General features: G+C 33.7%; 70 protein-coding genes (1 of these 70 running past the window's edge). 4 read left to right on the top strand and 66 right to left on the bottom strand.

The window, feature by feature from the left end; genetic code table 11:
* From BLP68_RS08750 to BLP68_RS08470, 56 genes are all read right to left on the bottom strand, one after another.
* Positions 1-781 carry the 5' portion of a GNAT family N-acetyltransferase gene (locus tag BLP68_RS08750; RefSeq protein ID WP_091542550.1) on the bottom strand. 77 nt of this gene lie to the left of the window's left edge, so only the first 781 of its 858 coding nucleotides appear in the window; its start codon is at positions 779-781; the stop codon falls past the left edge of the window.
* A 199-nt stretch (positions 782-980) separates the two neighbouring features.
* On the bottom strand, positions 981-1421 hold the full coding sequence (locus BLP68_RS08745; RefSeq protein WP_091542548.1) for a hypothetical protein: 441 nt from the start codon (positions 1419-1421) through the stop codon (positions 981-983).
* Positions 1422-1542: 121 nt separating this feature from the next.
* Positions 1543-1842: a hypothetical protein gene (locus BLP68_RS08740; RefSeq protein WP_091542546.1), complete on the bottom strand. Its 300-nt coding sequence runs from the start codon at positions 1840-1842 to the stop codon at positions 1543-1545.
* Between the two features lie 31 nt (positions 1843-1873).
* Entirely contained in the window at positions 1874-2017 is a 144-nt protein-coding gene (locus BLP68_RS21725) for a hypothetical protein (RefSeq protein WP_176758941.1), read from the bottom strand.
* 166 nt (positions 2018-2183) lie between these two features.
* The gene (locus tag BLP68_RS08735) at positions 2184-2519 is read right to left on the bottom strand and encodes a cupin domain-containing protein (protein WP_091542543.1); all 336 of its coding nucleotides are present in this window, start codon (positions 2517-2519) and stop codon (positions 2184-2186) included.
* A gap of 105 nt (positions 2520-2624) precedes the next feature.
* Positions 2625-3203: a hypothetical protein gene (locus BLP68_RS08730; RefSeq protein ID WP_091542542.1), complete on the bottom strand. Its 579-nt coding sequence runs from the start codon at positions 3201-3203 to the stop codon at positions 2625-2627.
* Positions 3204-3254: 51 nt separating this feature from the next.
* The gene (locus tag BLP68_RS08725; protein WP_091542539.1) at positions 3255-4058 is read right to left on the bottom strand and encodes a putative periplasmic lipoprotein; all 804 of its coding nucleotides are present in this window, start codon (positions 4056-4058) and stop codon (positions 3255-3257) included.
* 163 nt (positions 4059-4221) lie between these two features.
* Positions 4222-4779 (bottom strand): hypothetical protein, encoded by a 558-nt coding sequence (locus tag BLP68_RS08720; RefSeq protein ID WP_091542537.1) that lies wholly within the window; start codon positions 4777-4779, stop codon positions 4222-4224.
* Between the two features lie 81 nt (positions 4780-4860).
* Complete coding sequence (locus tag BLP68_RS08715) at positions 4861-5226, bottom strand: hypothetical protein (RefSeq protein WP_091542534.1); 366 nt, start codon at positions 5224-5226, stop codon at positions 4861-4863.
* A 230-nt stretch (positions 5227-5456) separates the two neighbouring features.
* Entirely contained in the window at positions 5457-5825 is a 369-nt protein-coding gene (locus tag BLP68_RS08710) for a VOC family protein (RefSeq protein ID WP_091542530.1), read from the bottom strand.
* A 98-nt stretch (positions 5826-5923) separates the two neighbouring features.
* Positions 5924-6235 (bottom strand): hypothetical protein, encoded by a 312-nt coding sequence (locus tag BLP68_RS08705; protein ID WP_091542528.1) that lies wholly within the window; start codon positions 6233-6235, stop codon positions 5924-5926.
* Positions 6236-6336: 101 nt separating this feature from the next.
* On the bottom strand, positions 6337-6615 hold the full coding sequence (locus BLP68_RS08700; protein WP_091542525.1) for a hypothetical protein: 279 nt from the start codon (positions 6613-6615) through the stop codon (positions 6337-6339).
* Positions 6616-6791: 176 nt separating this feature from the next.
* On the bottom strand, positions 6792-7748 hold the full coding sequence (locus BLP68_RS08695; RefSeq protein WP_091542524.1) for a hypothetical protein: 957 nt from the start codon (positions 7746-7748) through the stop codon (positions 6792-6794).
* Positions 7749-8071: 323 nt separating this feature from the next.
* Positions 8072-8821: a dienelactone hydrolase family protein gene (locus tag BLP68_RS08690; protein WP_091542521.1), complete on the bottom strand. Its 750-nt coding sequence runs from the start codon at positions 8819-8821 to the stop codon at positions 8072-8074.
* Positions 8822-8905: 84 nt separating this feature from the next.
* Positions 8906-9733: a nitroreductase family protein gene (locus tag BLP68_RS08685; protein WP_091542520.1), complete on the bottom strand. Its 828-nt coding sequence runs from the start codon at positions 9731-9733 to the stop codon at positions 8906-8908.
* A gap of 96 nt (positions 9734-9829) precedes the next feature.
* A complete protein-coding gene (locus BLP68_RS08680; RefSeq protein WP_091542517.1) occupies positions 9830-10672 on the bottom strand; it encodes a prenyltransferase/squalene oxidase repeat-containing protein in 843 nt (280 codons plus the stop codon).
* Between the two features lie 189 nt (positions 10673-10861).
* Positions 10862-11143 carry a hypothetical protein gene (locus BLP68_RS08675; RefSeq protein ID WP_091542515.1) on the bottom strand — a complete coding sequence of 94 codons (282 nt, stop codon included), beginning with the start codon at positions 11141-11143 and terminating at the stop codon, positions 10862-10864.
* A gap of 116 nt (positions 11144-11259) precedes the next feature.
* Positions 11260-11682 carry a VOC family protein gene (locus BLP68_RS08670; protein ID WP_091542512.1) on the bottom strand — a complete coding sequence of 141 codons (423 nt, stop codon included), beginning with the start codon at positions 11680-11682 and terminating at the stop codon, positions 11260-11262.
* Between the two features lie 376 nt (positions 11683-12058).
* Entirely contained in the window at positions 12059-12406 is a 348-nt protein-coding gene (locus BLP68_RS08665; protein WP_091542509.1) for a DUF4181 domain-containing protein, read from the bottom strand.
* A gap of 23 nt (positions 12407-12429) precedes the next feature.
* The gene (locus tag BLP68_RS08660; RefSeq protein ID WP_091542506.1) at positions 12430-12885 is read right to left on the bottom strand and encodes a pyridoxamine 5'-phosphate oxidase family protein; all 456 of its coding nucleotides are present in this window, start codon (positions 12883-12885) and stop codon (positions 12430-12432) included.
* A gap of 222 nt (positions 12886-13107) precedes the next feature.
* Entirely contained in the window at positions 13108-13965 is an 858-nt protein-coding gene (locus BLP68_RS08655; RefSeq protein WP_091542504.1) for a Nif3-like dinuclear metal center hexameric protein, read from the bottom strand.
* 207 nt (positions 13966-14172) lie between these two features.
* Positions 14173-14946 (bottom strand): Nif3-like dinuclear metal center hexameric protein, encoded by a 774-nt coding sequence (locus BLP68_RS08650; protein WP_091542501.1) that lies wholly within the window; start codon positions 14944-14946, stop codon positions 14173-14175.
* 130 nt (positions 14947-15076) lie between these two features.
* Complete coding sequence (locus tag BLP68_RS08645) at positions 15077-15511, bottom strand: GNAT family N-acetyltransferase (RefSeq protein WP_091542499.1); 435 nt, start codon at positions 15509-15511, stop codon at positions 15077-15079.
* A gap of 280 nt (positions 15512-15791) precedes the next feature.
* The gene (locus BLP68_RS08640) at positions 15792-16241 is read right to left on the bottom strand and encodes a hypothetical protein (RefSeq protein ID WP_091542496.1); all 450 of its coding nucleotides are present in this window, start codon (positions 16239-16241) and stop codon (positions 15792-15794) included.
* A 142-nt stretch (positions 16242-16383) separates the two neighbouring features.
* Positions 16384-16884, bottom strand: a complete 501-nt coding sequence (locus tag BLP68_RS08635; RefSeq protein ID WP_091542493.1) for a DUF4431 domain-containing protein — start codon at positions 16882-16884, stop codon at positions 16384-16386.
* Between the two features lie 565 nt (positions 16885-17449).
* On the bottom strand, positions 17450-17893 hold the full coding sequence (locus BLP68_RS08630) for a DUF5680 domain-containing protein (RefSeq protein ID WP_091542490.1): 444 nt from the start codon (positions 17891-17893) through the stop codon (positions 17450-17452).
* A 110-nt stretch (positions 17894-18003) separates the two neighbouring features.
* A complete protein-coding gene (locus BLP68_RS08625; protein ID WP_091542486.1) occupies positions 18004-18615 on the bottom strand; it encodes a DUF6273 domain-containing protein in 612 nt (203 codons plus the stop codon).
* 318 nt (positions 18616-18933) lie between these two features.
* A complete protein-coding gene (locus BLP68_RS08620; protein ID WP_091542484.1) occupies positions 18934-19467 on the bottom strand; it encodes a phosphoglycerate mutase family protein in 534 nt (177 codons plus the stop codon).
* Positions 19468-19643: 176 nt separating this feature from the next.
* Positions 19644-20390, bottom strand: a complete 747-nt coding sequence (locus BLP68_RS08615) for a class I SAM-dependent methyltransferase (RefSeq protein WP_091542481.1) — start codon at positions 20388-20390, stop codon at positions 19644-19646.
* Between the two features lie 255 nt (positions 20391-20645).
* On the bottom strand, positions 20646-21113 hold the full coding sequence (locus tag BLP68_RS08610) for a GNAT family N-acetyltransferase (protein ID WP_091542478.1): 468 nt from the start codon (positions 21111-21113) through the stop codon (positions 20646-20648).
* Positions 21114-21322: 209 nt separating this feature from the next.
* A complete protein-coding gene (locus BLP68_RS08605) occupies positions 21323-21730 on the bottom strand; it encodes a fosfomycin resistance glutathione transferase (protein WP_408606031.1) in 408 nt (135 codons plus the stop codon).
* A gap of 288 nt (positions 21731-22018) precedes the next feature.
* Entirely contained in the window at positions 22019-23005 is a 987-nt protein-coding gene (locus tag BLP68_RS08600) for a CPBP family intramembrane glutamic endopeptidase (RefSeq protein ID WP_091542473.1), read from the bottom strand.
* Between the two features lie 353 nt (positions 23006-23358).
* Complete coding sequence (locus BLP68_RS08595; RefSeq protein WP_091542470.1) at positions 23359-24036, bottom strand: hypothetical protein; 678 nt, start codon at positions 24034-24036, stop codon at positions 23359-23361.
* 229 nt (positions 24037-24265) lie between these two features.
* A complete protein-coding gene (locus BLP68_RS08590) occupies positions 24266-24787 on the bottom strand; it encodes a hypothetical protein (RefSeq protein ID WP_091542467.1) in 522 nt (173 codons plus the stop codon).
* Between the two features lie 31 nt (positions 24788-24818).
* A complete protein-coding gene (locus BLP68_RS08585) occupies positions 24819-25400 on the bottom strand; it encodes a hypothetical protein (RefSeq protein WP_091542466.1) in 582 nt (193 codons plus the stop codon).
* 129 nt (positions 25401-25529) lie between these two features.
* Positions 25530-25718 carry a GNAT family N-acetyltransferase gene (locus BLP68_RS08580; protein ID WP_176758939.1) on the bottom strand — a complete coding sequence of 63 codons (189 nt, stop codon included), beginning with the start codon at positions 25716-25718 and terminating at the stop codon, positions 25530-25532.
* A gap of 318 nt (positions 25719-26036) precedes the next feature.
* Complete coding sequence (locus BLP68_RS08575; protein ID WP_176758938.1) at positions 26037-27092, bottom strand: alpha/beta fold hydrolase; 1056 nt, start codon at positions 27090-27092, stop codon at positions 26037-26039.
* 261 nt (positions 27093-27353) lie between these two features.
* Positions 27354-28340, bottom strand: coding sequence for a phosphotransferase enzyme family protein (locus tag BLP68_RS08570; RefSeq protein WP_091542458.1), 987 nt, complete (start codon positions 28338-28340; stop codon positions 27354-27356).
* A gap of 500 nt (positions 28341-28840) precedes the next feature.
* A complete protein-coding gene (locus BLP68_RS08565) occupies positions 28841-29881 on the bottom strand; it encodes an NAD(P)/FAD-dependent oxidoreductase (protein ID WP_091542456.1) in 1041 nt (346 codons plus the stop codon).
* A gap of 353 nt (positions 29882-30234) precedes the next feature.
* A complete protein-coding gene (locus BLP68_RS08560) occupies positions 30235-30957 on the bottom strand; it encodes a hypothetical protein (protein ID WP_091542454.1) in 723 nt (240 codons plus the stop codon).
* Positions 30958-31276: 319 nt separating this feature from the next.
* A complete protein-coding gene (locus BLP68_RS08555; RefSeq protein WP_091542451.1) occupies positions 31277-32101 on the bottom strand; it encodes a hypothetical protein in 825 nt (274 codons plus the stop codon).
* A gap of 132 nt (positions 32102-32233) precedes the next feature.
* Entirely contained in the window at positions 32234-32542 is a 309-nt protein-coding gene (locus BLP68_RS08550) for a hypothetical protein (protein WP_091542450.1), read from the bottom strand.
* A gap of 442 nt (positions 32543-32984) precedes the next feature.
* Positions 32985-33179, bottom strand: coding sequence for a transcription initiation factor TFIIIB (locus tag BLP68_RS08540; RefSeq protein WP_091542445.1), 195 nt, complete (start codon positions 33177-33179; stop codon positions 32985-32987).
* A 217-nt stretch (positions 33180-33396) separates the two neighbouring features.
* Positions 33397-33651, bottom strand: coding sequence for a TIGR04076 family protein (locus tag BLP68_RS08535; protein ID WP_091542442.1), 255 nt, complete (start codon positions 33649-33651; stop codon positions 33397-33399).
* A 190-nt stretch (positions 33652-33841) separates the two neighbouring features.
* Positions 33842-34708 (bottom strand): phosphotransferase, encoded by an 867-nt coding sequence (locus tag BLP68_RS08530; protein WP_176758937.1) that lies wholly within the window; start codon positions 34706-34708, stop codon positions 33842-33844.
* A gap of 529 nt (positions 34709-35237) precedes the next feature.
* Positions 35238-35648 carry a helix-turn-helix domain-containing protein gene (locus tag BLP68_RS08525; RefSeq protein WP_091542437.1) on the bottom strand — a complete coding sequence of 137 codons (411 nt, stop codon included), beginning with the start codon at positions 35646-35648 and terminating at the stop codon, positions 35238-35240.
* Positions 35649-36110: 462 nt separating this feature from the next.
* Complete coding sequence (locus BLP68_RS08520) at positions 36111-36419, bottom strand: GNAT family N-acetyltransferase (protein ID WP_330389119.1); 309 nt, start codon at positions 36417-36419, stop codon at positions 36111-36113.
* Between the two features lie 731 nt (positions 36420-37150).
* On the bottom strand, positions 37151-37639 hold the full coding sequence (locus tag BLP68_RS08510; protein ID WP_242876943.1) for a GNAT family N-acetyltransferase: 489 nt from the start codon (positions 37637-37639) through the stop codon (positions 37151-37153).
* A gap of 313 nt (positions 37640-37952) precedes the next feature.
* On the bottom strand, positions 37953-38468 hold the full coding sequence (locus BLP68_RS08505) for a GNAT family N-acetyltransferase (protein WP_091542431.1): 516 nt from the start codon (positions 38466-38468) through the stop codon (positions 37953-37955).
* A gap of 252 nt (positions 38469-38720) precedes the next feature.
* Positions 38721-39350: a YIP1 family protein gene (locus BLP68_RS08500; RefSeq protein WP_091542429.1), complete on the bottom strand. Its 630-nt coding sequence runs from the start codon at positions 39348-39350 to the stop codon at positions 38721-38723.
* Between the two features lie 361 nt (positions 39351-39711).
* A complete protein-coding gene (locus BLP68_RS21420; RefSeq protein ID WP_143003076.1) occupies positions 39712-40182 on the bottom strand; it encodes a GNAT family N-acetyltransferase in 471 nt (156 codons plus the stop codon).
* Positions 40183-40332: 150 nt separating this feature from the next.
* Positions 40333-40830, bottom strand: a complete 498-nt coding sequence (locus BLP68_RS08490) for a hypothetical protein (RefSeq protein ID WP_091542427.1) — start codon at positions 40828-40830, stop codon at positions 40333-40335.
* A gap of 326 nt (positions 40831-41156) precedes the next feature.
* Positions 41157-41861 (bottom strand): hypothetical protein, encoded by a 705-nt coding sequence (locus BLP68_RS08485; protein ID WP_091542424.1) that lies wholly within the window; start codon positions 41859-41861, stop codon positions 41157-41159.
* A 319-nt stretch (positions 41862-42180) separates the two neighbouring features.
* On the bottom strand, positions 42181-42705 hold the full coding sequence (locus tag BLP68_RS08480; RefSeq protein WP_091542423.1) for a dihydrofolate reductase family protein: 525 nt from the start codon (positions 42703-42705) through the stop codon (positions 42181-42183).
* Positions 42706-42960: 255 nt separating this feature from the next.
* Complete coding sequence (locus BLP68_RS08475; RefSeq protein WP_242876942.1) at positions 42961-43818, bottom strand: cell division protein; 858 nt, start codon at positions 43816-43818, stop codon at positions 42961-42963.
* Positions 43819-44222: 404 nt separating this feature from the next.
* Complete coding sequence (locus tag BLP68_RS08470) at positions 44223-44636, bottom strand: ASCH domain-containing protein (RefSeq protein WP_091542420.1); 414 nt, start codon at positions 44634-44636, stop codon at positions 44223-44225.
* Between the two features lie 337 nt (positions 44637-44973).
* Here BLP68_RS08470 and BLP68_RS08460 point away from each other — a divergent pair, with 337 nt between their 5' ends.
* The 3 genes from BLP68_RS08460 to BLP68_RS22440 are packed head-to-tail and all read left to right on the top strand — an operon-like array spanning position 44974 to position 46833.
* Positions 44974-45810, top strand: a complete 837-nt coding sequence (locus BLP68_RS08460; protein ID WP_091542414.1) for a tyrosine-type recombinase/integrase — start codon at positions 44974-44976, stop codon at positions 45808-45810.
* 1 nt (position 45811) lies between these two features.
* Positions 45812-46630, top strand: a complete 819-nt coding sequence (locus BLP68_RS08455; protein WP_091542411.1) for an IS91 family transposase — start codon at positions 45812-45814, stop codon at positions 46628-46630.
* Positions 46561-46833, top strand: a complete 273-nt coding sequence (locus tag BLP68_RS22440; protein ID WP_091542409.1) for a transposase — start codon at positions 46561-46563, stop codon at positions 46831-46833. Before BLP68_RS08455 ends, BLP68_RS22440 begins: the two co-directional genes overlap by 70 nt.
* A gap of 96 nt (positions 46834-46929) precedes the next feature.
* Here BLP68_RS22440 and BLP68_RS08445 read toward each other — a convergent pair whose 3' ends face one another.
* Both BLP68_RS08445 and BLP68_RS08440 read right to left on the bottom strand, forming a co-directional pair.
* A complete protein-coding gene (locus tag BLP68_RS08445; RefSeq protein WP_091542406.1) occupies positions 46930-47364 on the bottom strand; it encodes an NUDIX hydrolase in 435 nt (144 codons plus the stop codon).
* Between the two features lie 116 nt (positions 47365-47480).
* Complete coding sequence (locus BLP68_RS08440) at positions 47481-48575, bottom strand: serine hydrolase domain-containing protein (RefSeq protein WP_091542403.1); 1095 nt, start codon at positions 48573-48575, stop codon at positions 47481-47483.
* Between the two features lie 1259 nt (positions 48576-49834).
* Between BLP68_RS08440 and BLP68_RS22435 the strand changes: the two genes are divergently transcribed.
* Positions 49835-50107, top strand: a complete 273-nt coding sequence (locus BLP68_RS22435; protein ID WP_408606030.1) for a transposase — start codon at positions 49835-49837, stop codon at positions 50105-50107.
* 43 nt (positions 50108-50150) lie between these two features.
* Here the strand turns inward: BLP68_RS22435 and BLP68_RS08430 are convergent, their stop codons facing one another.
* The 8 genes from BLP68_RS08430 to BLP68_RS08395 all read right to left on the bottom strand — a co-directional run bounded on the left by BLP68_RS08430 (position 50151) and on the right by BLP68_RS08395 (position 57052).
* A complete protein-coding gene (locus BLP68_RS08430; protein ID WP_091542402.1) occupies positions 50151-50789 on the bottom strand; it encodes an HAD family hydrolase in 639 nt (212 codons plus the stop codon).
* Between the two features lie 363 nt (positions 50790-51152).
* Positions 51153-51668, bottom strand: a complete 516-nt coding sequence (locus BLP68_RS08425; protein ID WP_091542399.1) for a P-loop nucleotide/nucleoside kinase family protein — start codon at positions 51666-51668, stop codon at positions 51153-51155.
* Between the two features lie 267 nt (positions 51669-51935).
* On the bottom strand, positions 51936-52532 hold the full coding sequence (locus BLP68_RS08420; protein ID WP_091542395.1) for a DJ-1/PfpI family protein: 597 nt from the start codon (positions 52530-52532) through the stop codon (positions 51936-51938).
* A 283-nt stretch (positions 52533-52815) separates the two neighbouring features.
* Entirely contained in the window at positions 52816-53388 is a 573-nt protein-coding gene (locus BLP68_RS08415) for a flavodoxin family protein (protein ID WP_091542393.1), read from the bottom strand.
* Positions 53389-53904: 516 nt separating this feature from the next.
* Complete coding sequence (locus tag BLP68_RS08410; RefSeq protein WP_091542390.1) at positions 53905-54249, bottom strand: hypothetical protein; 345 nt, start codon at positions 54247-54249, stop codon at positions 53905-53907.
* A gap of 273 nt (positions 54250-54522) precedes the next feature.
* Positions 54523-54945, bottom strand: a complete 423-nt coding sequence (locus BLP68_RS08405) for a hypothetical protein (protein ID WP_091542387.1) — start codon at positions 54943-54945, stop codon at positions 54523-54525.
* 286 nt (positions 54946-55231) lie between these two features.
* Positions 55232-55939, bottom strand: a complete 708-nt coding sequence (locus tag BLP68_RS08400; protein WP_091542384.1) for a flavodoxin family protein — start codon at positions 55937-55939, stop codon at positions 55232-55234.
* 231 nt (positions 55940-56170) lie between these two features.
* The gene (locus BLP68_RS08395) at positions 56171-57052 is read right to left on the bottom strand and encodes a CPBP family intramembrane glutamic endopeptidase (RefSeq protein WP_091542381.1); all 882 of its coding nucleotides are present in this window, start codon (positions 57050-57052) and stop codon (positions 56171-56173) included.
* Between the last annotated feature and the right edge of the window lie 619 nt (positions 57053-57671).

Below are 57671 nucleotides of genomic sequence, written 5' to 3'. Positions count from 1 at the left end.
ATTTAGACTCATGGTCTACGTTAAGAAGACCTACTCTATATGCTTCAGTATTATTTAGCAAATCTGTAACGATACTCCTTGCAATTCCTTTACGTCTATAATTCTTATTTACTGCTATTTGAGGAATATCTCCTGTTTTTTTATCGATAATGCCATAACCTACAATGGTATCGTCAAAATGTATAATAGAATGTATAAATGTATCTGTTGCAGCGTTGATTGAATCAATTGAATTTTGCCATGATGGTTTATAATCCCAAAATTTTGATAATTGTTCCCATGTTGTAGAATTGATTCTATCCACATGTTGAACTTTGTATTTTATCATTGGCTTATATTTATTCTTATCTAACGAAAAGCAAGACAGATTTCTTGTAGTCACGAATCCTTGTTTTGTGTAAAGTTCAACTGCAGATGTATTAGTTTGAATTACTTCAAGTAAGTATTGCTCTACTTTTTTTTCTTTAATCAACCCTCTAATATTTAATAGCATGGCACTTGTTATTCCTTGTTTCCTATACTCACCTATAACACCTGTCCCTATATCATAGAAAGTTGGACTTCCATCCCAGTTTCTAAATCCATTTAAAACAAACCCAACTAACTCCTCATTTTTAAATGCACCTAGGGAAATGCTTGATACATAGCCTCTTCTTCGGAGCATTTGTTGAAACTTCCAAAGAGGCATATCAATTTTAACTTGATAATCAGAAAATGCACTAATGAATGCTTGATGTAGTATTTCAACATTAGTATTTTCAAGCGTTTTATAAACAAACATATTTTTCTCCCCCCGCCAATACTTTGTTCTCATTAAGGGTATGTGTTTCCTTAATTAATTGTTAAGCTTTTTCAGTTTAGTTTTGATAAACTAATTAATCTTTACAAGGACTTCCGTTTCTTCAAAGCCGTGATCACCATCTCCATATTCATCTAAAAACTCTGGAAGTAAAAATTCTCCATAATTTGATTCTTTTATATTATTCCTTCAGCTTAAAAGGTACGGTTCTTAAAGCTGAAACGATTATAATTACAATAAACACAGCGAAATCCACTGCTGCTGGATATTGAAAAATAAGTGAAACTATAGAATAGATTACAAAAATGAAGGTGGCGATACAAAAGACTATAAGATGTTTATATGCAAAAGCTCTTCTCTCTTCCTTTGTCGCCTGCTGGGCCTCTTTATGGGTTATATAATTTATATAGTAGACTCTTTCTGTTTTATAAATCATTAATAGCAAACTTATAAAATAGAAACTAACAAAGCAAAGCCAGAAAAGTGTGGTTACCTTAGAACTAAGATTTAAATCTAATCTTATTAATAGTACACTAAATATACCAGCAAGGATAAACAATGAAAGTAACCAAACAGTTAATAGCCTATAGGATTTTACTAAATTTTCATTATCCTTGTTCAACTGAGTAATCTCCTTTCTTAACTAATATTATTAACCATCAAAAAATCATTAAATTAAATTTTATACTCTTACTTTTATGGTGGTTGATACCCGGTGAAGTAATTTGACATTGCTTTGCTATTCAGTCACGATATATAATCAAGGTAAATGAATTTAGTATAATGGTAACGATGAGAAGAACTGATGCTACCAACGTCACAGCACCCATTGTGTCCATAAGTGCAGACCAATCAGCAATCTTAATCAAATGAAAGTTATAGAATAATTGAAAATATAGTGAAATAGCACAAGCACTGATGCTCAGAATGGAAAGAGTCACCCAGTTCCTATTTTCATGCTTATATCGCATAATGTTAATAACAGGAAGTATCCAAGCAATTAGGCCAAGTACCAAGCTGCCAAGATTAAGCAAACCCATCATAATTTAACCTCCTTCTTAATAATACTAAATCTCAATAGGTAATCTTACCTGGTTCCTCATCAAGCTTCATTACCAGTGCTACTCTCCTACCATGGGATGTAGTGTAACCAAATCTCTTGAATACCTTTTTCAATCTTTGATCCGGAGGTCTTTTCTTTAAAAATTCTCTTTTCATAAAAGTCTCCCTCTATAATATTTCATGCTTATAAATAATTACCTCAACATAAATATATACTCTTTTAAGGGGTAAATGTCTGACATTATTATGTAAAAAAAGACAGGAGCAATCCCTACCAAAACGGTTTGAAATTTTAACTTAATATTATTTATCATAAACTCAATTATCTTTTTACATTGTATCTATCCTTTTGATTAAAAAATGTCATATCTGCATATCCGGCAAATATTTTGCCTGAATGTTTTATCCCTTCAGGAATAAAATATCTATCTCCCTTGGAAAATGTATTTTTCTTACCATCAATTATTAACTCAATCTTCCCCTCAAGAACTAATCCCCATTGTCCTTCATGGGAATGCTCTGGTAAATCAACATCTTCAGCAAAACTCATGAATATAATTTGATGATTTGGTCCTTGTGATAGGTACGCCTTAACTCCCTCGATTGGAATATCAGCCTCGGGTAAATCAAGAATTGGCTTAGGAAATAACGTCGACATGTTCTAACTCCTCCCAACTTATAATATTTAAATTTTTAATGCGGAACCTCTACGCTTTTCTTCTCATTAAATCCCATTTTATCCCTCCATTCAAAGCCAAGAGTATCATTTAAAAACTAAGTCTGAGTATACCATGTAATGGTCAATCCAATCGCCAAACTGAGAACTTAGCCTTCCATGTTCAATATCATCCCAAGTAACAGTATTGTCATCTACTAAAACATAATAGGTGTACTTGGAAAAAATTGCGGTTGCACTTTTGGGACGTCCTTCATATTTCATCAGATAATTATATTCTTTAGAAAGCAATTGTCCCTCTTCAAAGCCCTCGATGATATATTTTTTTCCGTCAAAGCTCAAATCCTTAATAAAAAGAACTGGATAATCATCTTTTATTTCTTCATAAAGCTCCTCTGAATATTGTGACGAATCGCCAAGTGTATAATAGAATGCTAGTCTAACTGTAGAAGGTTTACCATTTTCTGTCGCTACAATAAAATCATTCCATACAGACTGGCCATTAGTAATATCACCATTTTCAAAAACAACACAGTTATCAGACTTTGCATCATCAAGGCTATAGCTGTCAGGTAGCTGATTTAAAGAATCTTTCGCTACTTCATTCTTTGAACATGCTGTTACTAAAAATACAAGCAATAGTAAAATAATTACTGTTCTTCTCATTGAATTACACCTCTCCTTTTAGACTCATTATTGTTGATTTTCATTTTAGTGTTATTGCAGAAATATCTGGAGTATATTTTCTTCTTCAATTGGCGACTGTATTCGGTACATAATAACCGTTTTAGGCAATAAATTCTCATCATATTCGTAGTCGAAGAAGGCAGCAAACAGAGTATTTACTTCACCATGCCAAATATTATATTCAATTGTTTTATCGCCAACATTATTGTATTCGTAGCTAAAGGTCTTTATTTTTATTCCGTTTCTCTCAACGATGACTTTGATCAAAAGATCATTATCATAATGGAAGGTACTTGAAGTCATAATTTCTCCCTCTTCTGTAATTACCTTCAATATCTTATCATCGTCATCCAGGTATGCGGTTGAGATATAGGATATGCTGCCGCTTGAACTGTAACTTGTTTGTGTCTCAGTCTTATTTTCATAAGAGTACTCTGTAACTGCTTCTAAGCCACCTTTAGAAACCGTCCTCTTTTTTATAAGCAGATCATCTTCATAATAGTAATAGCTAGTAAGTGATAATTCGTAATTTGAGTACATTCTATCTTCGATTAATAGATTATTCTCATATAGATATTCAATACGCGTTTCAGATCCATCACTTGTGGTGAATCTTTCTAGAACATTGCCATTATCATCGTATTTATATGTAGTCTTCGTGACTGATATAATATCATAAGAAATTCCATCGATTTCTACTTTCCCATCCTTTATGACTTCTTTATATGTAGAAATTTCATTATTTAAAATACTCTCTTCATTATTCGTGATTATTTTCTGGCTACAACCAGATAACACAAACAGAATAATGAAGGCTAACAGTTTTTTCCTCATAATAAAATCTCCCTAAAATTAATATCATATTTCAATGCACATCTTTATACTGATGTTTGCAGAATATATTGTGTGTAGACGAACTATGTTTCACTCAAATATAATATGAGCCGGACCTCAAAATAAGCCGTCTTGGCGGAGCTTCCCTCCAAGGTTCCATAGGCTAGCTTAAGCCTCCCCAACCCTGATATATTTGTACAACTCTCCCATTTACTATTTTAAATGTAAAACCCTGTTTAAATCCATTTTTTAAATCTTCTTCCATGAGTGTTAAAAATTTTTCAGTATCTATTGGTGCCCTAGCAAATTGACCTACCATATAAACAGTACAATTCTCAGCTAATTTTATTTGGATATTTTCTTGGGTATCTGCTAGCTCTACATCCAAAATTACTTCTCTCGATTTATCTAACCCAGTTATGATTCCATATACTGTTTCAAGTCCATCAACTTTATTTAATAGGTCTTCTATTCTATTTAAGTCAAAAGTAGTTGCAATTATAAACTGATTTAAATTTTCATCGGGCATTTCAAGTTCCATGTTATTAATCCTTTTTTCAATATTAGTAATTTTTTCTATTAGATGGTTTTGCGTAACTTTATCACTTTTCATTTCTTCAACGGTTGTATTTAAGTTGTACAGATTATTACTTAAAAATAATATTAGAATAATCAATACTAATACTATAGTAGGTGTAACTAATGTTAATTTTTCCTTCATGTCTTTATCCTCCTTTTTACCCCTACTTCACTATGGCTGCGGAATAATTTTCAATGAACCTCCCCCTAGCGTCCCTGAAAGTTAACCTCTTTTACTAATTTCATCTGTTATTAATGATTTTGATATATACATTGCATTTATTATGTTCTTACAACGGGTGTACTGAGAGGTACCCTCTGCAAATTTTAGCTGTGCTTTTTCACATTTACTTATAACTGAAGATATGGGGCGCAATGCGTCTATCAATTCTTCTTTTGCATGTTTGTTCATAACATTTTTATCTGTAATTAATGATTTTGAAATATACAATGCTTTTATCCTATTTTTAAGGAGTGTGTGCTGAGAGGTACCCTCATCAAATTTTATCTGCATTGTTTCACATTTACTGATGGTTGAAGATACAACTTGTAGCGTTTCGGCCAATTCTTCTCTTGTATATTTGTCCATAGCATTCACCTCAAATTTATGTTATTAAGTTTTTTTATTTGTAAGGTCGAACCCATCTTTTAATATAATAATTTACATATGAAAATAATTTGGCATAGAAACAATGTACATTTTCCTATAATTTTCTTTTAACCATATACCTTAAAACTGTTTTTAATTTTTTAGGTTCAACTTTTCTCGCATCTGAAAGATATATTTCTCTATATCTTAGAGTTTTGATGGAGCTTCACCTATTCAAATAAGCACCAGCTCACTCCGAATTTGTCAACAAGACCAAACATAAATGGACTATAACTTACAGGCCCCAATGGATATTGAACCTTGGCATCTTCTTTTAAAACTTCATATGCTTTATGAATCTTGTCCACATTTCCTTTACCGAAATGTAAGCAAAACTGCATTATATTGCCAGTTATTTTCTTTTCTTCTCTTGATTCTGACAACGCCAATATTTGTCCAAATACATCTAATTCAGCATGCATATAACTTCCATCATCATTTTTATATTCGCTTATCAATTTCGCATCAAAAGCTTTTTGATACAATTGAACCGCTTCAGTACTCCCCTTAACATACACCTGCATCATTGATCTTAACATCCTTACACCTTCCCATTATATAAAATTTCTGCATTTAGTTTTTACTCTTAGACATGTTAGTTGATGTCACAACCTCAATTTATTAATATTTACTATAGCTATGAATCCTTGTTTTTATTATACTTTTCTATAATAATTTCAAATGCTCTTAAGAATTTATAGAATGCTTCGCATACCAGCTTAAATAAAACTAAGATAATAATAGGTACACCGTGAGTTTGAATTTTAAGCATCAAAAGATGAAACTGTAATTCAATAGAGTCTGGTAGTAAGGTTCCTTCTTGTGCCTTTGAAATATACAAAGAAAAACTGTACTTGTTTAGTATAAAAATTAAAAAATATACTAATCCAGTAATGAAAATTCCGTTAATGATATTTACTGCTTTCATGTTTCCAATTTTAAATTTCATGATGATCCCTCCATTAAATAGTGCTTATTATAAAATCGGACTTCAACATTTTATTAATACCTACATTTACAGATCGCTATAGTTTTTGAAATGATATGGTTTTAACTGTGTTTTATTACTCCATTATCAATTAGAAACTTTACGAAAAGACAACCAATTGATATAAAAATAGTCAGAGTTAACACCATAAAAAATTGATGGTTTTCTGTTGCCCACATCCATAGTCTATCATTTGTCCATGAATTAAATCCCCAAAACTGATATCCTTCGGTATAAAACAGAAAGGCCCATGTTAGATATACCTTTGATACAATTAGCCCTATAACTACACTCCAAAAACTTCCCCATAAATACCAAATTTCCTTCGAACTTTTCTTCATAATATCGTCCTCTCCTCTTCACCCTTTACTCTATAACGTTACTGTTTTTGAACCACCATATAACATTATCACATAATGTTCCTGTGTTTACGACGTCCTTGCACCAGACCTTAAAGCTTCACCGTCATGGCGGAACTTCATTTCTAAATTCTCTAACATACTTTACTCAAATAACTTTAGTCATATATATTTGATAACAAAATTTGCATCCTCACAGTGCAATCTATCTTTCTATTTATAGTTTTTCTCCATGAATTAGATAGTGGGAAATACATATTATCTTTAACTGATTGCTCCATATCCCAAAATCCATCTCCCGATAAATTTTTATTAATCCACTCAACTAGATGCTTACATTTAGATGAAATTAGACTATAACTACTTAATAGCTCAAATGCACTAATATATCTGCTTGCTTGTTTTGAACAATAATTATCTGCTAAACTTTTAAGGTTATTATCATAAATATAGTAGATGCCTTTTTCAGAATTAATTATATAATCTAAGAATTTAGATTCAATGTCGCTGGATAAGACCCTAGATAGTAAAGCCACAACATAAAAATTTTGAAATCCCCACATATATTTCTTTTTTGGCGACTTATGTATTTCATAATAAGCTTCTTTATAATACTCCTGGTTATACTCTTCTTTAGAAAATGCATAAGTTATTATTTTTGACCAGTCTTTCGCTATTTCCATAGCTAAAGTATTCGATGGATCAATTATTATCATCCATGTTGCAACAAATAATCTAGTTAACAAATCCCAATCATGTTTTTTTTCTTTATAATCTCTTAAATCCACTTCTCTCAGTAAATATTTCTCCATATAATTATAAGCTCTTTTAATTTGCTCATCATCCTTGTCTAGACCCAAGATAAGTAATCTTCTTAGTGCTTGTTCTGTTGTTATAACAGACTTGGAAAACCGACTCATACTATGAAATTGACCCCATGAACCATCGTCCCATTGGAGGCTTATAATTTCTTTTACCCATTTAGTCTGTAAGACGTCCCTTTTAGCATTTACTAATTCTATGTTATCTGATTTTAGTTTGAGGACATCTCTCATTAAACGATATTTGGGAACAGGATCTATATCGATTTTTATTAATTCTTCTGCTGTAATCACATATTTTCCTCCTATCGAATAAAGCTTAGTAGGTACTTATGCCATATTTTTTTATATGTTCCTTCTGAAACTTTATTTCTTCTTTTTCTTCAATACTATCTAAAAAACTATTAATAACAAACTTTTGCTCATGATATATGGTGTTTTAAATCCAAACTACCATAAACTGTTAATTAGTCTTTATTCTATTTAAGCATATTATTGATTGAAGAAAAAGAGGTTTATTGAAAAGCCTATTAATATAGGTTGGCAGGAATACCCCTTGGCGGCGCTAGCATCCCTGTGGGAATGGCTAGTTAGACGCTTTAAATTGTGATTTGCATTTAAAGATTTGCTATTAACCATGTAATTAAATTCTCTAACATACTTGTGGTAACCCTGTGGTTAACGTTACTAAATTCTATTAGCTGTAATTTATCCTGATGGCTTGTGTAAAGTGATCTCATTCTATCAACAAATTCTCTCTGTATTTCAATAGGTATAGATGTATCTTCTACTCCGTGGAAAATTGAAATAGCTCTCCCTTTAACTTTTTCTTCATTTGTCATTGGATCATATAACTCTATTTCATCTTTATAGATTTCACTCAAAGGCAAGATATTCATTTTTATGCATTCTTGCCAAGCAAAGGCTCCATTAAATCCAGACAGACATTTTAAGTAGTTATGCTTAATGAAAACTCCCCCAGCTGTTATTGCTCCCATCGAATCTCCTATTACACCTATCCGTGTTGGGTCAGCATCATGTTTTTCTATTGCCATCTTTATAAGCACGTCGGATTCTTGAATACTCTTAAGCATTATTTCCCAAATATATTTCACGCTATATTCTATTGATCTTCTTTCACCATGGTATAATGCGTCAGGGACAATCACTTGATAACCAAAACAGGCAATTGACATTGCTTGAAATCTGATAAAATCTTTATTCGAGTGGGATCCATGATAATAAATAACTGTTGGTAGTACTCCAGTATATTTTTTTGGATTAACCCTTAGGTATGGAATATCACCTGCTTTTTCTTCTGTAATCATCACAAATGCATTTTCCTGTTTAAATATTGACCATTCCATCTACGCATCTCCCTTTATCTTTATTCTCGATTTGTAATTTTTAAAAATCAAATGAGCTTCAATAGAGCTTTCAAAGTGCACGTACTACCATTTTTCATAATGTACTTTTGAAAAATCAAACCTTTCAACCGCACCCTTGTCTTCCTCTGGATAACCAAGTGCTACGATAGCTATAGGAACTATTTTTGTTGGCAACTCAAATATTTCAGTTAAAGATTTAGAATCTTTTGTTCCTGTATGTAATCCGCACCATACTGCTCCTATTCCTACTCCATGTGATGCTAATAAAATGTTTTGAACTGCAGCTGAACAGTCTTCCAATATAAAGTCATTCATTCCTTGAATATTTTTATCCCCACAAATAACTATGCAACAGTCTGCTTCACTTATAGGTTTATGATTAGAATCATTTCCAGCTAATCTTTTCAGTATTTCTTTGTTTTTAACCAAAATAAAATGCCAGGGTCTTTTGTTCTTAGCAGAAGGGGCACAAAACCCAGCTTCCATAATGGTATTCAAAACTTTTTCATCAATTGATTTTTTTGAAAATCTCCTTATGCTTCTTCTAGTTCTTATTGCTGTCAAAACATCCATACTGCTCTTTTCAATTTTTTCAATAGGAGTTTTAACATTTTGATCTACAGCTATATTATCTGCTTCCATAGTTACATGTAATGTATCACAGTCGTCTATGCCAATCTGTTTTTGTAGTTTCTTATCAATTACAAGTATATAGAATCCATTTCCCTTTGAAATAAGTGAACTTCTATATGTATGACCGTTTAAAGCACCCTGCACTTTTATTCTTCCTTTTCCGTTAAATTCTTCAGCTGCATTAAAGGGAACTTCAATATATGTTAAACCACCTTTTTTGTCCGGGCTTACTATTTTTGCTTGAAATTCGCGTTTCATATTTTCACCGCCTTAATGTTTTACTTTACTATATAATAAATGAAGAAAAATCCTTGGTGATTGCTTATTAGCTTATAGGCAGGAGCATTTTCAGACTTATTCTTTAGCTATACCAAGGTTTTTTAAGATTTCGTGATAGTGTCTTGTTGCCAATGCGCTTGGTTCACCTTTTCTACAGAAAGATAACTTGGCCAACTTCGGAACAATGCGTTCAACAACAATCTGACCATCCACCATTTTTGATTCCAGCACTTTTAAGGCTTCCAGAAATCGGTTGTCCTCCTTTGCGCGGTCATAAAAGGATAACACATAAACATAAACAAAAAGATTATAGTTACGGAAGGGATATTCAACCTGCATGAACAATGTGCCCATTCCGTAATGACATGGACCAATCGGTTTTCTGATTACCCAATGATCAAGTAAGAAATCTACAGCCCTGTCTAGCGCTGATTCTTTATTGAGATAGTCACTAAATCGGAATGCATTCAAGACTGTAAGTGTTGGGAATGGGTTTGAATACTGAGTTTCTGGACCACGACCAAAGCTAAACTTATTGCAACGCCAACCGCCATCGGTGTATTGGGTATCTAAAAGGTGTTGGAAAGTTCTCTGCAATCTAGTATCGTAAGCATATCCCATGTGGCAAAGAACATTGGCAGCGTTAGCGGTATGGCATGGGTAAATAGACCCTTTCGGATACAACCTAAAACTTCCGTCTGCTTTCCATATACTAAATATTAAGTCGGCACACTTTTTAAGTAAAGGATCGGTGGGTTCCACACCCAATTCCAACAGATAAAGTACGCAGTCTAGAGTGGAGAAAGGTGATCCCTTTATTAATCTCTTGTCTGGTGTAGTCCAATAGTCTGCACCATTATCATACCTATGTGATAATATCGCTTCAAAATCTGATAAATATTGTTTGTCTATAGCCATTTCATCTCCTCCAATACTTAATGACCTATGCCTAATTACATATTTCGCATAGGTGAGAAAAACCAAGTATCTACTCTTGCTTCAGTTTTATATTAGCTTCATAATGCTCTTCATTGAGTTTCACTACTTAAAGGCCTTTTTACTTTCATCTATCTAGCTCCTTTAAAGTCAATTTGTCTACTCCTGAAGTTACTTACCTTTAATACGTAAAATACCGCCTATTATAATACTAATTGGTGTAAGAAAAAGAAAAATAAGTTCTGTTATAGCAGTATCAGTCAGAAGTACAATCGCAGTTGGTAGAATTAATCCTAAAACACCTGCTATAATCAGCAGACGAGGGTATTTGGTTAAATTTAAAATAGGTCTTGGAATTCTTCCTGTACCAATATAATGTCCAGGATTATATTGATTTTGTTGCCATTCATTTAAATCCTCCATATCCTTTAGAAATTTATCATCTTCTTTCACTCAATCAACCTCCCGTCAAAGCTCTTATAATTGATACCACCTCAATTATGGATACTAAGTATTCTATCTCAGTACCGTCTTGCAAGCGCAATAAAAACATCAACTGTAGATTTAGTTTATTTTACTCGTTGAAACATTGGGTGGCTTTCTTTGAATTGAACTAAATCCCACAGATTTCCATATAAATCTTTAAATACTGCAACGATACCATAAGATTGTTCTTTTGGTTCTCTAACGAACTCAATTTTTTTTGCTAACATATCATTATAATCTTGCCAAAAATCATCTGTCCCAAGGAACAGAAAAATTCTTCCTCCTGCTTGGTTTCCAATAAAAGAAACCTGCTCTGGTTTTGAAGCCTTTGCAAGTAATATCGTAGTTCCAGATGAGCCTGGTGGTGATACTACTACCCAGCGTTTATCTTGTTCTGGTTGATAGGTATCTTCAATTAATGTAAAATTTAGTTTCTCTGTGTAAAATTCAATAGCTTCATCATAATCTTTAACAACCAAAGCAATATGTACAATAGATTGAATCATTTAATTAACCCTTCTTTCTTTGTAAAATGTTGTTAAACTACGCCCTTGTTCTATTATGACCCCTATGTCGTATAACGATAACGCATGTATCTCAGATGCCTCTGAACTAGACCTTGCTACAATTGGTAGTATCCTGTTACAATATCTAGTTTTTTCTATACTCCACATATTCATGATTTCATTGTGTTATATGAAGTATATAATTCAATTAAACAAAGTCTTACAGTAACTTTTCTCCCAGGAAAGAAAATATTGTTTTATCACGTGAGGACAGATTCTTGAGGATATAAATCAGCACATCCATCTTTTTCCTTAATAATGTATTTATAAAACTACAATTAATTGTCATGGTTCTACTTAATTACCAAATATAATTTCACTTACTTCGTAAGAACATATTTATTAATATTATTAGCACTAAAAATCTGCTGCCATTTAAGATGCTTAAGATGTATGTTTTTGAATTTTTTTCATATTTCCATTCCATAAAAGCACGAAATCCAAATACTACAGTTGAAAATATAGGTAAAAAATACTGCCTTAACATACTAATAAAATAAATAATTATTATTAATGATATAATTAGCGTTATTTCAGACCATTGATGGATTTTATTAACAGGCTTGTAAAAACCCTTTTGATTTTTAATATCAAACTTCTTTATAATGGGTTTTTCTATAACTGTAAGAAATATTAATAAAGCAGTTAAAATAATATATATCATCTAATCCCCCTTCGCTTGTTTTTTCACATATATTTACAAGTTCTAAACTTACCTTCAATCCAAAATGTTGCCTCTTGGGTTCGAAACCTTAATAAGTAGCACTTTGGGTCTACAATGCCCTTCTTGAAAAATTTTCTGTCACAATCATTTTCAAACTCTCTTTTCTCATCCATATTGGTTACTATTTCAACATCGCCAATTAATGTTACACTATCACCACCAAGATAATAGCATACACTGGCTTTTGTATTATTTTCAAAATGAGTTGCTTTACCATTTATATGAGACCTTTTTGATGTAATGAAATAGATTTCTAAGAAACCGTTATTTCTGATTTTTTTTATGGCACATACACGGGGGTATCCCTTTTCATTAATAGAAGCAAGTGTTACAACTACACACTTTTCTAGTATTTTGGAAGCCTTTTCTTCAATTTCTTGAATTCTTTCTTTTTGTATTTCACTAGCTTTTTTCACCATAGTTTTATTTCTCCTAATAAGAATTTTCTATACTACACGTATTATATCAATTAAAAGTTTTTGATAGATCTGCTTGCCACCCAGTGAGAAGGGTGCTGTACAGTGATTTCAGAAATCTGTAAGATTCATACTTTTTCGCAGTATAAAGCAACTTATAATCCATCAATTACAATTGTTATATGGAGTGGCAACCTTCTTCTACATTTTCAACTCTATATTTAATTATATATAATACTTATTTTCGTAGTATGTAACTGAATCTATAAAACTTTTGAAGTAATCTTCAACCAATGCCTTCATAGCTAGAGATTCTGTCTGATAATGGCCCAATCCAATAATATTAATCCCAATATTCTCAAGCTGTTGAAAATAATTTTTGTTTCTACTAATACTGTTTTTACCTTTAAATTCAGATACTCCTGTTATATATGTATCTACTCCTAAGTCTTTGGCCATTCTTATTATTTCAATAATATTGCCTCCCCCTGGAGAACAGCATATTTTTGTGGGTTTTATATCATTAAACTGATAGAACACAGCTTTTGATGATATTTCACTAATTTTATCAAACAGATCATCTATACATCTTCCATAGTACTCACATTCAACCTTCCCTCTTAAACCCTTGTACTCATATGAAAGTCTTCCTTCTACAACACACATCAGCTCTTTCGCCAAATAAAAAGCCGTTGAATACTTAGGATGAAAATCTAGTGCCATGTGACAGACATAAATGGATATTCTATTTTCTTTTAGTGTATCTATATTATCTGAAATAGCATCCTGCCAAGAATAATCGAGTATTTTTTGATAATATGGATGATGAGTAAAAATAAGTATATCTTTCTTGTTATTTTCTTTAATAAAGGTAAACATGTCCTCAGTTATAAAAGTAGTCGTCAAAACCTCACTTATCTCATCTGCGAAATCTATCATCAACCCACAGGCGTATTCTTGATAGTCAGAATGAATGTAATTTTGAATCTTATTAGTATAATCCTCAAATGTAGTCCACACATCATGGTACATATAGATTTTGAAGTCCTCATTCAGTTTTTGAATTAGTTCAATCTTATTCATGTTTACCCTCCCAATTTTAAAGAATAAATTGGAAATCCTTCTTTTACCAGTGGTAATCGTACCAGCGTCCAATCCAAATCACTCTTCATTAATATTTCTAATTCTTTCTGTTTATCTATCATCATTTTTGAAAAAATGCCCCCCTTGGGGGTGCTTGCACCCAGTGAGAAGGTGTAGCTCCTAAGTGGTCGGTTAGTTCACTGGCTTCTACTCTAACTTCGGTTTTATATTAGCTTCATAATGCTCTTCATTGAGTTTCACTGCTACAAGTTCTTTTATACTTTCATTCAACTTCATTGCTAAACTCTCAATTCCAAAGAATTCTGTGAAAGTATGACTCCCAATGATAAGATTTATCCCTTTAAACTTAGCATATTGAATGGTATACAAATTATATTCACCTGTAATGTATACATCACACTTATTTTCAACTGATTCCCTAAGACAAGTTGTTGGACCTCCATTACCACAGACTAAGCCTACTCGCTTCACCTTTTTCTCATTAAACTGCCAAAATTTCACTGGTTCTTCAAGTAGATCTTCAATGTTTTTTACTAATTCATAAAATCCAATTTCTTCATCATATTCTGCGACTCTACCAAAATATAAACCTTCCCACTCATGGGTTTTTTTTATAGTTTTAAAATTTAATTTCTTTAATAGACTATCGTTTGTTCCAAATTCGCAATCATCAAGTGGTAAGTGATTATAGTAGTGACTTATACCATACTCTGCTAGCTTTTCTATACACGCCTCTTTTAATCCATAGATTTCATCCCATGCATCGTGGTGTGTGACCATCATATCAACTCCATGAATTCTTGCTTCCTCTATAGTTTCAAGGGTTAAGTTAACACAATATCCTAATTTTTTAACTTTTTTATCTGTATGATATGTAATCCCAGACTCGCTAAAATAGATTTCCTTATTCGTAACATCAAAAAGATCATTAATTTTTTCAACAATATATGTAGCATCCATATATTTACCACCTCAATTTCATAGTATTTTAATTCTCTAGCCTAGTTAAATCCACCACATTCTTGATATACTGATATGGAACTATAATTATGAAATCTTTTTATATTCTGAGTTTCAACAGAGAATATTTCTATATTTCCTTATACATAAAAAGCACATGTTCAGCATCTAAAAACCCATTTTTTCGGTAAAAGTTAGGTGCAGGTGTATAACGAGATGTTGATAATGTAAATCCAGCTAAGTTATGCTCTTTAATATAATCTTCGACTTTACTAAGCATTTTTGTTCCATAGCCTTTCCTTTGAAGTTCAGGAGATATAAACATTTCGTCAACAAAAACCTCATTATTGTTCCACCAGATCTTTTCATGGCAAAATATAGCTCCTTTAATTTCTCCATCTAACCACAAAGTATATCCTATGAACTTTTTACAGTCTACATAATCCTTCAAATAGCTTTTTGCTGTCTCCAAAGACCACCGACACTGCCATAAATCATTGTTATATACTGACATCATAATTTCTGCACATGCGGTCAAATCACTTAACTCAAACTTCTTTATCATACTATTTCCCCTTTCACTTTATATCAAATTAACTATATTGGCATTCTGAAATTGTTTAAAAGCTTTTTAATAGCCCCAGACACTATCCATGATATCACTATTTCCTATAACGTCTCCGTGTTTTCGACGTCATCATTATCCAAGCCAAAATGTTGCTAACCCTATGTTATATGCTGTCCCGTTGACTCTAAATTTTTTGCCCCCACTAAACCATTGTTTTTTGTGACCTATAGAATAGATAATGGGTCTTAATTACAAATGTAACTAGACTTTGGTCTTACTAATAATTAGCTGCTGATTTTATAAAAGAATAAACTTTCTCATCTAGTGTAAATATCAAAGATTCTATTTCTTTACCATCCTGATATTGTCGTATTCCATACGCAGCCATTATTTGAGCTCCATTATCAAAGTTCATAGTTATTGCAACTGCATCAGTAGTACTAAGGTCCTTATCCTTATTGTATTTTCCTTGCAGATTTTCTTCAGAGCCCGTTATTTCAAAAGTACCATCTTCGTTTAAAATAGCGAAAATATCCTCTTTTTTTCCGTTGAAATCATCATATTCCTTGTAAGCTTTTCCAATAACTAGGACTTCTCCACTTGTATCAGAAATCGTTTCTAAAATCCATTGTCCTTCAACAGATGTTGACAATGATTTTGTTGTACATCCAATAAAAGAAAGTATAGCTATAACTAAAATGATACTCAAAAATATTGCTTTTTTCATTTCTCTTCCTCCTCGTATAATATAAATAATCTTATATTATATAAGTTCCTTTGTACTTCAATATAAAACTTTGAGTTTTTCATTAATCTACAATATGCTTTTATGTCGACTTCACCATTTTCCAGATTTGATTGTTTAGTTGCTAGTCCCAAATTTCATCTACAACTATCAATACTTCAGTATAGTGATAGCCTGTTAAAGCTGAGAATAATGTTCCTTGAACTTTAACATACTTGTTTTTATATATCCTTGCCATATCCATATAATGCTCCCCTCTTAGTACTAGTTGAATTTCTAAAACATCAGATATACATGAATTAAACTCATCAGTATCTTCTGCAATAACATCTATAGGATCATCTAGCTGTAAAATAAGTTGATATCTTTGTTCATCATTATCAGGGTCCTCGCCATATCCCGGAGGTCCGTAATACAATCTGGAAATTAGTGTGCCTTCAATTATTGAAACATTTGGTTCAAAATAATATTCTTTTACAACCTCTGAGTCTACTACTTCTCCAATAGCCAACCCAACTTTTTCATTTGATTCGTTAGATTCTATTTTATCGTTTTTATTAACATTACATGAGCATAATACAAAAGAAATAATGACCAATATAAAAAAAACGCTTAATTTTCTCATGGTGTAATTCCTCTCCCTGTTTCAATAAAAAACACGTAAATAAAATTCTTTTAACAACTTGCTATCTTTTATATTTTACCATAATTTTGAACAAAAGTTTATTTGTTCCTTATACCGACACGCTATTTCAACTATTGAATTATCAAAGCTTTATAAAATAGATAATGCCTCTTATATTTTACTAAAAAACAAGACCCTATGAAGAGCCTCAGATATTGTATTTCAACCATTAAACATAATTCATTGGATGTGTCTGATAACGTTCCCGTGTTTTCAATGTCCCTGAGCCGGACCTAAAAGATGCCCGCCTTGGCGGTTCTAACCCACTATTGATATCATAAAACTTTTCTATTAAACACCATAATATTCTGCTAATGCTTTCAGTACTGAAGTTTCTCTGTTTACCCAATGATTTTTATTTATTGTTTCATCTTTAAGTAAGCACTCATTTTGCTCTATTGCTTCATCAATGTTAATCCAAATAGGGCAGAATTCTATTTCTGCTTCATAATCGTCAAGTTGTGGTATTTGCTACTAGTTACTCCATCCTTAACTATATCAGTAACTAAATAATTAAACCTCCATGAAAAAAGCATTCATATACTTTAATTTCATTCTTAAATATTTCTTCGTATCCATTGAACCATTCAAAACTTCCATTAACAGAACATCTATATTCAAAAACACCTCTTTTGAATTCTCTTGGTCCTCTAAATGGTATATCCTCTGGTACATTCAATAGAGCTTCCTTCAAGAAATCCCCTTCAAATGTCTCTGATAAAACTCTACCACAATAGTTCATTGCCCAAAGTGGGGTATTATTCTCCCACAAAGCTTCTTCTCCAGCGAATTGATGTCCACCTAAATAGGTATCAATATACCTTAATTCAGCTTCTTCATAATCCAAATCATGAGACTTTGGTCTTGATGATTTAATTTCTGCGCCCTTACCAGCATAAGTTGCTTTCTTAGCTCTTATTAAGAATTCAATGGTTTTCTTATTTTTCATAACATTCTCCCCTTAAACATAGTCTAAAAATGCTCTTATATAAACTTCTTCTTATCTGCTCATCTTTAACTCCTTCTCTAAATTTTGTCATTATAGCATGGCGAATTATACTAAAGCTTCAGCCACAACGCGGGACGAACTCCACCGCTGTTATCGCCTGTTGAAGGATGAATCGTGTTGCTGTTGTAGCGGAAGGTGCCATTTCCCTGAATGCCTATATTGCCGTCGCCGTGGATATATACGGCTCTTCTATTGTCACGCCCGGACGACCTAAGCCACCACCACCATACATACCCATCGAATGTCGCTCTTCGTTTGTTGTTGTTTTTGTCTTTCCTTTGAAACCAGTATCTTTGTTTAGCACTGCGGTTTTCAAGGTTTTTGCTGCTGTCACCGAAATATTTGCACACTACTTCTTCAATGCTTAGAAGATATATGTAATCCCGAGTATCTTCTCCGCCTCTTGAACCGTACCACTGATTATCATGGTTTTTGTTCAATACTGAAATGATTCTTGACTGTTCGGCTGCTGTGAATCTGTTATAAAACTCTCCGTTAAGATATTTTCTTAAGGAGCAGTCTGCCCATGTCACATCACCAGCGTAATTATTATAGGGGTGTTGTTCGATCATGTATTCAGTTATAATCAATACCATATTGTTTTGAATGTCAAGCACTCGCCAATCGTAACAGCCAAATGATATTTTATCTCCTACTTGCATATTTACCTCCCATCCCTTATATAAATAAACTCTTGTTCTTTTTCAAAATGTTTATTCTTATAACATAAGGATTGTCGCAGATTGCGTTTTCTCAGGCTTTTTGCCCTATAGTATAATTCCTTTTAGTTTATTCTTGTAAAACTATGATGTTTTATGATGATAATCCATAATAATTCCTTCTTCTCTGACAAAATGTCCATAACCAATGGGTTCCCCTTTTAATCTAGGAAAAAGTTGAAAATGCAAATAGTTCCTCTTACCATCACAAATGGTACACATATACACTTTTCGCAACATTACTACTATAGGAAATCTAATTCATTTTTCAAAAATATATATTACTCCATTTCTTACATTTTTAATTATATCTCCTTGAAACCCTCTTCTTACAAGTTCTTTTTGAAATGAATAAATTAAGAGTCCGTGACTAACAAGTAATATATTTATATCCGCTTTATCATCAATATTATCTAAAAACCCGTTTATTCTTTTTTCAGTTTGTTTTTTACCCTCAATTTGGGACTTATGTGAAAATGACCATGCTACTCTCCCACATATACTCCAAAAGATGTAAGGTAATTTTAGATTTGTTTTAAATACTGGGTATAGTGGAATTTCTCTCAATTCCGGCATTGTTATGACTTCGCCATTAAATATTGCTTCTGCCGTTTTTAATGCTCTCGGCATATCACTTGTATAACATTTATTCCATTCAACATTACTAATCTCTATTTCATTCTTAATAACATCAGCATTATCGTATAAAACCACCCACTCTTGAAAACCATTTGATGTCATAAATTTTGCGGGTATATTATTCACTTTGAAATGTCTTATTAATCCTATTTTCATTTCTATTCCAACTTTTCCTCAGTAATTTTTTAAAAATTTCAACATACATCTATCTCTTGTTGGGGTCTCATCAGACGTCTCCGTGTTTCCTATGCCTTCCAACTGGTCCCCCACTTGGCCCTTCTCCCTGGTGGAACTTCGTTCCCGGTGAAGGGATGTTGTGCCTCAATAGTCCACTACTTTTTCTCGGTAATCCAAAATCGGCAATCTACTGAGTATTCTTTAATTCTTTTGTTTTCGTCGCATATCTCAGATCTTAACATCGTTTCTGTCAAACTCAAGCCTGCTTCAGTGATAGTATGAATGATTTCGTCTTTTGTTGCAAAATGAATATAGTATTCTAAATTATCTTTAGTAAAAATTGAATCCCCATATTCTAATAACCTTTTATCCTGTTTTCCTTCTTCCCATGTTTTTTTATAATTTTTCCAGAAATCCTTAAATTCTTCTACTCTGTCCCTATCCTCATGGGTAGTAAAAATAAACTTAGACCCTGTTTTGATTATTCTTTTAATTTCAGTCATTGTCTTTACTCGATTACTCATTAAAGGTATGTGCATGATACCATTAAAAGAGAATAGTGCACTATCAAAACTACTATCTTTATACTTCAACTCAAGAGCATTTCCTGTCTCAAATTTAATAGAAATCTCTCTTTCTTTTGCTATTTCTATTGCATTCTCTATGAGGTTTTCTGATAAGTCCACACCAGTTATATTTGTGTATCCTATCTTATATAATCCAAAAGTCGTTCTTCCAGCTCCACAGCCTATATCTATGATTGAAGAATCCTCAGTAACATACTTTTTAAATAGGATTCTTTCTGATTCCCATAATCCAATATCATCAATGTCTAAAACATATTTTCTTACTGCATTATGATGATTATAAGTAGATTTTACATGTTCTAGTTGGTCCTTCATTTTGCCCCCTCCTCTTTTGGGTTTTATCCCACCACACGATGTGACGACTTTATGCGTGTGATTTTATATAACGTTTCCGTGGTTACGATGTATAGACCCAAAAGGAATACACCTTGGTGGATCTTTGCTCACAGCTAGAAGGTGCGGGGCCTGCCCCACTTCATGACGGTGCTTATAGAGACTTACTCCTTGAAGATACTTCTTGCCCCTTTGTGGGAATGGCTTGTTATACGATGTCTAAAACTATCAAATAGTTTATAGCGTTTTCGTCATATTTACCATACCTGGAATATATCCAAGTTTTTGGTTTAATGCAATCATATTATGATTTTTATAATGAGTAGTAGTCTGTATGGTCTTAATACCTTCATTTCGACACCACTCTTCTAATAATATTTTAAGATGTTTTGCTAACCCTTTACCTCTGAAATCCTCTGTGATATACAGTGATAAAATCATAACACTATCTTGAGAATTTTCCTGTTTATATGCCCATATAAATCCCTGCATTTGACTTTGCTCGTCTTCTACAATCGTTAAAAATAAATCTTCACTTTTTGTATTTTTAATTCTTTGTACTGTTTTCTCTATAGCTTCTGTTGAAGCTCTATAGTCTGGATTCCATAGTTTTGGTGCAAAATTATGCCATTTTGCTATTTGAACTAAAATTAACTCTAAATCCTTGTTTATACTACTATTAAGTTCGATTTTTTTGTGATTCATTATTAATCGCTCCTGTTTGTAATTATATATATGTTCATCTAGTCTTTCTCTAAGTTCCTTTTCATTTAATTTTCCAAATATTCATCTTCATTGGATACCCAAGCTTTACGAAAGGTGTCGTAACTGCTGTCCGTCAACTCAAGACCATCTACCTCCACCCAACCCAATCCTCTTATTCAAAAGAAAGTGTTCATCACATGATTTCTTACCTAGTAAAGTTCAAATGTTGACCAATTATTTTCTCTCGCCCACTTCAATCTATCTTCTATAGTATTGTAATGTAGTTCTAACTTGTGTCCATCTGGGTCGAGAAAATAAAATGAATCTCCTTCTGATGAATTTTCCTTGAATGACTTTACCCCCACACTTTCAAGTTTATCTTTCATTTTTTGAAAATCTGTAGATAAAACATTGAACGAAATATGTGTGTAATCTGATTTTGTCTCTAAAACTGCTGCATTATCAATATTGAGGGCAACCCACTGGTTACCTGCTAATAAATATGCTCCTTTGTCCCATTTCCCCACCAATCTAAGCCCTAATAGATTCACATAAAATTCCACCGACTTCTCTAAATCCGATACAGCAAAAGTAATATGATTAATTCCGTTAATCATCATTCATTCTCCTCTAACTTTTGTTAATAACTACAAGAAAATTAGTACCCTTTTCTACACTTTTTCATTTGTAAATTTATTTAGTATAATTTAGACTTTAGAAATCTTTGTCGCCAATATGAAGGCCCCCTTAATCCATCATCTTACTGGAGGGTTGAGAGAGTTATATATCATGTTGCTGAAGTTATCATTTAGAAAAGTACCTGATGCCCTCAAGCCCTCATTTTTATAGTTAACATTAATATATAAGCTTCAACTCACTACTTCTACCTCCTTAAGCTCTAGTTCCTAATATGAAATATTAAAATAGCCCACTCCTCTTAGTAAGAAAATTCCTGTTAAAATGATGTAAGTGGTGATAATTATAAACAACCCACTGTTTCTATCATGTCGAGATAGTACATTATAGCTATCCTCCTGAACTGCCATAGCCCTTAACTTTCTCAAGGATAAAATACATACTGTGCTGCTAATCAAAAAAACAATGAATAATACTATGTTATTATTTAATAAACTTACAGGAGTGCTAGACAAGTCACCATATTGTTGCATCATTGACTCCTTTCCCTGAATAAATCCATAAACAACAAATACTGTATTTGTAATAATATGCATTATAATACCGGGAATTAATGAGTTTGTATAATGTACTATTAACCCTAATAATATACTAAAAAGAAATAAGGTTATTAATCTGTGAGGATTGTTATGATATATTGCAAATAAAAAAGCTGATGCAGTTATAGCAAAATATTTGTTTATACTTTCCATTCCACTTATAAGAAACCCTCTATAAAAAAACTCTTCTCCAACAGGTATAAGTATACCAACTGTTATTACTAGTACAATTAGTGTTGCTACATTATCGGCAACTATGTAATCGTTCATTTTAAAGCTAATATTAAAGTAGCTTAAAATAATATCTTGAACAGTTAACAAATAAACAGAAATTAAGTTAAAAGCTATAAATATAACAAAGCTTAAAAAAAGCTGTTTTAACGTTACTTTATTAAGTCTGAGTAATTTTATCAGGTTAATATTCTTAATGTAGGCAAATAAAAAACAAGGTGAATAATGGGTTATAATATGACAGAAAGACACTGTTATAAAAAAAGTTACTATTGCACTGTATGATTGAATATTTGGGTTAAAATGCTTAGCCAAGAAAAATTCAAAAATATTCCATAAGATATAATACATCACACTTACAATTGCAATAAATAAATAATGTTCTCTACCTATATTTTTATTTGTCTTTATATTTATATTGGTCATATGTTTTCTCTCCCTTTTAAGTACTTACCTTTGCTAGTCGTAACCCTAATTATAGCAGTTACTCTCTATATTTTTTTTAAAAACACAATGTTTACTATGATTTTTCGATATCAAGTGTATCATTTATTAATCATAAGGAGGTAAAAACCAGTTAATGATAAAGCTATTCTGATTCTTGAGTGTCTTTTCTAATTTGTACTCGTTATATTTGTTCGTCGTTAAAGCCATACCAAAAAGTAATCCCTCTAATTCTACATCCACCAACCAATTCCTACTGTTCACTAATGACGCATTTAAAAGATGATGCGACATATATCTCAAGCAAAGCTCATAGGTGATAAAAAATAGTATTTTCATTTAAATTTTCTTGTAAGTTCAAAAAGTTTTTGAGTATCAATTCCATCTCCATATATTTTGTATCTTGCTCTGTCGCTACTTCCATTACTGCTAAATGTATAGAGACTTACATATCGTGGATCATGACTAATAAATATATGTACTCCTGTTTTATTATCGTCATTAAGACGTATTGTGACTCTTGTGGAACCTGGCATTGTGTAGTCTACCCGGAAGGTGGTCCCACCTTTACTAAAACGTCTTTTCCTCATATTGTGATTAGATAATGTTAAAAGCACTTCTTCAATAAAGTTTTTATCGGTAATATCTTTCATAGATGTTGAATGAATCTCTGAGTATTTAGATATTGGCAAGGGTCTAAGTTCTTCTAATTCTTCCCCGATATCATCCATAGAAATATCCTTTGTTTCTATATCCATGCCCTTCGGTATGGTTATGGTTTGTTCTAAAGTTATATTGGATATATCATCTGCTGTGAGATTTTTAATGCCTGCGGTACGTTCTAAATCAAAGGGATAAAAGATAAAGGTAAGTATTGATATAAATATAATAATAATAATAAATTTAGTTTTATATCCAACTTTTTTTCTATGGGCTTCTTTAAGCATTTTCTTTTCAACACTGTAATTATATTCACCTAATTTAAAACTATCATTTTTAGCGTCATATTTCACTGTAAACCTCCCTTATTCTTGCATAACTCTATACCAATGTGATATAGCATTTAGGATATTTACTTCGTTTCTTTTCATCTACTATGAAATATCAATCTTCCGCATCAGCATATTAGCTACTATAACAAATTCCACCTTTATGAAATGCATTGTTAGTTGATCGTACAACATATCTTACTTTCTTATGGTATATTAAAAATACAAAATGAAATAAATATCATATATTGTATTAGACCTCAAAATTCCACACTGGTATTACTTCAATTTCTTCTAGAAATGGGTTACCATTCTCATCATCATGCTTTAATTCAATCACAATATTATGGTTAATGTATTCCATCATATCTCGGTGATATGTAACACCTGCTCTTCCTCCCTGAAAGTTCTTTAGTTCTTCAAAGTTATAGGTGTATCCTATTGCATTTTTCTCTTCCTTACCTGTATTTTTATCTCTAAACCTTATGGTAATAGATATATTCTCTGACACATAATCTTCCTGTCCTATGTAATCAATTGATTCTATACGGAGGTGTACGTGGTTAGATGTATTAACCAAAACTCCATCGCTAATTTTCCAATTATTGCTTTCACCTTCCAACCTAAGTACAGATATTAGCAAATCTGTCCTCTCTTGACTCAATTGATTGCTTAAATTTCTGTTACTATTCAGCAATAGGATACAGGTAATTAATAAAATAGAACATATTATCATTAATAGTTTGTTATCTTTCATATTCATTTCTTTTCTCAACCCCATACCTTCTTATTTTATCTTTAAATCTTCAAAAAGCTCCATTTCCATTTCTAGAGTTTTCCCATATTTCTCGCAACAATTTCCGATCCCATACCTGCGCCTCTATATAATGCAAATACTCTCCATATATATTATACCGTTGCACTAATTCTGGTATCTCATCAAAGGTATAAACCTTTGGGGTATTTGTTCTTTTACCACCAATTATACTTCCGAATTCATCATATTCCAGCTGATACATGCTATCAGGATATGTAAATGAAACAGACCTCATATCAAGCATTTTTATTGGTATCCGAAACTCACAAGCATCCTTCTGAATATCCACTCTTATATCAAATTCACCCTTGGGTGATTCACCTAAAACCATATATATGGGGACTAAACATTTGGGATGCCCGCCCTTTTCAACAAGTTGACTATATATCCATTTCTCTATTTCCCTTCGGTGTGTTAGGTAATCATCTTCAGCGTAGAAAAATCCAATCCCATTGCGCGCACAGTGAGCCTTTTTTATTCTATTTGCATCTTCAAAAGGCAACTCATTTAAAGATACAAATGGGTATTCACCTTTAGGATAATATCTTGTAAGAAAATTTGGAATTACCAAAACCTACTCCTCCACTTATCTATAGTATTTTATGCTTAAAAGTATTTTAAAATCTGCCGCACTATGTGTTCAATACTTAGCATTAAATAAAGTATATGAAGTATTTCACTTACACATTGTGCTTACTCGCTACGTCAAGTGCATAAAAATTGTCTCAATCGTTCCCCATGGTGCTTCCTTTTCATCAATCTTCATAAACCCATATTTTTCAGATAAATTAATGTGGTCGCTGATAAGATATACTTTATCAAAGCCCAATTCTTTTGCATATGCCAAAGCGAAAACAATCAGCTTTTCACTTAACCGATTACCCTTCATCGCCATTTACAAGCGGTTTTATTTGCATAGAAGATACATCCTTTCTCAAGTAAAAAAATATAAAAAATCCTAAGTTCACACTGTAAAGCTTATATGAAATTTATAGACGCCGATACAAATTCTCACATTTCGCGGCAGAACGCTGCACCTTTGCATATGGTTTCAGAGAACGTCTCCGAGTTTACAATGTCCCTGAACCGGACCCTAAAGCTAGGCCGTCTTGGCGGAGCTCAGTTCCCGGTTAAGGGATGTGGTGCCTGACCTTTCCCTTAACACGTCCTCCTGCACCTCCCGTAAACACATTGATGGTATTGGGTGTTATTGCTTTTTTTCAACATTCTCTTTTATACGTATAGCTAGTTGTGCAAATTTTTCAGGTTCTTCAAAATGTGGAAAGTGTGCTGACTCTTCAAACCATATGAGCTCTTTATGAGGAGCTATTATCTTGTTATAATACTGTTCTATTAAGGTAGATGGCGTATTATAATCATGTCTACCTGCAAAAAAGTAAACAGGAACTCTCACTTCAGGTAAATCTCTTACAAAATCTAAATCTAAGTTATGTCCCCACATGGTATCTGCTGAAAATTTACTACCTAAAGCAAATTTTATTCCATCAATCCCTGTATATTCTGGTGAAAAAATACTTCCCAATATAATATCATTTAAAGTATTTACATTCCTTTCTACTCCCCCATATTTATCTAGCCATTTTCTTTGTGTTAACGTATCACTAACTGTATTCTTGTAAGGAGGTCGTCCAATTCTCAATAAATCTTCTAACGCCCTTTTATTATTGTTTTTTTTAGCCATCTCTAAAACAAAATCATATGAAACTGCTTCATTCTCAAGTTTATTGACTACTTGTCCAATACTTATAAAGGCTGCAACTCTTTCTGGATATTTGTCTATTACATGTAAACCTAATTCGCTGCCCCAAGAATGTCCTGCTAAATATACATTTTCTTTTTCATATTTCATACATAGATAATCAATAAGTTCTTTAGTATCTTCTCTAAACCGACTTCTGTTCATAGATTTTCTCGGAATATTATGTGAATACGACATTCCAGAACCTCTTTGGTCCCAATTAACAACAATGAAATTTTCCTCGAGTTCCTCTTGATATTTCCGTGCAAAAGAAATTTGTGAATATCCAGGACCTCCATGCAAAAATAGAAGAATTGGATTGTTGGTATCTTTACCTCTTATCATTATAAACTGTTCTAATCCTCCTAGTTGGATTTTTTGTATTGATGCTACACTATTATTTCCTTCAATGTGTGGGGTTCTTGATGGTAGAAATAATACAAACAATATGCATATTATTAAAAGCACTAAAGTGATCTTTATACATTTTTTTATTAGTTTCATAAATAAACACTCCATATATCTTTATTAGGTAAAAAAGCACCCATCACTTTCAGATAACTTTTCGTGTTTGCGACGTCTCTGAACCGGACCGCCTGACTTTATCCCCTGGCGGAGCTTCGCTCCTAGTGAAGGGATGTGCTGCCCTGACCTTTCCCGCGAAACGTACCTGCCAGCACCCTTGTGCAAACACATTGTTGTGTATAGTAGCGCGCCTTCTTTGTTCAGAGGCTGACAGGACGTCAGCCTCTCTAACAATAAAAACTATACTAGCAAATCACCGAAATGTTTAGAGCTATCCTTCATTAAAGTTGCTAAATATATTCTTAAATCCATCATCCATTCAGGTTCATTATCCCAAACCTCCTTGGTAGATAACAAAACTCTAACATATCCATATAGATCTGCAAATCTCCTAAATACCGTAAGATAAGATAACATTTCATCAGTAATACTAAATTCTTCTCTATAACCTTTAATAAAAAAATCTCGCGTTAATGAATAGTCCTCGCAAGGTACTTCATTTACTATACTATTTAATGCTTGTTCAATATCCATTGCGTACCAGTGATACATTGAATCATCAAAATCTATGATATTAAGCATATCTGTATCTTTGTCGTAGAAAATATTATCCATCTCAAAGTCATAATGAACCATCCCATAAGTTTGCTCATTTTTAGGTAATTTTGAGAAAAACTCCTTAAGTAACTTTATTTCCTGCATTGCTAAAGTCTCATCAGAGAAACTCGACAATTCCTTTTCAATCCAAGTAAGAACATCTTCATATGACCAGCGTAATTCTTTATCTGGTTTATATTCAGATGATAATTTATGCAATTTACCTAAAGATTTGCCATGTTTTCTACATATATCATAAGTATAATCTATTTGTTCTAACTGAACTCCTGCCACCCTATCAAAAACAACCGCAAAATATTCTCCCCATGGTGTACTAACTTCCAATAATTCTTGATTATCTTTTGAAGGAACAGTGCATAATACTGGATACTCTCTTAGCTTCAAATACTTAATAAATTCCAGTTCTCCTATTATATTGTTTTTATTTTTCTCAGTGCAAGGTGCAAACCGTAAAAGCTTTACCTTATCTTCACTTTTGAATGGATACACAGCATTAGATGAAATTCTGTAGTATTTAAACATTTTTGTGGAAGAAGGGTCATATTCCCAATTTCCTAAAATCATTTTGGCTAAGTCTCTATTATCAAAAAGATATTTCAGTTTTAGCATGTTATTCTACCTCTTTCTTGTAATTTTATTTTTACTACCGATTTTTGGCAACAGTAAAATAACATCAGCTAACCTCACCCAATAATAACAGCTAAACGTTTATTTGTACTGTTCCCAATTAAATTGAAATCACCTTTATTTGTATTAATCGACGTTTCATGTCGCTCACTCCCTTCAAATTTTAGTTTTTTATTTTATCCGCTGCACGATGCGGCGTTCTTTTTCGCGCGATTTTATATAACGGACGGGTGTTTCCGACATCCCTAAGCATTGCAGGTAGCTACTCATGCCGGGGCGCCTCGGTTGGCTTAGGGCGTGTGGGCGGCTTTTCCCTTACCATTGCATCACCGTCCTCTGCGGAAACATTGTGTTTTAGGAGGTCCGAGCCCCGTGACTCAAAGGGTGCCACGGACGGCACCCCCTTAAACATAGCACTTGACCTGTACTGCACATTATAAAAAATAATTGGAATTCAACTTACTTAAAGCAACAAATTATGCTCATAATCTCATGTAATCAAATGTACTCGCCATGCTTGCAACAAAATTCCATTGCCGCTCCATGTAAACTCTTAATGCAGAAGTGTTATTTTGATAAGCCGAATATACAGTTTCCAAATCCAAGTCGTTATTCAAATCTATTTTCTCAATCGCTTTCGCAGCCGCATAACCGCTTTCCATTGCTGCTGAAATACCCTCGCCCATAGGGTTAAGAAATCCTGCGGTTTCACCTGCAAACAGCACTTTCCCTTTTCCGTATTGTACAGGACATTTGGGCATAATGTATGGCATAAGCCATTTTTCGGCTTTTTCTTGCTTTTCGATTTTTGCGTTATGATGTTTTTCCATATAAACAATAAACTCGGCATAATAATGTTCAAGTTTACTTGTATCCTTAACAGACACACCGAAAATAAGATAATCATCTTTTACATTAAACCACGCATCATATTCCGATAGGTAGGGCTGCAAATAGGCATAAAAATAATGATGATCCAATTCTATGGAACCCTTATTGAAGGTTTGATAAGTAGTTATATAATTTTGAGGTGCATGAATAAGTTTTCGCTTAACAGAACCTACCACACCGTCACATACAATGACTAACTTTGCTTTTTCTGAATATAATGAAGTGCCTTTCAAATTCACAATAACACAATTTTCTTGCTCTAAACATGATAGAGCGATTGTTTCATCGCGTAGTTCCGCGCCAGCTTCTGTAGCTTTTGTTGCCAACCAATAATCAAAGGAACTCCGCCATATATTTAATCCTTCCTGTTCAAATCGGTACTCTTGACCCTTGTCGTTGGTAAACACCATACCTCGATTATCCTTCGGCATACACATCGTAAACTCCGGTGTATCCTCGTCAAAGTATCGCTTCACCAAATCCATTGACTTTTTAATAAGAACACCTGAACAAGATTTGTTTCTTGGCATCTTAAATTTTTCAACCAATAATACTTTATAGCCATTACAAGTCAATTCCCGTGCAGCAGTACAGCCTGTCGGGCCTGCACCAATCATTATTATATCGTACATGGCGGTTTCCTCCTATGAGTGATTATATAAACTATGTGCCTCAACTTTAATTAAAGAGTTCATTCATGACAATAAGACAATATATTTTTAATATTTGCGACGTCTTCGAACTGAACCCTAAAGAAATACCCATTAGTGGAGCTTCGCTCCCAGTGAGAAGGTGTGATGCTGAACCTGCCCACAAAACGTGTTTCTGCACCTTTATGCAAATGCATTGTTCCGATGCCATACGCCCCGTGACTCAGAGTGCGACAGGACGTCGCACTCTTAAACATATCACTTAATCTATACTAAAGATAATATAAAGAATTCATAAATAGAAGAACCTATCTTTATATTAATCTTCTTAAAATTCAATCCTTTATATAATCAGATGCTTTTTTATGTTCAGATGGATTGATATGCTTTGAGTTATATAGTTGGACAACTTTTTCAATACCATCTATAGACATATATTTTAGGTATGGCTCAATATAGCCCCAGTTTCCTGTTTTCTGCATGATATCCAAAGCCTTTGTGTCTACTTCATTTTCTGAAATATTCAATGAAGCCTCTATATAATCAGATGCTTTTTTGTGTTCAGATGGATTGATATGCTTTGAGTTATATATTTGGACAACTTTTTCAATACCATCTATAGACATATATTTTAGGTATGGCTCAACATAGCCCCAGTTTCCTGTTTTCTGCATGATATCCAAAGCCTTTGTGTCTTCTTCATTTTCTGAAATATCCAATGGAACCTCTATGTTTTTGTAGTTATTACCGCCATTCATAGTTAGATTTACAGAACCGCCTTCATTGTTCCACTCAACTTTGAATTGCATATGTTCTAGCAGTTCTCTCATTGGCATATATAACAGACCATCAGAGCTTCCATCATTCACAATTGTAACTAAGGGGTTTTCTAATAATATTTCATTTCCGTAAAAATAAACCTTAGAACTGCTATAAGTTGCTGATTTAATTCCTCCCGAAGTCGCTGATTTAATTCCTCCTGCTGCAAAAACAGTTGTAAATCCTAACGTACCAATTATTACGCCTACAATTACACTTTTAATATCAAGTTTTTTCATCTTGCTCCACTCCCTTATTAGTTTAAGTTGAATATAAATGCTATTTACAAATGGATAATATAAAAAAATTCTTTTTGCTGCACAATATTAAATAAATGTGAATTAACAAAGCTTTTAAAATGTTCTTCCACAATCCCCGGCAAGAGCTGCGGCCTTTGCGTGTGGTTTCGGAGAACTGTCCCGTACTTGCCACGTCCCTGAGCCGGACCCCAAAACAGACCGTCTTGGCGGAACTTCGTCCCGGTGAAGGGATGTGGTGCTCTGACCCTGCCCTAAAAACTTTCCTCTGCACCTCCTGTAAACACGCTGTTAGGCGACGTTAATTATGATCAATTTCTTCCTCAATATATATTAACTTTACAAGCTTTAGGCTACTAGTAACATCTGTATTAGGCTGAGTCCAGTATTCAAATTCGTTAAAAAGTGCAATAATGTTATATTTAACTTCCACACCATGTTGTGCATTTTTCCATATGTTCTCTTCTACTTCTTTACCAATGGCCTGAGCCACGACTTCATCACTTAAGAGGCGAAAAAACATACTGTAGTCTCCGTACCGTTTATCTAATTCCCATGTTGTTGGAATAGGAATGTTTCTAATAATATCTTCTTTATGAAACCTTATTCCATAACGGCTCTCGCCCAGAAAATTAGTTATTAGTTTTCCTTTCATAACAAAATATCCATCAAAAAAGACTTTCTCCATATCATAATCATCAATATAAACCTGAGTAACCCTGAAACCACCAATGTCATCACCTATCTTAACCTTTCTAGGATCGAAATCTCTATTAGGGTTGTAATTCGATGGTCCCATATATTTTTTTAATTCCTTCTTCAGGTTTTCATTTTCTTCAATTAGTAGTTTTAATTTTAGTTCCAATGTATCATACTCTAACTGAGTAACCTCTTTTTTGTTCTGGCTATTAATTGCTTTTTCAGTTGAGCTAGAGCATAAATTTTTCAAACTTTCCAGTTCACTTTTCAAAGTTTTATTTTCTTCTTCTAAAATTTTCATTTTGTCTTGCATGAACTGATATTCACTTGAACTTACTACACTTTGATTATTGGAATAGTTAGTTTTTCTACATCCAGGAATTACTAGCATCATTATAATTACAACAATTACTAGTAGCTTTTTCATGGCTGCCACCTCCAATTTTATATATGTAGCCTAAGGCCCGTATTTGCGACGCATTCGAACTGGCCCCCAAAGGACACGTGCTACCAGCACCTATATAAATGCATTATTCTACGATGCCATATGCCCCGTGACTCAGAGGGCGACAGGTAATCCTTTCTGTGATAAAAGTTCAGCTAAATTTTCAGGTTTGGTGTTAGGGGTTATCAGCATAGAATCAGGCATAATCCCTGCTTTGATGTAATAAATCATTTGCTGAATGCAAAAATCCATGTTCTCTCTATTTAGTTTAATTGAAAATATCCTTTCAAACCCTCTATCGGTATCAGATTTTAGATAACTTATATCTCCTATCGTCAGAGTTTGACCACTCATTTTAGCCCATGTTGTCCATGATAGCTCTATACCCTTTTCGATAATATCTGCCTCATATTGTGAAAGCATATTTGCACCTCATCTCGTTTTTTATTATCATATCAAAATAAACATGACAACTATATGTCACATTAGAAATATAAATAATACTCATTGCACGTTATAAAACTAATGTTAATCAATATAGATTCCAATGGACCTTCTCACAGACCGCGGCAGGATGCTCTAAAAAGTTATATCCTCATCAAAAGAAGCACTATTATTCTAATGATTTCATGTAACGTTTCCGTGTTTTACGACGTCCCTGAGTTGGACCCCAATGTAATACCCACTTGGTGGTGCTCGCATCCAGTGAGAAGGTGTGGTGTTCTGACCTTTCCCCCAAAGTCGTAACTGCCAGTACCCTTGTGCAAACACATTGTTATCTGCTGTCCGGTTGGCAAAGAACCCGCTACATTCACTACACCATTTCTTTCTAACCATTGATAACGCATCTAGAAGATGATACCACTTACTTTTTTATTTTAAATATTTCTGGTTTATCTACTCTAGTAGAAAGAATATGGCCGCACTCTGTACAGATATCTGCTATCACTCCAGAACCTTTGAAGATTTTCCCAATTGGAATCATACAGGCATGACCCATCTGTTTACCTTGACCAATATCTTTACATCTACAAATTGGACACTCTTTATTATTCTCCATAAGAACACCTCATATATTTTTGATAATAATTTACCTAATAACTATAGTTTTTATAAGTTGTTCAACAATATTCTGCTTTATGATTTAATAAACATTACTGGCTACACATTTTCCGGCTAACTAGTCCTAAAAAGATAATGTGACTTAAACATTTATTTAATTCCTTTGTATTTTAAGAAGATTACATATCAATGTATGCTTCTTAAACTTTTTTAATTTAGAATTCTTCCAATACTTCACCTCGTATCACCACTCTACTATTATCTGGACAAGTCATTTCAAATTTCTTTTCCTTAATGTTACCGTAGTCTAGATTTCCTCCATTTAGCAAAACACATATATTCGGATAAATGTTATTCCATAATTCATGACATATAGGTGGGCAAATATCCTCTACAATATACGATTCATTTTTTATGTGACATCCACTTCTGCAATGACTTTCAACAATTGTTAGCTTTACTTTAGGCATTCTCAAACCTCCATATAGGCTATATATTTTTATATCTCTAACTAAATCTAATACAACTATCACTAATTACACTTATTCTTTCTTTCAGCATCAAGTTAACTACTACCTCTACATTATTCCAAGGATTGCAGATAACGTCTCTGCCATTCCCTCAATGCGCGCTTCCAGCACCCTTGCGCAAAAACATTGTTTATGCGATCGTTATTAACGCTTTCTCAATTTTGTCTTTATTTTTGTATATCCAATATAGCCCTTCTAGATTAATTCTGGCAATATCTTCATTCCTGTCCTTAAAAAAAGCTATGAAAATAAGTTGAATTGATAGTAGTATAGGAAACAGCGATTTTATTTCTACATTGCTTAAGGTAATGTTGCTCGTATACCCTTCATATAAATGTTTGAAGATATTCAACCATTCGTTTTTTAATTTTTGATTTGAGAAATCACTCATTAAAATAGCTGTTGAACAATAGCATAAATCAAATATACGAAACCCAACAGTTGAAATATCAAAATCAATAAAACCAGATAGTTTCTTGTTATCAAATAATATGTTTTGTGGGTGGGTGTCTCTATGTATAATTTGTTTTGATAGCGAGTTAATATTTGGAAAAAAATTACTAATCAAATATTCTTCTATATTATTTATGTTTTTATCAAGCTTTTTGCTCTCAGGAATAGCCCATTCAATTAACTGCTTCATTATATCCATATTTTTTGTATTAAACATATTAGGATTACAATGCTCTAATCCTATATGTAAGCGTGAAAGTGCCTCTCCAATTAAATAAACTTGTTCAAGATTAAAAAAGTCTGTTACGTGACTTCCCGGTAATTCTTCATATAAACAATATATATCTTCATTATGGAATGTATAATAAAGGTTATCTACACTTATCAAAGGCATTGAAGTTGGTACATTATATTTTTTCAGAGTAGTCTGTAAATATAATTCCCTCTCTATTTCATCAATTGATTCTTTTAGTTTTAGATAGTATGTTTTACCATTATTTACTTTCACCTGTTTAACTATTTTAGAGCTTTTTACTTCTCTCACAAATAATTCCTCTCCAATTGACCACTTTAATAGAATGTCAATATAATTATTCATTTTCAGGTGCTCCTTTTTTAGTATTCTATGTCACATAACTTCTCCGTGTTTGCGATATGCCTGAGCCGGACCATAAAGATAGACCGTCTTGGCAGTGCTTGTCATCCAGTGAGAAGGTGTGGTGATTGAATGGTGATTGAACCTTCTTCATTATGGCTATGGATAAAGCTTCGGTGAACTTACCTGTCACCCTTGCGTAAAACCATTGTTATATTGCGGAATTATTTACAATTTCTCTAATTAATTACTTCCAATTTTCTATTCCAAATATCTAAATAACGCTCTACATATGATCATAATCTTCAATTTGATAAAGTGCTACCCACACCTTTATGCAAATGTATTGTTCTCCGATGCCATACGACCCTTTACTCAGAGGGCGACAGGACGTCGCCCCCTTAAACATATCATTTGAACAGTACAGTACAATATAAACTCTGCGGCATACCTATAAATGAATATTTACTCATAATCTTTATTTCTTATTTTCTTTTAAAAGAGCGATGGCGCAGCAAGTTAGCCCAATTCCCAGCAAGGTAATAGCTGAGGATGGTTCAATCTGTTTTAATGCAGATAATGTCACAACAGCAACTCCCATCGCTACTGCAACAGCTTTAAGCACAAGATCAAATATTTTGTCAATCTTATCTCCGGAGATTTTATTATTTTCCATACTTCCTTTCACATTAAGCAATTCGTTTATAGGAATCCCCAAAGTTTCAGCCAATTGAGGAATTGAACTAATATCCGGACAGGATAGATCCCGCTCCCACTTGGAAACCGCCTTATCGGTCACCCCCATTTTATTAGCCAATTCCGTCTGAGTCATGTTATTCTTCTTTCTCAAATTGGAAATTGTCTCTCCCATAGTTGTTTTTGTCGCCATCGTAATCACTCCTATCACTAATGTGTTATTTTGATAATTTAATCATAGTCTATAGCTAAAAGCGACTCAACCTACAGGAAGTAGAATTAAGTAAACCAATAGTTTAGTCAAAGTAGATTATATAAATTTTACTTACTTCTCTAAAGTTTACAAATATGAATTTGCACAGCGCGTTCTTCCTCAATCCGCGGCAGGACGCAGCGGTCTTAGCATGTGGTTTTGGCGAGTGTCTCACATTTGCGATGTCCCTGAGCCGACCCCCAAAGATAGACCGTCTTGGCGGAGCTTCGCTCCCAGCGAAAAGGTTTGGTGGAAGCACAGCGGAGCCGGCAATACATTGTTAGTTGATGCCACAACTTATCTCACTTTCTTATACCACATTTAATAGAAATTATGAAATAGTCATTCATTGACTTCTTTTTAATTTAAGAAAAATGTGTTTCAATAAAGTTTTCTTTATATTTATAACTTCCATATCATTGAGTATTCAATTTCTTTAGTTTCATTATTTTCTTTTTTCTGTTCTATCTTAAATCCATGTTTCTTATAAAAGTTTATCGCTTTTAAATTTTTAGCATAAACATCTAACTTTAAAACAGGATAATCTTGCTTGCATTTTTTAAGCAATTTACTCCCTATTCCATTGGAATGGTATTTATTTGAGACAAATAATCCTGCAATATATGACTTTTCAATAATACCTATAAATCCCTTTATTTCATTATTTTCTTCATATACATAAATAGTTGCATCTGGTAAAACTTTCTTCACAACATCATAGTTTGCCCTCCAATAATCTTCGAAATAAAATCATGTGTATTAATGTTTACTTCAAGCCAAATTTTCATTATATTATCTATTTGAGATACGTCTAATTCTTTTATCACTAATCTTTCCCCTTACCATGTAATAATTTTCTTTTCTTACTGCATGTTTTTATCTGTTGTCCATAAAGTGGATCTATAACGTCAGCATACTTCCAGCACCTTTATGCAAATGCACTGTTCTCCGATACCATACACCTTGCCCTTGTTAACAATAATTGCTTTTGCTGTACTTCTAATACCCAATTCAGAATTCCTCCCTTTTTTTTATAATATAGAATTTACAAATATGATAAACACTGCTTTTAAAGTGTTCTCCCCAATCCAAGGCAGGACGCCACGGCCTTTGCGTATGGTTTCAGAGAACGTTTCTCATTTGTGACGCCTTCGAACTGTACCCTAAAGGAATACCCATTAGCGGAGCATCACTCCCAGTGAGAAGGTGTGGTGCTCTGACCTTTCCTTTGACATCTGCTGCCAGCACCCCTGCGCAAAAATATTGTTTCATTAAACCGCTTATCGCGGTGGCTTTTAAAACCATAATTTCCCTTTAAATATACTTATTAGACATTCTTTTACTTTTTCCTTTTACGATGACATTGTATTTAAAAATATTTTGTAAAGGAGCTTTTTATTATGATGAGTGTCTTCAACTGCAAAAGTGTATTCTTCCTTGTATTAGCTCATATTATAGACCATTAAATATTCTTCGTCAGACTCTTTAACTATTTCAAAGCCTACCTTTAGGTACATTCTAACAGCATAATTTTCTTTTTGTACTGCCAAAGAAGCCCTCTTATAACCACGTTCCTTTAAATACCGTATCATGCATTTCATTAGAGTAGTTCCAATGCCTTTATTCCTATATTTTTTATGTAGAGCAATGGCAAATTCGGGGGTCTCATCATCTATGTTTCCAAACCCCTTCACTTCCCCAGCTAATATTCTTGTCCACACTGCACCAACGATTTTTCCATCAACCTCTGCAAAAAAACATAAATCATCAGCTTGTCCCCAATCCTCAATAAAAATTCTTAACTCTGGTTGCTCAATAACCTCTCGGTGCAATAAATTTGTTTCATCTGGCTGAAAAATAGCTTCATATAGCATATCTTTAAGAATGTCTACTTCATCTAACCTCATTTCTCTAATTAAATAATTGCACAACTGTTTATCCTCCACTTATTTAAAATTTTGCATCTACACAACTTGCATATCTTTTATAAAAGACTATAGCTAATCTTTGCTAAACACGCTTTGCTGATATTTAGTAGCATAATACGAATCAACTGACCTCAGAACCCTGCCCGGATATTGGTGTGTCATCTAACGTTTCCGTGTTTACGACGTCCCTGAGCCGGTCTCTAAAGATAGACCATCTTGGTGGAACTCGTTCCCGGCGAAGGGATGCAGTGCGCTGAACTTACCCTAAATACGTGCTTCCAGCACCTCCCATAAACATGCTGTTATATGACGCAATTCACTCTATACTTACCCAGTATCTTGATACTTTCTTTCCAGATTCATATGATATGATTTCATTTTCAAATATCCCATCGTTATTTGTTATGATCTTAGCTGAACCTACATTATCTGTATCACATGTAATTAGTACCTCTTTCATTCCCATTTCTTTAGCCTTCTCTAATGTGAACTTAAGTAAAATTGTTCCATAACCTTTCATTCTTTCAGTTGGGGGAACATCATAGCCAATATGTCCACCTTCCACTTCTAAATGAGGTGCTAAATAATGCCTTAATCTGCTAACTCCTAATATTTTTCCACAATCATTTATTAACCAGTAGGTAGTTGATGGTACATAGCCAGGTTTTAAATTCTCCTCTTTTGATTCTTTAATTAGTTTCTCTATATATGTAGTGAAGATAAAATCTTCTTTAAAAGCTAGTTGGTAACGAGACTCATTAGCCACCCTATAGTCGGTTGCCATATTGATGAAGTGCTTTTCCATTTCTTTAGAAGGCTGAACTAGTTTCATATAGGTACCCCTTTCATATACTGTCTTAAGCACTACTTACAGTCTATTATAAGTGTCATATAACGTTTCCGTGTTTACGACGTCCCTGAACCGGACCCCAAAGATAGCCCGTCTTGGCGGTGCTTGCCACTCAGTGAGAAGGTGTGGTGCTGACTTTACCCCGTGACTGTGCCAACAGAGACTCTCCCCTAGCAGGTGCTTCTTGCACTCTTGTGGCAATGGCTTGTTATATGCCGTCAATTAACTCTAGTCCTAGATTACTCCAGGTGGTTTGCCAAATGTCTGTACTATAACTAACAACGTAATAAATAAAGTAATATACATAATTAAACTAACTATACTTACATTTAACAAGCTCTTGATAGCTGAAAATCGCTGTACTTCCGCAAGGCTCTTTAAATATATAATAAATATCCAAATATTAATTAAAATATTAAACATAGTTAATATAGGTGGTGTTGATTTATCTAAAGTTACTAATATTATTTGAGGAATTAATATAACTAGGCACCAAATAGCGGTTATACTAATATATCCGTTAACTAATTTAATTTCTTTATATGTAGCTTTTCCTCCAATCCATCTCCCTGTAAGTTGTAATATAACACTCACTAGATAGTAAAATATCAATGCACCTATGCTTCCTAGGACGACTACTGATAAAAATATTTCTCTTAATGACAATATTCTTATTAAATCACTGAAAGAAACTATTCTCAGAACCGTTGCATAGCTTCCAAAAAACACTAAAAAAATAATACCTCTATTCTTATTTCTATTAATAACTGCTCGTACGGTTTCTTTGGGTTTTATCCAAATATTTAGCCACGCGCTTGATGTAGGTGCATTATTTTCTTCATTTACCTCGTTTACCTCACTCATATTAATCCTCCTTGTTTGCTATACAACCTTTATAACATCAGTGTTTAATTTTTCAACTTCTATTACTACGCTTTAACCCCTTAACATTAATTTGAATAACAAAAACTTAATATTTTTGATGGCAAATAACGTCTCTGTCATTCCCGACGCCTTCGAACTGGACCCTAAAGGAATACTCCTTAGCGGAGCCTGACCTTTCCCTATAAACGTGATTCCAGCACCTTTATGCAAATGCATTGTTCTCCGATGCCATATGCCCCGCGATTCAGAGGGCGACAGGACGTCGCCCCCTTAAACATGGTTCTTGACCTGTGTTGCAGATTTTAAAAACTATGTTCAGCAAATAAATGATTCACCGAAGTTACATAAGCTCTATCAACGATTTTTCAAAACATTCAATTGTCCTTCCTTGCCACTGACTAATTCCATAAAACTTGAAACCTAACGATGTCCAATATTTCTGAGCACTAGTATTCTCTTGTAATATACCTATCCGAACTTTAGCAAAGTTTTGCTGTTTTAGCTTTTCTTCAAACAAAAGATAAACCTCTTTACCATATCCCATAGAATGATACTCTCCATGAATCATAAGTAAACCTATCCAAGGATAATTGTCATTAGGATTTTTTTTAAAGAAATCAATAATTCCAATATACTTATTTTCTAGAATTATAAGATAGCTATCAGTATTCTGGTTGAGAAATTCATTTCTTACTTCCTCTATTGTCCTTAAGGGATTACCGTTTTCTAGAATATTATAATGAGAATTTGAGTTAATTATTTCTAGTGCAAACGCTAATAAATCTTCTGTAATAGACTGAAATATTATCATGCTAACTCCTCCATTATAAACATTTTTTTCTGATGTGCATTTTTCTTCAAATAATGAATTAGCACAACTTTTAAAGCACTCTTACACAATTCTCGGCAAGACGCGCGACTTTTGCGTATGGTTTCGGAGAACGTTCCCGGGATTTGCTCTTTACTTCACAGGAATATATATATCCATATAGTGAACACCATCAATATCATATTCTTCTTCAAATGCAATTCTATTCTCCCATGTAGTAGCTTTATATTCTCCACTGTTTATAAACTCCAGCAATACTTCATATCCCTTTGGTATTTTTTCAAAAGAATTACTATGGGGATCTGTTACTGTTAAAGTTGCATATGTATCTTCATTTATGTATGCTATTTCTACTCCTCCACACTCAGGCTTAAAATTCTCTGGAATAATGTATGCACTCACATAACCGCGCAGTCCAAACTGTTCTGATTGTTGATTAGACACAAACGGGAAATCCCAACCTATTCTTCTTGGCTTATAATCTTTAAAATCTAATAACCCACTATTTTTTGCCCAGTTATCCATGTAAGAAATCACATCATGTTCTGGATTAGGACTAATAATAACATATCTTGCAACTTGCATCTTTGGTACTTTTACAATCTTAATTTGGCTATAAACACCTTCCATTTTATTACCCCCTTAAATTTATTTTACTGTAGTTTAGTAAGCGCTAATATTTTAAATTTTCTATGTATTCCTTATGAAAAATCCACCCTAATACTTATCATGCCAGGAAGGTGCCCAAGTTAATCGGTCTGTTGTGTAACGCCTCTGTGTTTGCGACGCCTTCGAGCTGAACCCTAAAGGAACACCCATTAGTGGTGCTTGCACCCAGTGAGAAGGTGTGGTGCTGAACACTCCCCAAAAACGTGCTTCCAGCACCTTTATGCAAATGTTCTGTTATGTAATGTCGCGCGCCCCCAAAGACCAGCGGCTGACAGGACGTCAGCCCCTTAAATACACCTTTTTATTAGGCTCAATGATCTTTTTGCTTCTTCTCTAATTAATGCTTCTTTATCATTTAATTTTACATCTTCAAGCCGACAAACAATATCTTTATCCTGAAAAGATGAAAAAGCCATCACAATCTTCCACCTAATAATTTCATCATCTTTGTGGATTTCAAAACACTCTACCAACTTTCCAACAATAAACTTCTCATTAGAAACATTATTATAAAAACACATAAAGCCTATAGAGTCAATAATTTCCCGAATAGCATGAATATCTCTACTAGCTATCATTAAAGGTAAAACTTTTATATTCATTTTAGCAAGTGTTCGTGCAATAATATCCCTTGGCAAAGGATAGCTCACTTTTTTTGAAATGCTTTGCGGTAAAGTATGGTGCTGATTATCACCAATTTTACCCAATAGCACAATCATTTTTTTCGCCTCGTTTGTACTACACTTTTCTAGCACATTGCAAATCTCAATTTTTGTATAGAGATTTTTTTCCTTACTAAGTACCTCTATAAGAATATCACTTACTTCATCTAGAACATTTTCGCCAAGCAATCTAGCTGCTATAGTTCTTTCATAAGCTTTTTGAGATTTAATCAAAATATACAATTCTTCATGTGATAGATTCTGATAATCCTTCATATCAATATTTTCAATATATCCACGCTTTTTTAAATCATCAATACTACTTTTCATTTTTCTCCTTCAATACCTCTCTTAATAAATCTGTGACACGATGTCACGGCAGGTTTTGCGCGCGATTTTATATCGTCTCTGTGTTTATGACGTCTTCGAGCTGGACCCCAAAGATAGACCATCTTGGCGGAACTTCGTTCCCGGTGAAGGGATGTGGTGTGCTGACCTTTCCCTTGACACGTGCTTCCAGCACCTTTATGCAAACGCGCTGCTCAATTACTTCCGAGTCACAAAACCTTCAAGCCGGTGATGTTGACAACAACCTGTTATGTGATGTTGTGAGCGGAAGTTGCCGTTACATTAACCTTGTCCATTTACATTACTTAGACTTGTAATGAAGTTCAACAAATTGATTAAAACGTCTTATACTTTTTAATTCTAAATCCACTTCAACATCAATTCTTTTAAACAACGGAATCCCCTTGCCGATTAATATAGGAGCCACTGTTATAATATATTCATCAATTAACTTTTCCTTAATAAAATGATGCAGCAATTCTCCGCCACCAACTATCCAAATGTTTTTACCACTAGTTTTTTTAATTCTGTTCAAGAAATTTAATGTATCTTCACTAATAAATTCTACATTCTCATTACTTTCAAATATCGTGTTAGAAAATACATAGCACTTCTTGTTTTGATACGGAAACTTACCTAATTCCATATTCATGATCCAATCATATGTTCTTCTACCAAGAATAATCGTATCTATTGTTTTAGTAAACTCTGAATATCCATTATCTCCTTCGCCATCTGTCTTAAATAGCCATTCTAATGAATCATTCTCAGTTGCGATATATCCATCTAAACTTGTAGCAATATAAAGAACCACTTTTCTATCCATATTGTTAACCTTCCTTCTAACGAATTTCAATTCACTCAAACATAGATGCTAATACTAGCTCACAATGTCATATAACGTTCCCGCATTTGCGACGCCTTCGAACTGGACCCTATAGGAATACCCCATAGAGGAGCTTAGCTCCCAGTGAGAAGGTGTGGTGCTGAACCTGCCCCAAAAACATGCTTCCAACACCTTTATGCAAATGCATTGTTATATGCCGTCCTCTTCATCATCCCTTAAAAAACATTCAAATGACTATGCTTGTAGCTTGAAAACCTTTGTGTTAACTTTTAATAACCATGTTATAGCTATAAAATAACCGATTATTGGAGAAATTCCATAACCCATCAGTGGAACTGGAAAATTACCAAACAATGTAGAAATTAATATAATTATAAAGTACAAACCAAGACATATCGATACTAACCTATAATTCTTCGATGGAAATATTATGAAAGGTAGTGGCAATAGTGCTAGAGAACTAATTCCTATCAGAAACCATACTGCACCTAAGTTTTTGACCATTAACACAATTTCTTCAACATAATCAATAGGAGGTAAGCTATCAATAAAAATCCAAGATATTATAGGAATTACTGATATTAAGCTTATAATACTATATCGAATAACACTCTTGTTGGCTTTACTTAATAATAATATTATCATTGGAAATATAAACCCCGTTGTTTGTGATGCATCGGGTTGTAAAGCGAGTAAAATAGAAATTGCTATGGTAATTATCATGGAATACCACCAATTTAATATTTTTAAAATTCTCCATAATTCTATAATTAAAATAGGTAACATTATACTTGCAACGTTCAGCTTAATTGGACCGATAGATACCCATCTATGAACACCATCTAAACCACTATCTAAAAATGTTAGAAATAAGAGAATTATTGTTATTGGAACAATAAAACCAAAAGAGTTACTTTTACTAATTTTAGGTTTTTCTTTCAAAAATAAATAGGAAAAAAATCCCAAGATTATTAGTACAACAATATTTTGACTCCATATACCTATTGAGATTTTATTTAAATACATGGCTACAGCACCAATGACAACTGATGGCAAGGCAATGATTAACGGTAGAAAATTTCTTAATTTCAATCTATTCAGCTCCTTATTTATATTAAATTAGTTCTGATATTTTTAAAAAACTCACTCTAAAGTACTCAATTAATAGATGTCATCTAACGTCTTGGCTTCACGACGTTCCTGAACCGGACCCCACAGATAGACCATCCTGGCGGAAGTCGTTCCCGGTGAAGGGATGTGGTGCCCTGATCTTTCCCTTAACACGTACCGTCCCCACTCCCGTAAACAAAGTGTTACACGGAGTCATACAGCAAAAAATAATAGCCGCAACTGAGGCGACTATCTATCTCCCGGTTTACTTATCTTACTCTAATTGCTAATTCATTCAAGTCAATTACTGCTCCAATTTTCATAAGTAAATCAAGTCCTAATAGACCATTTATACATCCTCTAGGTGTTCAAATATTTTTTCTAGACTATACTAATTTCGCTACTTCTACTAATTCAAACAACTCAACTATAAGCAGTGTATCGTCAGTCAATTTTTTATCCTTTACTGTTTGATTCCAAGCATGGCGATGGTCTTCTTGAAACTTTTTTACATCTTCTCCATTTCCTTCTCCCTTAACCAATCTTAAATCAGGATTTCCAAATGTAGTTTCAAAAATATCAATAATTCTTATATTACATCTAGGTATTCCTTCGTGATCTTCTACAGTAACGATTCTCCCTTTTGTTTCAAAAAGCTCTTGTAATTCTAGTTCCGTATATTCTTCTTTGAAACTGCATGTTGCTGTTTTTTTTCCATCAGTTATATCTAGAATCAGCATATCCCCTATTCCATTATCTCCATCCCAGCCAAAAACAGCTTTATGCGGATATATTAACATTTTATTCAGTCCTTTTAATTCAATTTTTTACCAACCCTCTACATGTGACCCAGCAAATCCATATAACGTTTCCGTGTTTACGACGGCTTCGAACTGGACCCGCTTGCCCTTTCCCCCTGGTGGTGCTCGCACCCAGTGAGAAGGTGTGGTGCTCTGATCTTTCCCTAAATACGTGCTATCAGCACCCTTGCGCAAAAACATTGTTGAACTAAACCGCTTATCTCGGTGGCTTTTTAAACCCACCAAATTTTCCTTTAAATATATCTATTAGACATATCTTTGTTTTTTCCTTTACGATGATATTGTATTTAAAAATATTTTGTAAAGGAGCTTTTTTATGTCTAAGTTATTAGAAAAAATGAAAATGGATTTGGTTCTGCGAGGCTATAGTAAAAACACTCAAAAGACTTATTTGGATAATGTGAAGCATTTCTCTAATCATTATGGTAAATCCCCTGAATTGCTTAGTGAGGAGGATATTCGTGATTACTTATTCCACAGTATTTCTGTAAGAAAGCTAAGCTGTTCTTTTGTAAATACTGCCTATAGCTCTATTAAGTTTTTCTTTGAAACAACCTTGAACCGTGATCGGAATATGAAAAACATTCCTAGGGTTAAAAAAGCTAAAAAGCTTCCGGTTGTTTTATCTAAGGATGAGGTAAAAAGCATATTAGCTTTAACTTCTAATTTAAAACACAAAGCTATTTTGACGACCACCTATTCTGCTGGGCTTCGGGTTAGTGAGGTTTGTAATTTAAAAATTTCTGATATTGACAGCGGTAACATGCAGATTCATATTCACGATGCAAAAGGAAATAAAGACCGTTATTCCTTATTGGGTAAAGCTAATTTGTTAGTTCTTCGTGAGTATTTCAAGGTGTATCGACCTTCTGATTGGCTATTTCCTAATGAATTAACTTTAGCACCTTTATCCGTTAGGACCATTCAGAAGGTTTTTCAAGATGCCAAAGATAAAGCTGGTATTATTAAAGATGTGTCTATTCATTCTTTAAGACATAGCTTTGCTACTCATCTTCTTAAATCTGGTGTTGATCTTGTCTATATACAAAAACTTCTTGGGCATACCAACATTCAAACTACCAGTATTTATCTGCATTTAACCAGCAAGGATATTTTAAATATTATCAGTCCTTTAGATACATTAGGTGAGTAATATGGCAGATATTCAGAGTATCTTCAAAGAATATGGCACATTGTATCGTGAAAAATATGGGGTAACTAATAATCAAGCAAAGGTAATGAAAGCTATCGAGTCCTGTCGGACTTCTGCCTTAAATGCTCATGTTCATACTTGTAATGAATGTGGTCATGAAGTCATTTCCTACAACTCCTGTAGAAATAGACACTGCCCCCAATGTCAAGATTTTAAAAGAGAGCAGTGGTTGAATAAACAAGAGCAATCTTTGCTGCTAACACACTACTTTCACGTAGTTTTTACTCTTCCCCAAGAGCTGCGCTCAATTACTCTGTTTAACCAAGAGAAAATATATAATCTTTTGTTTAAAGCTGCTTGTGAAACTCTTTTGGAGCTTTCTAGTGATCCTAAACACTTGGGTGCTAACATTGGATTTTCTGCTATTTTACATACTTGGGGACAAAACCTTATGTTTCACCCTCATATTCACTGTATCCTTCCTGGTGGTGGCTTAGCTATGAATAATACTAGATTTATTCATACGAAAAAGAAGTTCTTTATCCATGTTAAGGTTCTTGGAAGTGTGTTCGGAGGCAAATTTCTCTTTTATCTTAACCGGATATATGCCAATAATGAGCTTAACTTTTTTGGTGATATCGACTATTTACAATATCCCCGTAACTTCCAGGAGCTTATTGACTTTTTATATTCTATACCTTGGAATGTCAATTCTAAGCCTAACTTAAAAAAGCCTAGTCATGTCATGAAATACCTTGGGAATTATACTCATCGAGTTGCCATCTCAATCATCGTATTGTTAAGGTTGAAAATGATATAGTTACTTTTAAGTGTAAGGACTACAAGGATGGTGGTAAACAGAAACTTATGTCTTTGGATGCTTTGGAATTTATTCGACGGTTTCTCCTTCATGTTCTACCACCTAAATTCGTTAAAATCCCCGCCGCTTCGTTCAACAAGGTGTATCAGAAATTGAGCTCTGAGTTCTCGTTTAAGCGGGAACATTTTTTGCTCAACTTCTGATACACCGCTAAATGTTATGTGATCGTCTCGGTAACTCTATATTCTCTACATATACTATTATTTTTGTTATCTTTAAGACGTCTTCAAAAGAAACTACTAAGAAATTTTATTACTTGTACAATATCCTTCTACTCTTTCAAATAAATATGGTTGAATAAGTGGATATGTTAAGTTTTCAGGTATATCATCAAATAATTGTATCTCATCGATTTCTGAATTAGCTAATTCACCAAGATGTTTTATTTCTGCATAAAATAATTGTCCAAAGGATTCACTTTCTCCATTATCTACTGAATAAATACATACGGGGGTAATTACAAACTCCTTCGCCCCTGTTTCTTCTATTAATTCTCTTGAGGCAGTAGTGTTTATATTTTCATTTTTCTCTTTTCGCCCACCTGGAATTTCCCAAGTTTCCCGTTCTCTATGTCTTGCAAATATCCATCTTTTATTAAATTTTGACATAATAACAGCATATTTCAATTTGCTTTCTTCTACTGTATTTACATTGTAAAATTTTACATTTAACATCTATTTCTCCCCTTTGTTTTTATAATGAAATATAGAAACTCTACCCATAATATTACCTTTGCTTCACAATATCCATCAATAGCGTAGCTTCAGAAATTTCACTAATTAAAACTTATTTATTGGTTTTCTTGATTAATCACTTTTAAAATTTGATCCTCTACAACGCTTAACTTGCGAGAGTCTATATCATTCATTAAAATAATAATAGTATTGTTAGTTTCTTTATAAATTTTTAGCATAGAACTAAAACTACTAAAAGTACCAAAATGAAAATAATTTCCTTTTAAGTCTATCATTATGCCTAAACCATAGTAACCATCTATTCTTGTTGTCATTTCTTCAAAACTTTTTGATTGTAGGATCTGATTTGTTTGTAATGCTTTAGCAAACTGTAAAAGACTTTCTGCTGTTGCGTATAATCCTCCTGCCGATTGTGTTACTAAATGGCCAAATTTTCTGGTAGCATATAGTTCTTCTTCATTATAATAAATTGATCTTGCATATTTATCTTTTTCGCTGTTTTCCCAAAAGCCTATATCTTCAATATTAAGTGGTTTGAAAATAATTTCATCAAGATATTCCATATAACTTTTTTCTGATACTCTTTCAATAACTATACCTAATAATACATAACCGAAGTTAGAATAGAAAAACCTATCATTAGGGTCAGACAATAATTCAAAATCACCACTCACTATAATATTGTTGAATTCAGAACGAGACATGTCTGAATAATGCTCAGACCCATATTTATACATTCTTTTTGACCCCTCAATATTATTACCTAAATCAAAAAATTTTAAAACATCACGTGGAATTCCAGATCTGTGGGATAATAAATTTCTTATTGTAATCGAATCTGCGTGTTTCATTTCAGGAATATACTTTGATAATTTATCATCCAAATTTAATGCTCCATCTTCTTGAAGTTTCATAATAGCTACTGATGTAAAAACCTTAGTAATGGATCCTATAGGATACATTAAATCATTATCAGAATATTCTCCCCTACTTGTAATATAGGTTTTATCCCCTTGGGCAATGAGAATCGTCCCTCTAAAATTTAGCCCACTTAATATTTCATTTATTTCTTCTTTTACCTCTGTATTAAATGTATTTAATTCCTTCTTCTTATTTATTTCGCAAGCAGTTGCAAGCATCAAAGATGTGATAACTATAACTGCTGTTAGTCTAGTTAAAATTAATTTCATAAGTAAGTTCCCCTCCTCAATCCTTTATAGTATAAGCAAATTTTTGACTTAACCTAAATTCTAATCCATACTTGCTTTACCTGGAATATGTATTTCTTTACTTCGCCTTATGCATCTATTATGAAATCAATTTTTACCAAGCTATTAACCTATGGTAGAGATGTCACAGTCACCATAGAGCCGACAGTCACCCATCGCCCCTGGCACAGATCCCAGCATGCAGATTTCCCGCACTGGGCTCCTCAGTTGTATATCTCTACTTCCGCAGTTCAGCTTATATAATTAGTACCATTTGTTCGTTTTTACTTTCCATGAATGGTTTTTGTATTGGATAATTTCTTCTTAGCTTTTCCTTGAATTCATTCCAGTCATCACAATATCTTATTAGATATTTGGGGCTAACTCCCTTTTCCCTGAGTTTTCTTCTGTCTGAGCTAATATGCTTGTATCTTCCTTTGGGGGGATGATACTTTCTCCCAATTGTCCAGTCAAAATCGTTAAGCTATATGTTTGCCAATACTGTTGAGATAATACCTCCCTGCACGGTACCTGTAAATGTATCGTATTTTATTTCTCTTTCCATATAATTATTACAGAAGATAATCCAGTAAGAGCTATAGATACGATTGTTGATATCATAGATATGAAAGGTCTAGGTTTTAAATATGCAGTGGTAAAGCCAATAGGTCGTGACCCCACATGCAAAAAATCGAGTTGAGGAATTAAATCAGTTAGCAAAACACATTGAAGAAGGAGAAGTGTCAAAAACAGACATACTTGTTACACAAGGATTACGAAAGAAGATACAAACATTGATAGCCCTTTTTAAATATGAATTATATATTAAAATGTATTTTAATCAAGGAAGTTATGTATTTTCACTGTATACTACGAAATATATCTAATTATATTGGCTCTATGTATGAGCAAGCTTGCTTTTTTACACAACCTGACGTCCCTGAGCCGGACCCCAAAGGTAGACCGTCTTGGCGGAACTTCGTTCCCGGTGAAGGGATGTGGTGCGCTGGCCTTTCCCCTGACACGTGCCAGCCTGCACCTCCCGTAAACACAGTGTTGAACTAAACCGCTTATCGCGGTGGCTTTTAAAACCCACCAAATTTTCCTTTAAATATATCTATTAGACATATCTTTGTTTTTTCCTTTACGATGATATTGTATTTAAAAATATTTTGTAAAGGAGCTTTTTTATGTCTAAGTTATTCTAAGCCTAACTTAAAAAAGCCTAGTCATGTCATGAAATACCTTGGGAATTATACTCATCGAGTTGCCATCTCAATCATCGTATTGTTAAGGTTGAAAATGATATAGTTACTTTTAAGTGTAAGGACTACAAGGATGGTGGTAAACAGAAACTTATGTCTTTGGATGCTTTGGAATTTATTCGACGGTTTCTCCTTCATGTTCTACCACCTAAATTCGTTAAAATCCCCGCCGCTTCGTTCAACAAGGTGTATCAGAAATTGAGCTCTGAGTTCTCGTTTAAGCGGGAATATTTTTTGCTCAACTTCTGATACACCGCTAAATGTTATATGTTGTTATCACTGCTGCAGAGTGCTACCCAATTATATGCTTTATTACATCGAATAAATCATTTGTTTGCATGTACACATCTGCTTTTCCAATTAATTTATCAGAGTAATTGATAGCTATCGATTTACCACTCTTTTCGAATACTTTAATATCCGAAGCACTATCTCCAATTGCTACTACTTCTTCGAGTTCAATATTATTTTCAGAACAGAACTTGTTCAAACTATCTACTTTTCCACTGTCGCCTAAATGTTCCAATATTTCCCCTGTGAGCAATCCATTTTTTACCTCATATGAGCTTCCATAGATTCTATCAAACTTAAACATCTTTCCAAGTACTTTTGCAACCTGTATCGGGCCGGCAGTAACTAGAATCGATCTAATATTATTGTTCCTCAATTCTTCTAACGTTTTTTCTATGTTACCAATAAGCTTTATGTACTCTTGAAATTCGTCCTCTACCCTTTTTATTTCTAAACCTGTAAAAAGTTTTGCTTTTACATAATCGGCTTCAATCCACGTCATTTCATTCTGTTCTTCACGTATTTCAATCTCCCGTACTTCTTTTTCTCTCCCATTCAATAGGCAAAGGTACTCTACTGAATTAGTATTTGTAATCAAAGTTCCATCCATATCAAAACAAACTGCCTTGTATTTTTCCACTTAATCGCTCCCTTTCAAAGGACTATTAATTTACCTATGTACATCTATAATAACAGACCTCAAAGAATTACTCTGATAGTGATAATGACATATAACGTCTCTGCCATTCCAGACGCCTTCGAGCTAGACCCTTAAGGTAGACCGTCTTGGCGGTGCTTGCCACCCATTGAGAAGGTGTGGTGCTTGACCCCGCTTCACTATGGCTATGGATCAAGTTTCAGTGAACTTGCTCCTGGCACCCTTGTGTAAATAAACTGCTAACTTAAGTCCGAAAGCACAATAATTATTAATACTACTCCCCCAAATTAACTAATTGTAGTACTACTTCAACTAATAATTATATGTAAAGTTTTCTTAATTTGCTTATTTAGCTATTTCTTCGAATATTTTCTTCATAATAAATGATATATCCATGGCACTATCAAGAATAATTTCATTTTCCAATGGTTCGATATTCAATTGCTCATAGTGTTCTACTGCTTCTGTTACGCTCCTGAAGAATTGATTTGGTGTTGGGTTGTCCAATCTTTTTTCAATTCTTCTTTTCCATTCATCATTGTTACTACATATGCATAAAAACTGATAAACTTCTGATTCTTTAAAGTCTATTTTTGATAGAAACTGGTTTAAATATGGTTTATGAGCTAAGCTAACATCAATAATAACATTGCAATTTGTATTAACGTTTGTTTGAAGAATTTTTCCTAAAATATCATATGATGCTTTATTATTTTCTGAATGGTTCATTCCAAATGTTGATAGCATATCATAAATATCATCTTTTCGCAGAACAGCAACGTTTAGCTTATTACTCAATATATTTGTTATTGTTGTTTTTCCAGTAGCTGCTTTTCCTCGAAATATAAAAACCTTGTTCATTAGTTTTCTCCTCGTTTAAAAAATTAATTTGTCGCGTACAGTTTGATAGAATTTCAGTTAACATCTCCGTGTTTGCGACGTCTCTGAACCGGCCCCCATAGATAGGCCATCCTGGCGGAGCTTCGCTCCCGGTGAAGGGATGTTGTGCCTGACCTTTCCCTAAAAACATGCCAGCCAGCACCTCCTGTAAACACGCTGTTATGTGGAGTTCGGTCACTGAAAAATAGCGAAAAACAATAACTCTTTATTTTTTTATTTGAACCTAGACTATATTATTATTTCATACTCCATTCTCTTAGCGGTTCTTCTAGCAACCTCAGAACCTAACAATCTCTTCACTATATGAAAAGACATGTCTATTCCCGCAGAAATGCCTCCTGAAGTAACAATTTTTCCTTCATCAACAAACTTTACACCATGCTGTACATATACATCAGGAAATTCCGATTGTAATCTATTAAGACTAGCCCAGTGAGTAGTTGCCTTTTTACCGTTAAGTATTCCTGCTTTAGCCAATAAAAGAGCACCTGTACATACAGATGTAATAAGTTCAACTTTCTCCATTTGATTTTTAATCCAACTAATTAAGTTATCATTGTATATTTCACGCTCTCTAGCTCCTAGTCCACCAGGAATAATTAGAATATCTAATATTGGCACATCTTCAAATCTATAATCTGGTTTAACCTTTAAACCATTCCTTGCAGTAATCATATTTCCATTCTCTGAAATAGTGTAAACAAGAAAGGGATTTATCTGATTTTCTATGGTTGTTACAGAAAAAACCTCAAAAGGACCTGCAAAATCCAAAACCTCTACATCATCGAAAATTAATATTCCAACATTTCTTTGTTTATATTGCATCTCTATCCTCCACTCCCTAAAATCAACCATTTTGTTATATTATTTGTTATATACAACCTTGTAATCCGAATTTCACATAAAGTCTACGTGTTTACGACGCCCCTGAGCCGGACCCTCCTGCTCCCCCTTGGCGGAGCTTCGCTCCCGGTGAATGGATGTGGTGCGCTGACCTTACCCCCTGCACACGCCCGCACCCTTGCGTTAAACACAGTGTTATACGCCGTCGACAGCTCCATGATTGAGAGTGCAACAGGATGTCACACCCTCAAATGTCAAAAGTCTATTACTCACACGAAAGTAACTTCCTAGCAAACTCTCTTGCACCATTTATTGCTGTCTCTGTCTGAAACGATGCTAAATTATCTTCATCTCGAACAGAATACATTCCCATATATTTTAATTTTGAATGTTCACATAGTCTTTTAATTCCAGTTTCAAAAGGGCTTGCTCCATATTCTCTATCATATCCATGAGTAGCTAATATTGCTACTTTTTTACCTTCCCATAAAGAACCTTGTGCACTACCATAAAATTTGTTAAGACCATAATGTCGATCAAGTAATGCTTTCATGGGTGCTGTGCAGTACCAAGAATGTATTGGAGTTGCCAAAACAACACAACTACTATCTATTATTTTACTCATGATGTCTGAAACATCATCTTGTTGTATACAACCGTATTTATCACTGACATTCTGACAAGTATAGCATCCTTTGCATGGCAAAATGTTTTTATCTGACAATGTAATATATGTTACCTCAGTTCTACTACATTCAATCTCAGATAAAAACGGTTTTAACAATTCAACTGTATTTCCTTTCAATCTTGGACTTGCCATCAATATGCAAAATTTCATATAGAATCCTCCTGTACTTCGTATTTATACTGATGTAATGTATAACACTGCAAAGACCTATCGCAGCTCATCTCCCGTGCTAAATGCGCGGATTCTGCTACGATGGCGTCTAACGCTTCCGTGTTTAGGACGTCCCTGAGCCGGACCCACAGAGCCATTCTTCTTAGTGGAGCTTTGCTCCCGATGAAGAGATTTGTTGCACCTTTACATCCTCAAATACATGCCTATGTGCACCCTTGCGCTAAATGCTTTGTTATGTAAAGTAGCGTGCCTTCCTGTTCAGAGGCCTACAGGACGTAGCGTCCTTTTGCTCGCGATTTTATATAACGTCTCGTATTTGCGACGCATTCGAACTGGACCTTAATGGAATACCCTTGGCGGTGCTTGTCACCCTGTGAGAAGGTGTGGTGTGCTGATCTTTCCCTTGACACGTGCTTCCAGCACCTTTATGCAAATGTATTGTTATAGGGAGTAGTGACTGCTTATATAGAATACATGCTATAAATTCAAAGTATATTAAACTATTCCTTTATCACACCAATTGGGATGTAGTCTTACGGTCATATTATTTACTGTCTTTTCTTCCCAGTCAATTTCTGCTGAATAATATATCCCTACTAGTTTCTCATTAGGATGTTCTATTGCTAGGCATACAAGCTTCTCATTGTTTTTTATTTTCTTCCATCTTTCATCTCTTTCTTCCGATGGTCTGTTTTTGTATGAAGCATCAAACATTTCATAAGGTGATGGATAATTAGGCCAATTAGTGCGTAAGTCGATGTCTTCACGATTCATTTTCCTAATATGAAAATTATCAATATCTATTGGTAATTTATCTATTAGCATCAATTTGTTTTTCACTGATTTCCCCCTTCTTTTTATACCACGCATGGAGGCGCGATCCACTTCCCATTTCGTATAACGTCTCCGTGTTTACGACGTCCCTGAGCCGGACCCACAAGATAGACCGCCTTAGCGGAGCTTCGCTCCCGGTAAAGGGATGTGGTGCTGACCTTCCTCAATAACGTGCCTGCCCGCACCTCCCGCAAACGCGCTGTTATGTGGAGTTTCCAATCAGCTATAATAACTTCTACTGATTACCAAAATCTTGTGTTATTGACTTTTATCAGGCTGTTATATGTTTTCATACCATCCTATACTTACTATTTTTAAATCTTCATTAATTAGCATCATGGTGATATTATTAGTTCCAACAGTAATTACCTCATGCTTTCCATTAAAATACTCTTTTTTATATTCACTTACAATAAGTGCTACTGGCCCACTTATTATATTCTTGTTACTCAATTCTTGTTCTTTAAATCCCCTACCTTTTATCACAGGATATTTCTCAAATATATCATACATTTCTTCTATATGTTCTTCAATCCTCTTAACCCTATATTCTGTATAGTCAGAGTCTAAATACTCAAAAACCACTGCTTCATCTAGAAATAATTCTTTTAACTTATTATAACTAGGTTCCTTCCCTGCTTCAAAAGATATGTGAGAATAAAGATTAGTTAGTTTTTTTTTAATCATTTCGTTGGTTATCATAATATTTCTCCTTTTAACATTGTTTTTGAAATTTATAATGAGGTCAACTTTGGCAATATCATTTTATAATAAGGAAATTTACATAACGTTTCCGTGTTTACGGCGTCCCTGAGCCGGACCCCAAAGATAGACCGTCTTGGCGGAACTTCGTTCCGGTGGAGGGATGCGGTGCGCTGACCTTTTCCTCAAAACGGGCTCCCCACACCTCCTGTAAACATGCTGTTATCTGCAGTCAGATACCTCATTCTTAGTGTCCCACTTCATAAATTCTTTTTGTATAAAATGTTTATTTGCTATCCCATGGTCTTTTATTCTCAAGCCAGCCTAATGACTCCCAGTACTTAACATCAGCTTTATTAAACTTAAATATCTTATGCATAAATCTCATAATATAAAATAAACCCTTTACCTTAAGACAAGGTTTTACATTGAGACTATCAGCTTTTATTTCCCTAGCAAGTCTAATAACTTCCTTTTTAAATTTCAATTTCCTTTTCTCAGCTACACTATCCCAGTCTGCACCATGAGTATTTCTTCCAAACGTATATGTATTTGCAATCCCCCAAAAATTCATACTATCCTTTAAATCTTTTAATGTTGACTTCGTCCCAGCACCTGCTGCCGTAGAAATAAGAAGTGCCTGCTTACTAAACATTTCTTTTCTTGGTTGATGTGCCATCCACTGATATCCAAAATGATCAAGAAATGCTTTTACTTGCCCTGGTACATGATAAACATAAACTGGTGCTGTAAAAATAAGTAAATCTGCATCCAGCATAGACTCTACAATAGGATTTAAATATTCATAATCTGGGCATTTGGTATAATTAGTAAAGCATTCCCAACATCCCCGACAAAAATTAGGCATACTTTTGGGTAAAAAAAATTCTTTAACAACATCTCCTTCAGATAAACATTTGATGAAATGCTGTGCTATATTATATGTACTAGACTTTGCTTTTCGTGGTGTTCCATAAATAACAGTAATTTTCATAGTACCTTACTCTCCTAAACTCTTATCCTTCAAAGTAACTCCCTGAAATGAATGAGTTAATTTCTTATAACGTTTCCGTGTTTACGACGTCCCTGAACCGGACCTCAAAGATAGACCAACATGGCGGAACTTCGTTCCCTGTTAAGGGATGTGGTGCGCTGACCTTTCCCTAAAAATGTGCCTACCAGCACCCTTGTGCAAACACATTGTTAGGTGGAGTAGTCACCTGACTCACTTTTCTTTTGCCACCTCACACATAAAGTTCCAAGTATTAAGAGGAGCAAGTTTTCTCTTAGAAGTATATATTTTAATCATTGGTATACTTGCAAGAGAAATCAAAATAAAAAAGCCCATTCTAGAAACCATGCCTAGGTTTAATTCATTCAAATAACTAGTATGCACTAAATTAAGAATAGTGTTTATTAAAAAATGCGAAATCCAAGGTGCCCAAATAGATTGTGTATAATAAAACATTACGCCCCAAACTATCCCCATCAAAAATTGTGGTATGAAATTCATAATAATTGCCCCAGTTATCTCCATTGGTGTAGTTACTATTCCACTTATGTACCATTTTATTGCCCAGGGTATATGCCATATACCAAATATTAATGCTTGAAGAACTATTGTAGTTCTTATTTGGTATTTCTTTCTAAATAATTGAATTAATGTCCCCCTAAAAAGACTCTCCTCCATAAAACAATTTATAATATTACCGATAGTAAGTAATATTCCAAAAAGTAGACCTCCAGCAACTCCTGCCTTTGGATCTATAGCTGTAAATATTACTTGTGGCGAATGCGAATAATACAATATAAGCTCAAATAAATAACTTAATATAAGCAACAGTAATGTTGCAAGTCCTCCTATAATGAAAGCCGAAGATGAATTTTTTCTAGAATAACCAATGTCCTTTAACGATTTTCCAGCAATCCTTAGAAATAATACTACGATAATAAAACCAATAGCTTTTGATAAAATAATTTCACCTAACAACTCATCATGTTTCAATACAAAAATATCTATTATCCTAAAAATTAAGGCTGCAAAAGTTAATATTAATCCCATTACAATTGGTTTCGTACATATGTTCATTTCAAATTCCTGTTTCATTGAAATACCCCCATTAAAATCTTGTTATTAAAATATTAAAACTATTACTCTAATAGTGATTATTTCACCTAACGTCTCCATGTTTAGACGTCCCTGAGCCGGACCCTCTTTCTATCATTTCTTATACCTCACAAATTATTTATATATATTTCTAGTACTATGTTGTTAGATAACTTCTATCTCTTTATTAATATGACTATAGAGAAAACCCCGAGATTGCCATTTCCTATAACGTTTCGCATTTGCGACGTCCCTGAGCTGGACCCTAAAGATAGACCATCATCGCGGTGCTTTGCACCCAGTGAGAAGGTGTGGTGCTCTGACCTTTCCTCAAAAACTTCCCTGCCAGCACCTCCCGTAAACACATTGTTAAGTGATCGTCACATGGCCCGCAAAGCTAAGCTTAACAGAATTTCTTCCTAATATTAATAATCGATCAAACTTCTATATTGTAAAATAATTATTGATAAACCTATGTTTCTCTCTCTTTCCCAATAGGGCATACTAATAAGCATAATGCACAAATATGATTACTACGGGTTTCAAAATAGTCCTTACAGTTTTCAATATCAACTATATCTTCACGCATCATGCCGCGTTTCCATTTAATCCCTTTTAA

Source organism: Alkaliphilus peptidifermentans DSM 18978 (assembly GCF_900101495.1).
In the GTDB taxonomy this organism is placed as follows: Bacteria; Bacillota; Clostridia; order Peptostreptococcales; family Natronincolaceae; genus Alkaliphilus_C; species Alkaliphilus_C peptidifermentans.
This window is presented reverse-complemented; position numbering and strand designations above follow the sequence as displayed.

Bases quoted from the DNA above. Each gene is read 5' to 3' on its own strand.
- BLP68_RS08740 (WP_091542546.1), bottom strand. From the start codon at position 1,842: ATGATGGGTTTGCTTAATCTTGGCAGCTTGGTACTTGGCCTAATTGCT.
- BLP68_RS21725 (WP_176758941.1), bottom strand. From the start codon at position 2,017: ATGAAAAGAGAATTTTTAAAGAAAAGACCTCCGGATCAAAGATTGAAA.
- BLP68_RS08735 (WP_091542543.1), bottom strand. From the start codon at position 2,519: ATGTCGACGTTATTTCCTAAGCCAATTCTTGATTTACCCGAGGCTGAT.
- BLP68_RS08730 (WP_091542542.1), bottom strand. From the start codon at position 3,203: ATGAGAAGAACAGTAATTATTTTACTATTGCTTGTATTTTTAGTAACA.
- BLP68_RS08725 (WP_091542539.1), bottom strand. From the start codon at position 4,058: ATGAGGAAAAAACTGTTAGCCTTCATTATTCTGTTTGTGTTATCTGGT.
- BLP68_RS08720 (WP_091542537.1), bottom strand. From the start codon at position 4,779: ATGAAGGAAAAATTAACATTAGTTACACCTACTATAGTATTAGTATTG.
- BLP68_RS08715 (WP_091542534.1), bottom strand. From the start codon at position 5,226: ATGGACAAATATACAAGAGAAGAATTGGCCGAAACGCTACAAGTTGTA.
- BLP68_RS08710 (WP_091542530.1), bottom strand. From the start codon at position 5,825: ATGTTAAGATCAATGATGCAGGTGTATGTTAAGGGGAGTACTGAAGCG.
- BLP68_RS08705 (WP_091542528.1), bottom strand. From the start codon at position 6,235: ATGAAATTTAAAATTGGAAACATGAAAGCAGTAAATATCATTAACGGA.
- BLP68_RS08700 (WP_091542525.1), bottom strand. From the start codon at position 6,615: ATGAAGAAAAGTTCGAAGGAAATTTGGTATTTATGGGGAAGTTTTTGG.
- BLP68_RS08690 (WP_091542521.1), bottom strand. From the start codon at position 8,821: ATGGAATGGTCAATATTTAAACAGGAAAATGCATTTGTGATGATTACA.
- BLP68_RS08685 (WP_091542520.1), bottom strand. From the start codon at position 9,733: ATGAAACGCGAATTTCAAGCAAAAATAGTAAGCCCGGACAAAAAAGGT.
- BLP68_RS08680 (WP_091542517.1), bottom strand. From the start codon at position 10,672: ATGGCTATAGACAAACAATATTTATCAGATTTTGAAGCGATATTATCA.
- BLP68_RS08670 (WP_091542512.1), bottom strand. From the start codon at position 11,682: ATGATTCAATCTATTGTACATATTGCTTTGGTTGTTAAAGATTATGAT.
- BLP68_RS08665 (WP_091542509.1), bottom strand. From the start codon at position 12,406: ATGATATATATTATTTTAACTGCTTTATTAATATTTCTTACAGTTATA.
- BLP68_RS08660 (WP_091542506.1), bottom strand. From the start codon at position 12,885: ATGGTGAAAAAAGCTAGTGAAATACAAAAAGAAAGAATTCAAGAAATT.
- BLP68_RS08655 (WP_091542504.1), bottom strand. From the start codon at position 13,965: ATGAATAAGATTGAACTAATTCAAAAACTGAATGAGGACTTCAAAATC.
- BLP68_RS08650 (WP_091542501.1), bottom strand. From the start codon at position 14,946: ATGGATGCTACATATATTGTTGAAAAAATTAATGATCTTTTTGATGTT.
- BLP68_RS08645 (WP_091542499.1), bottom strand. From the start codon at position 15,511: ATGATAAAGAAGTTTGAGTTAAGTGATTTGACCGCATGTGCAGAAATT.
- BLP68_RS08640 (WP_091542496.1), bottom strand. From the start codon at position 16,241: ATGAAAAAAGCAATATTTTTGAGTATCATTTTAGTTATAGCTATACTT.
- BLP68_RS08635 (WP_091542493.1), bottom strand. From the start codon at position 16,884: ATGAGAAAATTAAGCGTTTTTTTTATATTGGTCATTATTTCTTTTGTA.
- BLP68_RS08630 (WP_091542490.1), bottom strand. From the start codon at position 17,893: ATGAAAAATAAGAAAACCATTGAATTCTTAATAAGAGCTAAGAAAGCA.
- BLP68_RS08625 (WP_091542486.1), bottom strand. From the start codon at position 18,615: ATGCAAGTAGGAGATAAAATATCATTTGGCTGTTACGATTGGCGAGTG.
- BLP68_RS08620 (WP_091542484.1), bottom strand. From the start codon at position 19,467: ATGAAAATAGGATTAATAAGACATTTCAAAGTGAATAATATACCCGCA.
- BLP68_RS08615 (WP_091542481.1), bottom strand. From the start codon at position 20,390: ATGAAGGACCAACTAGAACATGTAAAATCTACTTATAATCATCATAAT.
- BLP68_RS08610 (WP_091542478.1), bottom strand. From the start codon at position 21,113: ATGAATCACAAAAAAATCGAACTTAATAGTAGTATAAACAAGGATTTA.
- BLP68_RS08605 (WP_408606031.1), bottom strand. From the start codon at position 21,730: ATGATTAACGGAATTAATCATATTACTTTTGCTGTATCGGATTTAGAG.
- BLP68_RS08600 (WP_091542473.1), bottom strand. From the start codon at position 23,005: ATGACCAATATAAATATAAAGACAAATAAAAATATAGGTAGAGAACAT.
- BLP68_RS08580 (WP_176758939.1), bottom strand. From the start codon at position 25,718: ATGAAGGGTAATCGGTTAAGTGAAAAGCTGATTGTTTTCGCTTTGGCA.
- BLP68_RS08575 (WP_176758938.1), bottom strand. From the start codon at position 27,092: ATGAAACTAATAAAAAAATGTATAAAGATCACTTTAGTGCTTTTAATA.
- BLP68_RS08570 (WP_091542458.1), bottom strand. From the start codon at position 28,340: ATGCTAAAACTGAAATATCTTTTTGATAATAGAGACTTAGCCAAAATG.
- BLP68_RS08565 (WP_091542456.1), bottom strand. From the start codon at position 29,881: ATGTACGATATAATAATGATTGGTGCAGGCCCGACAGGCTGTACTGCT.
- BLP68_RS08560 (WP_091542454.1), bottom strand. From the start codon at position 30,957: ATGAAAAAACTTGATATTAAAAGTGTAATTGTAGGCGTAATAATTGGT.
- BLP68_RS08555 (WP_091542451.1), bottom strand. From the start codon at position 32,101: ATGAAAAAGCTACTAGTAATTGTTGTAATTATAATGATGCTAGTAATT.
- BLP68_RS08550 (WP_091542450.1), bottom strand. From the start codon at position 32,542: ATGCTTTCACAATATGAGGCAGATATTATCGAAAAGGGTATAGAGCTA.
- BLP68_RS08540 (WP_091542445.1), bottom strand. From the start codon at position 33,179: ATGGAGAATAATAAAGAGTGTCCAATTTGTAGATGTAAAGATATTGGT.
- BLP68_RS08535 (WP_091542442.1), bottom strand. From the start codon at position 33,651: ATGCCTAAAGTAAAGCTAACAATTGTTGAAAGTCATTGCAGAAGTGGA.
- BLP68_RS08525 (WP_091542437.1), bottom strand. From the start codon at position 35,648: ATGGCGACAAAAACAACTATGGGAGAGACAATTTCCAATTTGAGAAAG.
- BLP68_RS08505 (WP_091542431.1), bottom strand. From the start codon at position 38,468: ATGAAACTAGTTCAGCCTTCTAAAGAAATGGAAAAGCACTTCATCAAT.
- BLP68_RS08500 (WP_091542429.1), bottom strand. From the start codon at position 39,350: ATGAGTGAGGTAAACGAGGTAAATGAAGAAAATAATGCACCTACATCA.
- BLP68_RS21420 (WP_143003076.1), bottom strand. From the start codon at position 40,182: ATGATAATATTTCAGTCTATTACAGAAGATTTATTAGCGTTTGCACTA.
- BLP68_RS08490 (WP_091542427.1), bottom strand. From the start codon at position 40,830: ATGGAAGGTGTTTATAGCCAAATTAAGATTGTAAAAGTACCAAAGATG.
- BLP68_RS08485 (WP_091542424.1), bottom strand. From the start codon at position 41,861: ATGAAAAGTAGTATTGATGATTTAAAAAAGCGTGGATATATTGAAAAT.
- BLP68_RS08480 (WP_091542423.1), bottom strand. From the start codon at position 42,705: ATGGATAGAAAAGTGGTTCTTTATATTGCTACAAGTTTAGATGGATAT.
- BLP68_RS08470 (WP_091542420.1), bottom strand. From the start codon at position 44,636: ATGTTAATATATCCGCATAAAGCTGTTTTTGGCTGGGATGGAGATAAT.
- BLP68_RS08460 (WP_091542414.1), top strand. From the start codon at position 44,974: ATGTCTAAGTTATTAGAAAAAATGAAAATGGATTTGGTTCTGCGAGGC.
- BLP68_RS08455 (WP_091542411.1), top strand. From the start codon at position 45,812: ATGGCAGATATTCAGAGTATCTTCAAAGAATATGGCACATTGTATCGT.
- BLP68_RS08445 (WP_091542406.1), bottom strand. From the start codon at position 47,364: ATGTTAAATGTAAAATTTTACAATGTAAATACAGTAGAAGAAAGCAAA.
- BLP68_RS08440 (WP_091542403.1), bottom strand. From the start codon at position 48,575: ATGAAATTAATTTTAACTAGACTAACAGCAGTTATAGTTATCACATCT.
- BLP68_RS08425 (WP_091542399.1), bottom strand. From the start codon at position 51,668: ATGAACAAGGTTTTTATATTTCGAGGAAAAGCAGCTACTGGAAAAACA.
- BLP68_RS08420 (WP_091542395.1), bottom strand. From the start codon at position 52,532: ATGCAATATAAACAAAGAAATGTTGGAATATTAATTTTCGATGATGTA.
- BLP68_RS08415 (WP_091542393.1), bottom strand. From the start codon at position 53,388: ATGAAATTTTGCATATTGATGGCAAGTCCAAGATTGAAAGGAAATACA.
- BLP68_RS08405 (WP_091542387.1), bottom strand. From the start codon at position 54,945: ATGATAACCAACGAAATGATTAAAAAAAAACTAACTAATCTTTATTCT.
- BLP68_RS08400 (WP_091542384.1), bottom strand. From the start codon at position 55,939: ATGAAAATTACTGTTATTTATGGAACACCACGAAAAGCAAAGTCTAGT.
- BLP68_RS08395 (WP_091542381.1), bottom strand. From the start codon at position 57,052: ATGAAACAGGAATTTGAAATGAACATATGTACGAAACCAATTGTAATG.